The following is a 57,511-nucleotide window of genomic DNA, read 5'->3' on the forward strand; positions in this document are numbered from 1 at the left end:
CGCATTTCGGCGGGCAGTGGCTGGTCTACGGGGGGCTGGTCACCCTGGCCGTTGCGGCAGTGTCGATACTGGCTGCGCAACGCCTGGAGCGCATGGCTGCACTGAGCATCCTGGTTTCCGCCGGCACCCTGCTCGGCGCGGTCGGCTTCGCCCAGCCGGCGCTCACTGGCGCTGCCTTGTTCTACCTGGTCAACTCGACCTTGGCGCTGTGCGCGTTGTTCCTGCTCGCCGAACTGGTCGAGCGCTCGCGCTCGGCCAACGAAGCGCCGCTGGATGAAGAAGAAGACGCCATACCTTCACCGCTCGAGTCGCTGCACCCACCCAAAGGCATCAACCTCGACGATGAGCAGAAGGTGGTCATCGGCCAGATCATTCCCTGGACCATGGCGTTCCTTGGCCTGAGCTTCATCGCCTGCGCCCTGCTGATCATCGGCATGCCGCCGCTATCCGGGTTCGTCAGCAAGCTCAATCTGATCAGCGCGCTGTTCAACCCACAGGGCTTGGGCATGCCAACCGAGCACCCCCTGTCGGTGGCGGGCTGGGTGTTGGTGGCCTTGCTGATCCTCTCGGGCATGGCCTCGCTGATCGCTTTCGGCCGGGTCGGCATCCAGCGTTTCTGGAAGCCCGAAGAACGCCCTTCACCGGTGCTGCGGCGCTACGAGTGCTTGCCCATCGTAATCCTGCTCGGCCTGTGCATCATCCTCAGCTTCAGGGCTGAACCATTGCTGCGCTACACACAGGACACCGCGGCCAGCCTGCAGGCACCGGACGCCTATATCGACGCCGTGATGGCTGCCCGCCCCATCCCTGGCCCGACCTCACTCGACGTACAGGTGCAGCCATGAGCCGACTGTTCCCCGCTCCGCTGCTGTCCGCTGCATTGTTCGTACTGTGGCTGCTGTTGAACCTGTCGGTCAGCCCCGGCAACCTGTTGCTGGGCGCAGCACTTGGCGTGCTGGCCCCGCTGCTGATGGCACCGCTGCGCCCGCAGTACGCACATGTGCGCAAACCGTGGGTGGTGGCAAGGCTGATTGGCCGGGTCGGCATCGATGTCATCCATTCCAACCTGCTGGTGGCCATCGGTGTGCTGCGCGCCGGGCAACGCCCGCCCCGCTCGGCCTTCGTGCACATCCCGCTGGACCTGCGCGACGCCCACGGCCTCGCGGCACTGTCGATGATCACCACTGTAGTGCCCGGCACTGTATGGTCGGAACTGGCCCTGGACCGCAGCGTGCTGCTGCTGCATGTGTTCGATCTGAGCAACGAAGCGGCCTTCATCGAGCACTTCAAGCTCACCTACGAACGCCCGTTGATGGAGATCTTCGAATGACAGGCCTGCTCGCCAACGCAGTCCTCGCCAGCCTGTTCATCTTCGCCCTGGCCATGGGCCTGGCGTTGATCCGGCTATTTCGCGGCCCCTCCGCCCAGGACCGGGTGCTGGCGCTGGACTACTTGTACATCCTGGCCATGCTGACGATGCTGGTGCTGGGCATCCGCTACGCCAGCGATACCTACTTCGAGGGCGCACTGCTGATTGCCCTGTTCGGCTTTGTAGGCTCGTTCGCTTTGGCCAAGTTCCTGCTGCGTGGTGAGGTGATCGAATGACCGAAACCCTTGAACTGCCATTCTGGCTCGAACTGGTCACGGCCGCGCTGCTGTTGCTCGGCAGCCTCTTCGCACTGATCGGCGCCATTGGCCTGCTGCGCCTGAAGGACTACTTCCAGCGCATGCACCCACCAGCACTGGCTTCGACCATCGGCGCCTGGTGCGTGGCACTGGCATCGATCATCTACTTTTCCTGGCTCAAGGGTGGCCCGGTGCTGCACGCCTGGCTGATCCCGATCCTGCTGTCGATCACCGTGCCGGTCACGACACTGCTGCTGGCCCGAGCGGCGCTGTTCCGCAAGCGCATGTCGAATGAAGCTGTACCTGAAGAAGTGAGCAGTGGCCGCGATCGCGGCCACTGAAACGGCTGGTCTCAGCCTTGGGACAGGCGCTGCAACTCGCGCCTTACCATGGCGGCATAAGGTGGCGGGCTCAGCTGATACAGCTGGGCCGCCACCCAGCTCAGCCAGCCCCCGCCCATTACCTCACGCTGCGCCAACAGACGCTGGGCCTCGGCCAAGGCTTGCGCCTGGTGCTGCCGATGAAACTCGGCACGCGTGCCAGGCACTTCGTCACTTTCGCTCATTCACTGGCCTTGAAAGTGGTCAGCTCGCCCTTGCGCCACTTGGCGACTTTGCCGGTCACCGTCTTGAGCAACTTGCCCAAGCCTTCTTGAACCTGTTGCTGCGCGGCGAACACCAGCATCACACCCTGGCCTTCGCGGAACACGATGCCCTCGCCTTCCGGCACCGAAACAAATGCGTAGTCGCCCACACCGTAGACGTTCAGCTTGATTTCGCGAAAGCGCATTTCCAGTTTGCCACCCTCGCGGCTAGGCAAGACGGCAGCGCGGAAGTGATCGCCAACTTTCAGCTCCAGGCGCTGCTTGTCATCGACCACCAGGGCACTTTCGGTGTCGATTTCGGCCATGTACAGGCCTTCGGGGTTCTGTTCGGTGACATAGATGAAACGGCCCTGAAACAGCTTGGCCAACTTACCGCGCAAATCGCCCAAGGCAAACAAGGCGTGGGTATCCAGTGTACTGACTGCCAATGAAGTAATCCTCAAACCGGTGACATCCGCCCTCACTCGGAGTCGGTGAGGCGCGGCCATTTCAATTCGATAGGCGAAAAGAATAATAAAGTGATGCACGAAACGTCTGTGCCTGCTGACGATGCAGCATGCAGGAAACTTTACTCTGGCTCGCCAGATATGGCCTCAAAGCAGGCTTTCGGCATATTCCCTATCAGGGAAGCGTAATGTCTGACAACAAACCCGCCAGAAAAGATGCGATAGATAACTGCAAGCCCCTCGGCAGAACGGGCTCAGGTATCCATCAGCGCATTACCGGGGAATGAATATGCACGAAAACACTGAAATCCGTCGAGAGGTAAAGAACATTTCTTACCTCGCATGCGTCAATAACAGGCCGCGCTATGTCGTCATACCCGCGGGTATCGAGTTCTTCCACGTTACCGAAAGCGCCACTGGCAGGGTCAAGGGCTTTCGCCGACTGCACCGCGATGCCTGCGCCCTGGCCCGCAGCCTGGAAGCCTGAAACCGCTCAAGCGGCGTGACCTTCCTGCAAGAGTTGCAACCAGGCGGCCTGGCATTCCATGGCTTCGCCACGGGTGGCGAACGCTGTACCACGGCGCTCGCCATTGACCAAAACCACCCAACATACCCGCTTGCCCAGTGCCTGCAGGCTCGCTGGCACACCTGAACCGATCATGACCGCTACATCGACTCGGCTGTTCATCATTCCCTCCGGCACTTAGATAGCACCCTAACGATAAGGTCATGATACGCCCAGCAACTGTCGTGTAACAGCGCATCCTGGTACAGCTGTGTTACGCCCTGAGCAACAAATGCCGCAGGCGCTTCACGCAAGAAACGCAAAAAGCCCCAGGGATTGCTCCGTGAGGCTTTGCGCACTGCGCCGGGTCAGACCTGACGCTGGTGGCGGTCGAGCTGCTCGTGGCGCTCCTGGGCTTCGATGCAGTACTTGGTGGTCGGGCTGATCAGCAGGCGCTTCAGGCCAATCGGCTCACCGCTGTCATCACACCAGCCGAAGCTCTCGTCAGAGATGCGGTCCAGGGCCATTTCCAGCTGCGGCAGCAAGCGCTGATCACGGTCGATGGCATTGACCAGCCAGCTACGCTCTTCTTCGACCGACGCCACGTCGGCAGGATCCGACGGGGTGTCCAGGCCTTCGATGGTGGCACGGCTCAGCTCGATGCGTTCATGGGTTTCGACTTTCATCGCCTGCAGCAGGCCAGCAAAGAAAGCCAGCTGGTCAGCGTTCATGTAGTCATCGGCCGACATGGCCAGCAACTGTTCCTTGGTCATCGATTTCTCTATGAAAAAATGTGCATTTGGGCGATTCAGGTGCCGCCGACGCCTCGGCATCGGCAGCGGAATTCTTCAAGCGCCAACCGGCACTCTTTTACAGGGGGCGGCAGTCTAAGGCGCTACGTCGCCTTGAGCAACAGCAATCATGGGAGAAATTGCCCGAATGGATCTGGAATCCGCCCGCTGGCACCCTTGCCCGGCTCGAAAAGAAAGCGTCACGGTATACCAAGGTATACCGTGACGCTGACTCGTCCGCTGCATGCACCAAGGCAAAACGCAGCAAGCGGCACTGCTGCTAAAGCACCCTGCTCGCTTCAACGGTCCTTGAATTGTGCCTCGCGCTTGGCAATGAAAGCCGCCATGCCTTCTTTCTGATCTTCGGTGGCAAACGCGGCGTGGAACACCCGACGCTCGAAGCGCACACCTTCGCTGAGGGTCACCTCGAAAGCGCGGTTGACGCTTTCCTTGACCATCATGCTCACCGGAATCGACTTGCTGGCAATGGTTGCAGCGACCTTCAGTGCTTCTTCCAGCAACTGCGCCTGCGGCACGATGCGCGCCACCAGGCCGGCGCGTTCGGCTTCTTCGGCGCCCATCAGGCGGCCGGTCAGGCACAGTTCCATGGCCTTGGCCTTGCCCACCGCACGGGTCAGGCGCTGGGTGCCGCCCATGCCCGGCAGCACGCCGAGGTTGACTTCCGGTTGGCCGAACTTGGCATTGTCGGCAGCGAGGATGAAGTCGCACATCATCGCCAGTTCGCAGCCACCGCCCAGGGCGAAGCCGGAGACTGCGGCGATGATCGGTTTACGCCGGTTGGCGATGCGGTCGGAATCGCTGAACAGATCGTCAACGTAGATCTGTGGGTATTGCAGTTCGGCCATTTCCTTGATGTCGGCCCCCGCGGCAAAAGCCTTGGCAGAGCCGGTGAGCACCACGCAGCCAATCTTCGGGTCACGCTCGAGCTGGTCCAGGGCCTGGTTGATCTCGCCGACGATCTGCGCATTCAGCGCGTTCAGCGCCTGGGGGCGGTTGAGGGTGATCAGGCCGACCTTGCCGTGGATGTCCAACAGGATGGTTTCGAATGCCATGCAGTCTGCTCCTTCAAAGATTGCGCGCAATGACCATGCGCTGAATGTCGCTGGTGCCTTCATAGATCTGGCAGACCCGAACGTCGCGGTAGATCCGCTCCAGCGGGAAGTCGCTCAGATAGCCATATCCGCCCAAGGTCTGCAAGGCATCCGAACAGACCTTTTCGGCCATTTCCGAGGCAAACAGCTTGGCCATCGACGCTTCCACCAGCGCCGGGCGCCCGGCGTCACGCAACGCGGCCGCGTGCAGCACCATCTGCCGCGCCACGGCGATCTTTGTTGCCATGTCGGCCAGTCGGAAGGCCACGGCTTGATGTTCGATCAATGGCTTGCCGAAGCTTTGCCGCTCATTGGCGTAGTCGCGTGCCACTTCGAAAGCCGCACGGGCCATGCCCACCGCCTGCGAGGCAATGCCGATGCGGCCGCCTTCGAGGTTGGCCAGGGCGATCTTGTAGCCCTCGCCTTCCGCACCCAGGCGGTTGGCCACGGGCACTCGCACATTGTCAAAAACAATCTGGCAGGTATCCGAGGCATGCTGGCCCAGCTTGTCCTCGACCCGCGCCACCTGGTAGCCCGGCGAGTCGGTTGGCACGATGAAGGCGCTGATGCCACGCTTGCCCGCCTCTGGATCAGTTACGGCAAAGACGATCACCACACCGGCACTCTGCCCGGACGTGATGAACTGCTTGCTGCCATTGAGCACATAGTGGTCGCCGTCAAGCCGAGCGCGTGCCTTCAGGCTGCTGGCGTCGGAACCGGCCTGCGGTTCGGTCAGGGCAAACGCCCCAAGCATCGAACCCATGGCCAGCGGGGTGAGGAACTGCGCTTTCTGCTGCTCGTTGCCGAACCGCAGGATCGGCACGCAACCCACCGAGTTGTGCACGCTCATGATGGTCGAGCAGGCGCCGTCACCGGCAGCGATCTCCTCCAGCGCCATGGCGTAGGCCACATAACCGGTGTCACTGCCGCCCCACTGCTCCGGCACCAGCATGCCGAACAGCCCGAGCCCGGCCATTTCCTCGATGGCCTCTTTCGGGAAGCGGTGCTCCTTGTCCCATTGCTCGGCAAACGGTTTGAGGCGCTCCTGGGCAAAGGCGCGTACCGCATCGGCGATCTGTTGTTGCTCGTCAGTTACCAGCATGGTTCACCTCAATACAGGCATTCGACAGCCATGGCCGTGGCCTCGCCACCGCCGATGCAGATGGCTGCCACACCGCGACGCAGGTTGTTCTGGCGCAGGGCTGACAGCAGCGTCACCAGAATGCGCGCGCCCGAGGCGCCGATCGGGTGGCCCAGCGCGCACGCGCCACCATGGATATTGACCTTGTCGTGCGGCAGGTCGAGGTGCTTCATGGCCGCCAGGGTCACCACGGCAAACGCTTCGTTGATCTCGAACAGGTCGACTTCACCCAGGCTCCAGCCCGTGCGCTTCATCAGTTTGTCGATTGCACCTATCGGCGCGGTCGGGAACAGTGCCGGGGTGTCGGCGAAGGCAGCATGGCCATGGATTACCGCCAACGGCTTGAGGCCGCGCTTGTCAGCTTCGGAGCGGCGCATCAGTACCAGCGCCGCGGCACCGTCGGAAATCGAACTGGAGTTGGCAGCAGTCACCGTACCACCTTCGCGGAAGGCCGGCTTGAGCAGGGGGATCTTGTCCAGGCGCGCCTTGGGCGGTTGTTCGTCGTCTTTGATGACGCGCTTTTCCTTGCCCTCAGTGACCTCTACCGGCACGATCTCGGCGGCAAAGCGGCCACTCTTGATAGCGTCCTGGGCGCGGGTCAGCGAGGCGATGGCGAACTGGTCCTGGGCTTCGCGGCTGAAGGCGTTGGCCTGGGCGCAGTCTTCGGCAAAGGTGCCCATCAGGCGGCCTTTGTCATAGGCGTCTTCCAGACCGTCCATGAACATGTGGTCGATGATCTTGCCGTGGCCCATGCGGTAGCCGCCACGGGCCTTGTCCAGCAGGTATGGTGCGTTGGTCATGCTTTCCATGCCACCGGCCACCACCACATCGGCGCTGCCTGCCAGCAACAAGTCATGGGCCATGATCGCCGCCTGCATGCCCGAGCCACACATCTTGTTCAGCGTGGTGCACGTGGTGTGCTTATCCAGGCCGGCACCCAGTGCAGCCTGACGTGCAGGTGCCTGGCCCTGGCCGGCTGGCAAAACGCAGCCGAACAGCACCTGCTCGACGCTGGCATGATCGATGCCAGCGCGCTCGACGGCGCCGCGGATGGCGGCGCTGCCCAGCTGCGGCGCGGTCAGGCTCTTGAGGTCGCCCTGCAGGCCGCCCATGGGCGTGCGTACGGCACTGACGATGACAATCGGGTCGTTACTGAGGCTCATGATCGGACTCCTTACTTGGCAGCCATGCGCAGTGCACCGTCGAGGCGGATCACCTCGCCGTTGAGCATGCTGTTCTCGATGATATGGCGCGCCAGCGCTGCGTATTCCTGCGGGCGCCCCAGGCGCGGTGGGAACGGCACGCCGGCGGCCAGTGAAGCGCGCACTTCCTCGGTCATGCCGGCCATCATCGGTGTTTCGAAGATGCCGGGGGCAATGGTCATCACGCGGATGCCGAAGCGCGCCAGCTCACGCGCGGCGGGCAAGGTCAGGCTGGCGATGGCGCCTTTGGATGCAGCATAGGCGGCCTGGCCGATCTGGCCGTCGTAGGCGGCAATGGAGGCAGTATTGATGATCACGCCACGCTCGCCTCCTTCGTCCGCAGCGCCTTCAGCCATGGCAGCGGCAGCCAGGCGCAACAGGTTGAAGCTGCCGACCAGGTTGACGTTGATGACTTTGGCGAAGCTGGCAAGGCCATGCGGGCCCTGCTTGCCCAGCACCTTCTCGGCGCCGACGATGCCGGCGCAGTTGACCAGCCCGTTGAGGCTGCCGAAGGCGCTGACCGCCGCATCGACCGCTGCCTGGGCGGCCTGCTCGTCACTGATGTCAGCCACTGCGAAGCGGGCGTTTTGACCCAGCTCGCGGGCTTTGGCCTCCACGGCCTGGGCATTGAGGTCAACCAGCATGACCTTGGCGCCGGCCTCGACCAGCATCTGCGCGGTGGCAGCGCCCAGCCCCGAAGCGGCGCCGCTGACGATGAAGTGTTTATTGGCTATCTGCATGATCGGTTTCCTTTCAAGCGCTGGCAGGGGTGGCCTGTTGCGCGTGTTGTTTGGCGACTTCCTGATTGCGCAGGATGAAGCGTTGCAGCTTGCCGCTCGGGGTCTTTGGCAACTCGCTGACGAATTCGATTTCGCGGGGGTAGGCATGGGCGTAAAGGCGTTGGCGCACATGCTGACGCAGGGTTTCTTCCAGCTGAGCGTCGCCTTGATAGCCTTTGGCCAGCACGACGAACGCCTTGATCAGCTCGGTGCGCTCAGGGTCCGGTTTGCCGATCACCGCTGCCTCTATCACCGCCGGGTGCTCGATGAGCGCGCTTTCCACGTCGAACGGGCCGACCCGGTAACCTGAAGTAGTGATCACGTCGTCACTGCGACCGACGAAGCTGATGCTGCCGTCAGGGTTCAGCTCCACGGTGTCACCGCTGAGGTAGTACTTGCCGACGAAGGCTTTGGTGGGCACGCCGTGATAACCGCCAAACCAGCACAAGGGCGATTGCTCACGGTCCACGGCCAGTATCCCTGGCTGGCCGGCCGGCAATTCGGCACCTTGCTCATCCAGCACGACGATGCGGTGGCCGGGGATGGCAAAACCGGCTGAGCCCAGGTGCACCGGATGTGCCAGGCCATGGTGGTTGCACAGCACCATGCCCAGTTCGGTCTGACCGTAGTGATCGTGGATGGTCACACCCAGTTCGTCGGTGAACCAGCGAATCACCTCGGGGTTGAGCGGTTCGCCGGCGCTGCTGACCACCCGCAGGCGGCCTTTGATCGGCGAGGAAAACTCACTGCCTGCAGCGATCAGCAGCCGATAGGCCGTTGGTGAGCCGGCCAGGTTGCTGATGCCCAGTTTGTCGATGATGCGTGCGCAGCTCTCGACGCTGAACGGGCCATCGTAGAAAGTCGTGGCGTGGCCCAGTGACAAAGGGCCGGTGACTGCGTAATAGAGGCCGTAGGCCCAGCCTGGGTCGGCCAGGTTCCAGAAGTTGTCCTGCGGCCGCAGGTCGATGGCATCGCGCATGTAGCCCTGGAACGCGACGATGGCACGCAAGGGAACTTCGAGTGGCTTGGCCGGGCCTGTGGTGCCTGAGGTGAACATCAGCAGGAAAGGGTCGTCGCCCGTGCGCATGACGGGCTCACACTCGTCAGCTACACCTTCAAGGCAACCATGGAAATCCAGCTCGCCAGCACGTGCCTGCACGGTGATGACCGTCGGACAATCATGAACATCATCCAGCTTGGCGCGGTTGTGCCGGTCGGTGACGACGACGCACGCAGCCGATTGCTCCAGACGATGCTCGATGGCCTTGGGGCCGAACGCGGTGAACAGCGGCTGGTAGACCGCGCCCAGGCGCCAGGTGGCGAGAATCGTCACCAGCAACTCCGGGGTGCGCGGCATCAAGCCTGCAACGCGGTCGCCAGCGCCAACACCCTGGGCCCTGAGCACGTTGGCAAAGCGCGCCGCCAAGGCCGCCAGCTCATCGAAGGTATACCGCTTACTGTCGCCATCGCGGCCTTCCCACAGCAGCGCCAGCTTGCCTCCACCCACATGCCGGTCGCAGCATTCGACACAGGCATTGAGGGCCGTCAATTGGCCTTGCAGCGCTGCGCGGGCAGCCTGGGCATGGTCGAACGAACGGGCGGCATCAGCGTAATCACGCATCGTCAGACTCCTGGTTCTTATTGTTGGAGTGCACCATTGGTCTGACGATGTTGTCGCTACATGCTCTGCCTAGCAATGGCCAAAGCTGTCAATCTGGATGACCGGTTTGGTCGGCAGGTGGCAGTACTGGATCCGCGTCGGCCTCCAACATCGGGGTGGTCAAGAGGATGACCAACCGGTTCTTCATTTCCTCAAGTTCTTTCAACATCAAATCGGATTGGTCTTTATATTCCTGGCTGGTCATTTCAGACATCCGGTCATCTAGCGCTGCTTGTTTTTCATGGGACTGCTCAAGAATGGTAGCGAACTCATCCGCGTGTTGCTTTTCCAGCCATTCCCTCCAGAACTTCTGCTGGCTCAAGAAGGCCGCCTTGGCTTCGACGGTTTCCGCGTCCGCCACAAAGGATCGTGCGGCATCCAAAGCATTCTTTGTGATTTCACGTTTGACGAGGTTCTCATACAACATCGAGCTCGGCTGGCCTGGCAGCCTCATCTCGTCGGCCAACTGCAACCGGAAATAAAGACTGACCTCGACGGCATCAAGGTTTGGGTGGGCATTGATGAACGTGCCAATATACTCCTTCAGTCGATTCAACCGGAACAAGCCTTGGCCCAAGTCCAGCAATGCCTGTTGCTGTTTACCCTCTGCTGCAGCGCGCATTGTGTTGTTCGCCAATGCGAGAAGATAAAGCTCGCTGAAAAGATCGATGACGTCATCCCCACACGTAACCTCGGCCCCCGCGTAGTTACGAACATCATCGGCCAGCGTCTCGGAGGTGTCCATAGCATCAAGCAGCGTCCACACTCGAGTAGTAAGCTCAGTCCGATGGACTTGATAATCGCTGCTGTCCTGCAGCCTCCTCAGAATTTCTTTTAATTCCTCATTGCTTTGCCCGTCGAACAATCGATCCCACCTCGCCCCACGCGCTTCGGCCTCCTCACCATTTACCCAGAGCGCCCTGGCAGCCAGCTCCGGCGGAGCAGGCTGTGGGGCGGGCCGATGGACAGGCGCAGGGCGCGCATACAGGCGGTCCAGTTCCGCTGCCTCAACTGCGCTCCGATCCAACAGAATCGAAGCACGAAATGTATACGGCATTTCCCGGATGGCCGCCGGAACATCGCGCAGGTAATTGGACCGCAGGTCGATCCGGTACAGTAGTCGACACTGTTCCAACCCTGCTGGCCATTCCAGCAGCCCGCACTGCCTCAGGCTCAGGCGCCTCAGCGATGAAGCCCAATTGGCCACACTCAGGCGGCGAATCGCCGGATTGAAACTGAGGTCCAGATCCTCCAGGCGGGTCAGTGGGCTGAGCGCTGCAACTGCACTCTCGCGGCTGCGGATGCGATTGTAAGAGAGCGCCAGCCTTTCAAGAAATCGTAGATGCCGAATGCCGAGCGGTAGCGCCTCCAGGCGGTTACGCGACATGTTCAGACGGCGAAGGTGCCCGAAGCAACTGAAGAAGCTGTCGGGAATTGCCTGAAGGTCGGTATTGACCATCGTCAGGGAGGTGACGTGATGGAAGTCGATCGCAGCATCCAGTTCAGGTAGGCTGCTCACGCTATGGCTGCCAAGGTCCAGCACAAAGCCGCGCACAGTATTCTCCTGGACATCGATCGGCAATTGCCTGCGCCAAGCTGCTTGCAACCTTTGCGCAAGCATGCGACGCGCTGCCCGTTCAGCTCGTGCCCCGTCAGCGATCCACGTGGCCAGCCGACTGTCGAGCAGATAGTAGTTCTGCTCTTCTTGAATCAGGGCTGCGTAAGGGTTGGCAGCGTCCAGAATGCGATTCAAGTGCTCATCGATCTGCCTGGGTGTATCACCCCGATAGAGCCTGGACAACCGCCGCCGAACCCTCCACCCCGGGCCCCGCTCATTAGAAACGCTGCCGCCCAGCGGATACCCTACACGGCCATCTTTCAATCGCTGCCCCGGATTGAACCAGCCCTGCTGCTCCTGCCAGCCCAATTGCCTCACCAGCTTCTGCCGGCCTGCGGGCAGCAAATTGACGACTTGCCGCCGCAGCTCGCCAGCCTGATCATGGCTGCCCAGGCTGAGGGCGGCTTTCTCTTCCGATGTCAGTAACGTGACGATGGCCTGGAAGAAGTCATCAGGAACACTGCTCTGCTCAGGGCACTCCAGGCCGTTCGTGTCATACAGCACAAAGGCGCTCTCCTTGCGTGCCAGTATGACCCGACCTGCCTCCGGCTCTTGCGAGTTGAGCACTGCCAGCAGGCGCCCCTCCGCCGAGCCAAAGCGCAATTCCACGCGTTTGTTGAAAGACCAATGGTCAAGCCGTGAAAGCAACCCGAGCGCCAACTCGCCGCTTTCATCGCTGTACGCGTTGCGCAGCATCACGCCTTGCACTGCATGATTAAGCCTGGCGAGCTGAAGCAGAGAACGCGCCTTGGTCGCAACTGGCAACGGCAGCCGTTCCAGCAACACGATCTCTTCACGCTGGTCGGCACTGACCTGACTGGCCAAGTCGCTGGCATAATCGTTCGGCAAGCCAGCAAAATCGCGTTTGAGCACCCGCACGACAGGGTCAGTACCTGACTCCACAGATGTCAGAAAATCGAACAGGTCATGGCGTAGTTCGCTCTGTTGCTCGAGGATAGCCGCAGAACGCTCGGCACTTTCCATCTCGGCCAAGCCGGGGCGTGTCTTGCACCACTCGAGCAGGGCCTGGTCATCAACCTCGGTCGCGCCGGCGGCCACAGTACTGAAGAAGCGCTCGATCCGTTCATCTGCCTCGAAACGGCGCAGTGTTTCGCGCACGTTGGCCGGCAAGGGGCGGTTATCCACCAGGGTGCCACGCAGTTCGTCCACATCGCTGCAGCTCGCCTGCAGTACCTGCTGGGCGCGCTGCTGATCAAGGGGTGGCTCTTGCGGCCAAAGACGGGCGAGCATCTGCTGTGCATCATTCCAGTCCATGGGCGAGTCGTCAGGCAGCAGCCACAGGCGCTCGGCGTTGCGCTGCAGCACCGGCCCATAAGCCTGTGGCCGGTCCGGATGAACCAGCCGCCTGGCCCCATTTTCACTCGGTTGATGCACCTCGTAGTGGTGCTCGCCAGCCTTCAGCCAACGGCGGTTACCACTGCTATACAGGCCATCCTCCCCGAGGGTTGCGTCATCCGGCAACCCGCTCTCGTAGAGACTCAGGTCGCCGTTCCACAGCCCTTGGGTGTCATCGTCCAACGCGACTGTTTCCAGGCCATCGGCGAGCACTTTATCGACAGCAAGACCTACAGCGGCACCAATACCCACCCCAACCGCCGTGGCTGCAGCGATTTGCGCCACGTTCAGTGCATGCTGCAACGCCTCGTGATCATGCCCCTTGGCCCAGTCTGCAACCCCTTCGAAGACTTGGGTGCAAACATCTTTCAGCAACGTCCCCAGCAGCACGACCCCTACCGCCGGGATGAAGAATGCGGCTAGCCCGGCCATCTCCCAGCCAAGCGACTTCCAGTCCTCCAGACGTTGGCGGCTGGCCTTGGCATCCGCATCTGTAGTAGGCACAAGCAGTACCTTGGCATCTGCGCGCACACGTTCGACCTGCGTATCCACCCATCTTGCAAAGACCGAACCGTGACCGGTATCGCCTTCGATCTCCAGATCGGGTAGCGCATCGCTCAAGCGCAACTGCAGCTGACGGAAAAACGCGTTGCGATCATCCAAAGCGATCAACTGCAGCAATTCATGCAGGTAATGCTCCTGCATGAGGTCGGTTACCATTTCTTTTTGCAGGTCATGCGTTGAACTGTGCCAGCGCAATGGATTGCGAGCGTCGGCAGGCATGTAGGTAACCACACCGGCATTGTCACCATCGGCAGTTTGCAACTGGATGATCAGCGCCTCATGAACGCGTACGCCCAGTATGGACATCAAACCAGGATACGCCGTGAGCCTGTGCTCGGTGCCCGTCGCGCTAGCGCCTTCGACGTAGTATTCCAGTGCGGCTTTCACGTCGCTGTCGATCTTGCGCTTCAGAAACGCAACGTGCACGGCTAGCTTGAACCCCGCAAGTTTGTCCGTGCTCAGCAGTGCCTTGTTCTGGGTGAAATGTCGCTCAAGCAACGTCTGGTACTGTTTTCCGGCATCCAGTTCGCGGCACGCTTCGATCAATTGCGCGGTGTGGCCAATGACCTCTTCATCATCTCGCTGGATAACCAGACCGCTGCCGCTCAGCGGTGTGACGCCTGCGGCAAAGTTCTGCATCAGGCGCGGCAGCGCAGGCTGCACTTCCCAAGATTCCTGAATATGGGGAGTGGATTGCCCTACCTCCTCGCGGATCTTTCTTCGCCATTGCAGCGTGGTCAGTGTCTGCCCGCTGGGCAGCATGCTTGCCAGAGCTTCGGAGTACATGCTCTCGGCGAATACCTTTAGGGGCGCTACTGCCTTGGTCGCGTCAGCCACGGCCACCTGGCTGGCTCTATGGTTGGCGATCAATACCCGCAACTTGTAAATGTTCGCTGCAGAAGCACCTTTGATCCATTGAGGGAGCGACTGGGTGAAAGCGTCAGCGGCTTTTTTCATCTCGCCGGCAGTGATACTGCCGCGAATACTGGGTGTAGCTGGAAATTGTCGCATGAGGAACCCTCTGTTCTTGAGAGGGCACAATCTTTCACCCATACCGTGGAAGGTTCAGAGGGAAGCGAAACAGTAGCCACAGCAAATCCGGGAGCGGCGCCCCTCAGCAGTGGGGACCGCGTGCCTGGACCAGCGCTCGGTAATGGCCTGGATTGCAGCCGAACCACTTGCGAAATGCCTTGTAAAACGAACTGCTGTCGGCAAACCCCAGGCGTTCGGCGATGTCCGCCATGGAGGGGTCAAGATCGCTGAGCCAGGTGATCGCCAATTCGCGTCGCACGCTGTCCTTCAGCCCCTGGTAGGTCTGCCCTTCCTCGGCCAAACGCCGGCGCAAGGTGGAAGGCGACAGACACAGTTGCCGGGCCAGCGCGTCGGCATCGGGCCACTGATTCGGGTGCCGATGCAGCAGGTCGTTGCGCACGCGCCGCCCCAGGCTGGCAGGGTCGCGATACTTGACCAGGATGTTTCCAGGCGCTTCGGCCAGAAAGCGCTGCAACTCTTGCGGCGTCCGTTTAAGTGGCAGGTCAAGGCTGTCGGCGGCAATGATCATGCGCGTGCGCTGCCTGTCGAATTGCAGGCTTTCCGAGAACATGACCCGGTAATCATCGCAGAAAGAGGGCTCGGAGCAACGCAGGTCGATGGCCAGGATCGGGATGCGGCGCCCCGCCAGCCAGCAGGCGACACCATGCACGATCATCCAGAAGGTGAAGTAAGTAAACGCCCGGCGCGGCTGATCGCAGGGTTCGTTGATGACGATTTCGGCCAGGCTCTGCTGGCGCACCAGGCTGGGCTGCAGGTCTTCGAGCATCAGCGAAAGGAAGCCGAGCGCAACCTCCAGGCCCTCGCCCAGGGTAGGCTGGGCCATGGCCGCACGGCTCAGGAATGCCAGGCTGCCCACTGGCAGGCCACGCCGGTCCATGGCAAAGAATTCATCGTTGCAACGCCGTGCCAGCAGCCGCCACAACCGCGCATAGGCCTCGGCAGGCACCCGCGCCTGCGGCAGTTCAAGCTGCGCAGGGTCGATACCGGCACGCATCAGCACGCCGAGATCGGCTTGCCCATTGGGGCAAGTCTGCAACAGCGCTTCACGCACCAGTTGCATGGAGATGGTGTCTTTTTCGCTCATCGGCCATCCAGGCTGCTCTGTGCCGGCCATGTTAGGCCTGGCAAGGGAAAATGTCAGCGCTGTATCACTGGCTCTGCGCCAACCCCATGAAGGCCTGGATCAACCGCAGTTCACGCCGCCGGTCCAGGCAGCCGATCATGTGCTGGTTGACCAGCCCCTTGCCCGCCAGCGGCCTTGCCACCACACGCGGGTCGTTGGCCACTTCGGTCGACGAAACCACCCCCACCCCCAGTTCCGAGGCCACCGCCTCGGTCACGGCTTCCCGGCTGTCGAGCTCGAGCAGCACACGTGGCTGCACGCCCGCCGCGGCGCAGGCTTTGTCGAACGTACGGCGGGTCGTCGAACTGGGCTCGCGCAAGACCATGATCTGCTGGTGCAGTTGCGCCAACGGCAAGTCACCTTCGCCGCTCGCCCAGGCATGGCCGGCCGGTAGCAGCGCACACAACTGCGACTCGCACAGGGCCTGCAGATACAGGCCCTTGCGCGGCTCGATCTCGGTCAGCACGGCGACATCGGCGTGCTCCGACAGCAGCGCCGCCAGTGTTTCCTGGGCATTACCCAGGCGCAGATTGACGGTGATGCCCGGATAGCGCTCGCGTAACTGGGCGAGCATCGGCATGACCCGGTGTGGCCCGTCCGCAGCCACTTCCAGCCGACCGGTAAGCAACTGCCGGTTGGCCTCGAGCATCGCCTGGGCCTCTTCCGCCAGGCCGAACATCGCGCGAGTGATGGCCGCCAGTCGGGTGCCCTCCTCGGTCAGTTCGACGCGCCGGGCAGTACGGCGCAACAGGGTGATCTGGTAGTGCTCCTCCAACGCCTTGACATGCCCGGTAACCGCCGGCTGGCTGATGAACAGGCGTGCCGCGGCACGGGTGAAGCTGCCCTCCCGGGCGACGGCATCGAAGGCACGCAGCTGAAACAGGTTCATATTTATCGGCCTGACTTATAGCTCGGATAACAACAAACAATTTGATTGATAGGCAGGCGAATTGCAACCTAGGCCCCGTAGTTTCAGCGCCAGATTTTCCGGCTGACCACCCGCCGCTTGTGAGGAACCACGGAATGAGCAACGCCCCGATCCTGCTGACCCCCGGCCCCCTGACCACCTCCGCCCGCACCCGCCAAGCCATGCTGGTGGACTGGGGCTCCTGGGACCGCGACTTCAATCAACTCACCGCCAGTGTCTGCGAACAGCTGCTGGCAATCATCGACGGCAGCGCCAGCCACCACTGCGTCCCCCTGCAGGGCAGCGGCACCTTCGCCGTGGAAGCCGCCATCGGCACCCTGGTACCGCGCGATGGCAAGGTGCTGGTGCTGATCAACGGTGCCTATGGCCAACGCCTGGCGAAGATCTGCAAGGTACTGGGGCGCACCTACAGCACCTTCGAGACCGCCGAGGACCAGCCGACCACCGCCACCGACGTTGACCGCCTGCTGGCCGCCGACCCTGCGGTGACCCACGTGGCGCTGATCCACTGCGAAACCAGCACCGGCATCCTCAACCCGTTGCCAGAGATTGCCCAGGTGATCAAGCGCCACGGCAAACGCCTGATCATCGATGCCATGAGTTCGTTCGGCGCGCTGCCGATCGATGCCCGCGAGATCCCCTTCGAAGCGCTGATCGCCGCCTCCGGCAAATGCCTGGAAGGTGTACCCGGCATGGGCTTCGTCTTCGCTGAAAAAGCCGCCCTGGCCGCTGCCGAAGGCAACGCCCACTCGCTGGCCATGGACCTGCACGACCAGTACACCTACATGGCCAAGACCGGCCAGTGGCGCTTCACCCCGCCGACCCATGTGGTCGCCGCCCTGCATGAGGCGCTGCAGCAATACAACGAGGAAGGTGGCCTGCCTGCCCGTCACCAGCGCTACGCCAGCAACTGCAAGACCTTGCTCGACGGCATGGCCGCCATCGGCCTGCGCAGCTTCCTGCCAGCGGATATCCAGGCGCCGATCATCGTCACCTTCCATGCGCCGAACGACGCCCGCTACCAGTTCAAGGACTTCTACGAGCGGGTAAAGGCCAAGGGCTTCATTCTCTATCCGGGCAAGCTGACCCAGGTCGAAACCTTCCGCGTCGGCTGCATCGGCGTGGTCGGCCCGGACGGCATGCAGGCCGCCGTGAATGCCGTGGCCGAGGTGCTGCGGGAAATGGAAGTGCTGGACATCTGACCCTTTGCCCAACCGAACTCAGGAATTAGCGCACATGAATTACAACAACCCCACCCAGCTGCAAGCCGCGATCCTCGACTGGGCCGGCACCGTGGTCGACTTTGGCTCGTTCGCCCCGACGCAGATATTCGTCGAGGCTTTCGCCGAGTTTGACGTCCAGGTTTCCATCGAAGAAGCCCGAGGCCCGATGGGCATGGGCAAGTGGGATCACATCCGCACCCTGTGCGACGTACCAGAAATCGCCGAGCGCTACCGCAAGGTGTTCGGCCGCACCCCCACCGACGACGACGTCACCGCTATCTACAACCGTTTCATGCCGCTGCAGATCGAAAAGATCGCCGTGCACTCGGCACTGATCCCCGGTGCCCTGGACACCCTCACAGGCCTGCGTCAGGGCGGCCTGAAGATCGGTTCGTGCTCGGGCTACCCGAAGGTGGTGATGGACAAGGTGGTGGAACTGGCCGCGAAGAATGGCTATGTCGTCGACCATGTGGTGGCCACCGACGAAACCCCGAACGGCCGCCCATGGCCAGCCCAGGCCCTGGCCAACGTCATTGCCTTGGGCATCGACGATGTGGCGGCCTGCGTGAAGGTTGACGACACCGTGCCGGGCATCCTGGAAGGCCGCCGTGCCGGCATGTGGACCGTGGCGCTGGTGTGCTCGGGCAACGCCTTGGGCCTCACCTGGGAAGGCTATCGGGCCTTGAGCTCGGAGAAGCTTGAAAGCGAGCGCAAGCGTATTCACGCGATGTTCGAGAGCTCACGCCCGCATTACCTGATCGACACCATCAATGAACTGCCAGAGGTAATCGCTGATATCAACCAGCGCCTGGCCAAAGGCGAGATGCCGCAGGCGTTCTGACCGCTCGACGTCGAGCCCATCGCGGGCAAGCCCACTCCCAAGGTTCACATCGAGCCTGAAGGAGCGGGCTTGCCCGCAACAGCATCTGGGCAGATTGCCTGGCCCGCGTGGCGCCTACCCTCTGTTGCGCTCAAGGCTGCGAATGAGCTGCGCGCTGACCTGCAGTCTCAATGCATGGGTATCGGCGTCCTGCTCATTGTTCACCTCACCCAGGCGGTTTCGATACTCAAGCTCACCCAGTTGCGCACGCTGCCCTTCGATCACATTGCGCCTCTCTTCATAGAGTTGTGCCAGGTCCCTGAAAGCATCAGCATACTCCAGGGCCAGAAAACGCTGCCAGAATGCCCGGCGGCAAAGGCTGCCTGCCAGATGTTCCGGTGTTTCGGTTTCACGTAACGCACGCATTGCCTGGAGCAACTGCTCTTCGGTTATCTGTCCGTTCGGTGAACTGCGCATTGCCCATGGCTGCAGGGGCAGGTTCAAGCGTTGCCGCAGACGCACTCGGTAGCCAAGGACAATGGCCGTGCGGTCAACAGGTAACCTTGACTGTTCACGTCGGGCAACATCCCTGCGGGCAAACTGATCCAGAAAATCCAGGCGCATGAGCGTGCGCCCCAACTCCACCAGCTCGCCACCGCGCCCAACAGCCACACGGCCTTCAGCCCGAACGATACGCAAACGCAGTGATAGCTGGCTGAAACGTTCGATGGCTGCGTTGCCATCGGTTACCGGCGACGCGAGCAGCACGTCGACTTGCCGGCGGAACTCGGCATTGTTCTCCCTCTCCATGAGAACCCGCCACCCCTGTTCGAGCAGGTACGGCTGCGACCAACTGAAGTCGGAAAAATCAATCAACTCACCCAACAGCGAGACAAGCATCGCGCCCGGTGTCGTTGCCTGCAACGCGTCCCAGGTCGTGCCACGTTCAAACTGCGTTGAGGCATCCTCCCCCACCCACCATGCACGGATATCGATTGCCGACCTGCTCGTTTCGACCGGCTCTTCCGGGACACTATCCAATGCATGGAAACGCTGGAGGGCGACACTGCTCATGTGATTACCGTCCAGCAGGAAAGCACGACGAAACTCGTAGGGCATCTGCAGCAAGCTATGGGGAGGTACTTGCAGTTGGTTGTCGCGAAAGTCCGCTACTTCGAGAAAGCCACAGAGCTCGACACCCGTCGGCCATGCCCCCAGCTGACAGTTGCGCAAGTAGAGGCTAACCATGTGCGGTAAATGACTGAACCTCATTGAAAACTGACCGAGTGGATTGTGGCTGAGATCAAGTGAGGAGAGGCGCGGTAGACCGGTCAATGCTTCTTGGCCAGCAGCATCCAGTCGAATGTTGTTACGCGCCAAGCGTAACTCACGTAGTTCGGTCAGGTAAGAAATGCCCACGGGGATGCGCAACAGGGCATTGTTGCTCATGTTCAAAACCTGCAAATGAGGGAATGAACTGAGAAACTGTGCAGGTACTTCACTGACCGCAGTACTGCTCATGACCAACGAAGTGATGAAGCTGAAGTCCAACTGCAATGGAAACTCTGGAACGGTGGTGATGTTCAGGTCGGTCAGGCTCAGGCGCTGCCCGGCTGCGCGGCCATCGCTCGCAGGTACAACCTCGGCCTGGGCAGCCCATGCACTTCGCAAGCGTTGGGTGACGTATCCACGCGTTTGCCGCCTGGCATCATTGAGTTCACTGCCCTGCCAGCGCTGCAGGGCTCTTTCCAGCTGCTCATGGTCGTCCTGCAATTCAAGCAAAAGCTCGTAGGCCGATGCGCGCCCTGCAAGCCTACGTTGCAACTCATCGTCCAGTTGCGCTTCGCTCAAGCCAGGGAAATACCGGCGCATGCCATCTCGCAGCACCTCCCGAGAGGTTCTGGGACGACCGGCACCACGACCACTGAGCAGATAACCGACGCGACCATCCTCCAGACGTTGCCCAGGGTTCAGCCAGCGCTTGCGATCTGGCCACTCCAGAAATCTTGCAACCGCGTCGTGGTCATCAGGCAACTGCTCAAGTGACCGGGCGCGTAACGCCTGGCTGGCCTCGACAGGGCTCTCTATGCCCATTTCAGCCAGCTGGTCAGGCGATAGCAGTGAGGCGATGACCTCGAACAGGTCCCCTGGGTCGCCTACAGACAGCCCAAGCTCACCACCATCGGCCCCATAGACTTTGAACTGTCCATCTTGGCGTACCAGTTCCCGCAATGGCGTAGCATCTTGCTGCGCCACCAGACTTGCCACCAGACGCCCATCGACCTCATCTTCGCGCAGGTTGATATTGGCGGTCAGTGGTCCCAACTGATTGAGCAGGGCAAAGATCAGCTCGCCTGTTTCAGTGCTGTATGCACTGGCCAGGTACAGCCCCGCCAACGCCCTGCTGATTCTCGCCACGCGCAGCAGTGAAGTGGCTTTGAGTGCCAGTGCCTGGGGAAGCTTGCCGGTCCTGAACGCTTCGTTTTGCTCAAGCGTACTGGCCTGCTCCACCAGGCGCTTGGCATAGCCACCCTCCAGGCCAGGAAAATCCCTTTGCAGCAGTTTCAGCAGCAGGTCATCGCCAACCGGATCCAGACGGGCAAGATGCGCATATAGCTTTCCACGCAGTTGCGGCTTTGCCTCAAACACCTGCGCTATGCCCTTGCCCACATCGGGCAATGCCTCGCACCACGCCAACAGCGCCTCGTCCTCCGCATCGAGACGTTTGCGCTGCAAATGTTCGAAGAATCGCTCGATCCGCTCATCCGCCTCAAAGCATCGCAGTGCTTCACGCAGGTTGACCGGCAACACTCGGTTCTCCATCAGGATGCCACGCAACTCGTCCTGATCGACCCCTGCCACGCGTAGCACCTGCTCGGCCCGCTGCGCGCCGATCATCGGGTGCTGTGGCCACAGCCGGTCAAGCATCTGCGCGCTGTCATCCCACTCCCAGGGCCGTTCGCATATGGGCCGCCAGCAACGCTCTTCGTTATGCAACACGGCTGGCTCGTATGCCCCCGATCGCCGCGGGTGGCGTAATCGATAAGGTCCTTCAGGGTCGGGCCGATGTATCTCGTAGTAACGTGAACCGGAGCGCAGCCAACGCTGCTTGCCGTCCCCATACAAGCCATCGGGACGCAGGGTAATGCTCTCCGGTGTCGACTCGTAAGGTACGAGGTTGTCATCCCACAAACGCTGAACACCGGCTTTTACGTTGACGGGTTCCATGGCAGCTACCAGGGCACTGCGCAAGACACTCACGCCTATCACGGTAGCCGTGGTAGCGGCCAGCGCCTCGGCCACACCGAGCATGTGCTCCAATGCCTCATGTCGATGCCCCTCATACCAGTCCTGAGCGCCTTCGAAGACATCGCCCAACGTCTGCAACACCAGTTGCCCCAGCACCAGTGCACCGACCGCCGGAATGAAAAGGCCTGCCAGGTTGATCAGGTTCAGGCCTGCTGACTTCCAGGCTTCGTGCCTGGCGTGGGCGGCCTTGGCATCGGCCTCGAGGGTTGGAACCAGCAGCAACCGCGCATCATCCTTGGTGCGTTTGACCTGGGCACCGGCCAGCGCCGCAAAAATGCTGCCCTGGATCACCACACCTTTCATTTCAAGATCAGGTGAGGGGTCTTTCAGACGTTTTCCCAGCAGCGCGACAAAGCTGGCCCGCGCGCTCAGGCTGATCAGCTGATAGAAGAATGAACGGTAGCCTTCACCCTGCAACAACGAAGCCACGGCCTTGTTCATCGACGCTTCATCTGCAAAATAGCGCAAGGCTTGCAACGGGTCGCTCGGCAAGTAGAGCAGGATACCCACCTGCTCTCCTTGAACATTGCGCAACCGGACAAGCATGCCGTCGGCTGCAGCCTGGCCAAGCACTTGCAAAGTACCGCCATAACCACGCAGCCCCGACTCATGAAGATGAATCTCGTCGCGGGTCATCTCCAACAGCGCGATCTCCACCTCGGCCGAAATATCGCCTTTCATCGCGGCAATCTTGCTGGCCAGGGCAAGCCCTGAGCGCTTGTCGTCTGTCAGGATGCCGAGGGCTGCAGCATTGAAGACCTGATCCAGTTCATTCTGATACTGCTGCCCCGCATCCAGCTTTCTGCACTCGGACGCAAGCTCGGCTTCCGAGATCGAGATAACTTCGTCGAAGCCGGGCGCAACCAAGCCGGAGCCGGCGTAGAAGGAGCTACCACGCTCGAAGTTGCTCATCAACCTCAAGATGCCACTGGTGCGCGTTGCCTGGTAACCATAAGCCTGCATATCAGAACTGCCGAGCGTACCGATCCAGGGGGTTACTTCCAGCCACTCGAGCTGCGAGAACTCCACCCCTGCAGGCAACGGTTTCGCCAACAGTGGCTTGAGGTGCCTTTCGGCGAATACGTCCAGCGGTTCCAGCTTGAGGGTAAGCCCACGCAGACGCGCCTGACTGGCCTGGTGGGCACTGAAGGCAGCACGTAAACTTGCCATCTGGGCGCGCGAGGCACGCCGCAACCATGCTGGCAATTTTTCGCCAATGAAATCATCGGTTGCGTCGAGGATCTTTTCATCGCCCGTGCGCGCCGCCGGCATTTTGTGGGTCATTGTCGCTCCAGCAAACTAGTTCAGGAGCGTCAATTCTGTTGGGCGGATGAGCAACACTACAGCTGGAATGGATGCCGCGCGCACCGCTGACGACGCAGTGCTGGGCATCCACAAGCAGGTCCGTTCAGACCGCCCGATTCAGTTTCACCCACGAAGCGAACTTGTCGATGAAGCCCTGCAAGAAGGGCCGGGTCTTGTCATTGAGTTTGCCACTGTCCTCGAACAGGCTCGCTGCCCCACCGATGTAAGCCTCTGGCATCTGCATGCACGGCATGTCGAGAAACACCAGCGACTGGCGCACGGCATGGTTGGCACCGAACCCGCCAATGGCACCCGGCGAGACGCTCACAACCGCTGCCGGCTTGCCGCTCCAGGCGCTTTGCCCGTAAGGCCGCGAACCGACGTCAATGGCATTCTTCAGGCCGCCCGGCACCGAACGGTTGTACTCCGGCGTGACGAACAGCACCGCATCACTGCGGCGAATCTCATCGCGAAAACGCTTCCACTCCTCAGGCACCCCCTCGGCTTCGACATCTTCGTTGTACAGCGGCAAGTCGCCGATCTCGACGATCTTCAAGGCAAGGCTGGACGGCGCCAGCTCCGAAAGTGCGCGGGCCACCTTGCGGTTGTAGGAGTCCTTGCGCAAGCTGCCGACCACAACCGCTACCGAATACACCTGGCTCATGGCGTTATCCATCCTTTGCTGGGAAAAGGGACGTCAGTAGTTATAGATGACCGTTCCTCGGCGGCCTGGATTTTTTTCCACCCTGCGAAAACTTCCGGGTACCTTATACGGTCTATGTCTGCAGACATTTCCTACGTAATTCAGAGGTTTTCCCCCAAATGGCAGCAGTAATGGTCGGCCAGTTCCACGCCCGTGACGCCGAAGGCCGTATCTACCCCGTCCACGAGTTCCAGGAGTCCACCCTCCAGGCAGACGGCAGCGCACTGGGCGCACCGATCACCACCTACCGCCTGGCCATCGGCGACCGCGTCAACCACCTGGGTGAGAACCGCTTCGAACTGGCACAGACCGGCGTCGAGATCATTCGCATTCCTTGATGCAATCGACCGTGTACTGGCCGTTTTCGCACTGCAGGCCATGCACATCGGCGACGAACCCCGGGAAACCACTGTTGAAGGCCCGGGCGAACGCCAGGTAATCGAGGATCGAGCGGGTTGCTTCGGTAAACCGCTCGCCCGGCATGATCAGCGGAATCCCCGGCGGGTACGGCACCAGCATCACCGCCGCGACCTTACCCAGCAGGGCTTCGATCGGCACCGCCTGCACCTCCCCGCGCACCATCTGGTCATAAGCCCGCGCCGGGCTCACCGCCACTTCCGGCAAACGCGTGAACAAGCGCTTGAGCTGCTTGGCCGTGGCATTGGCGCGATAGCAGTCATGCAACTGATCGCACAGGTCGCGCAGCCCCAGGCCTTGGTAACGTACAGCATCGACCGCGACGACGCTTGGCAGGCAGGAACTCAGCGCAGTGTTGCCGTCGTAATGGCGCTTGAACTCCAGCAATTCGGTAAGCAGCGTGCTCCACTTGCCCTTGGTGATGCCCATCGAGAACAGCACCAAAAAGCTGTACAGGCCGGTCTTCTCCACCACCAGCCCGCGCTCCCAGAGGAACTTGCTGACCACCGCCGCCGGTATGCCGTGCTCATCCAATACGCCACCGGCGCTGAGCCCGGGCATCACCAAGGTCACCTTCAACGGGTCGAGCAGCACGTAGTCATCGGCCACCTCGCCAAAGCCATGCCACTCGGCGCCCGGTTTCAGCAGCCAGTCCTGTGCAGCCAGGTGATGAATGCCCTCCGCCGCTGGCGGCTGCCAGATGCTGAACCACCAGTCAGCGGCGGCGATATGCTCGCGCAGGTTGGCCAGGGCACGTCGGAAGCTCAGGGCTTCGTCGAACATCTCTTGCAGCAGCGAGCGCCCGGCCGGGCCTTCCATCATGGTCGACGCCACGTCCAGCGAGGCGAGGATGCTGTATTGCGGCGAGGTGGAGATATGCATCATGAATGCTTCGTTGAAGCGGTCGCGGTCCAGCTGGCGCTGGGCGCCATCCTGCACGTGAATCATCGATGCCTGGCTGAAAGCGGCCAGGAGCTTGTGAGTGGAATGGGTGCTGAACACCAGCGGGCTGCTTTCGCTGCACGCGGTGCCCATGGCGTAGCGACCCTCGAAAAACTCATGGAACGCCGCATAGGCGAACCAGGCCTCGTCGAAGTGCAGCACTTCAACGCTGGTACCCAGCGCCTGCTTGATCAGCCCAGCGTTGTAGCACAGCCCGTCGTAGGTGGAATTGGTCACCACCGCCAGCTTGATCCGTGGCTCACGCCCTGCGGCCAGTGGGTTGGCCTGGACCTTGGCCTGGATCGACTCAGGGCTGAACTCGCTGAGCGGAATCGGCCCGATGATGCCCAGTTCGTTGCGCTCCGGGCACAGGTAGATGGGAATCGCCCCGGTCATGATGATGGCGTGGACCACCGACTTGTGGCAGTTGCGGTCGACCAGCACCAGGTCATCGCGACCCACCATCGCATGCCAGACGATCTTGTTGGCGGTGGAAGTGCCATTGATGACGAAAAAGGTGTGGTCGGCGCCGAAGTTACGCGCTGCACGGGCCTCGGCCTCGGCCAAGGGGCCGGTATGATCGAGCAGCGAACCCAGCTCCGGCACCGAGACCGACAAGTCCGAGCGCAGGGTATTTTCGCCAAAGAACTGGTGGAATGCCTGGCCCACCGGACTCTTGCGGTAGGCCACACCTCCGCCGTGGCCAGGGGTGTGCCACGAGTAGTTGGACTGGGCAGTGTGCTGCACCAGGGCCTTGAAAAACGGCGGCAGCAGGCCGTCGAGGTAGTTGTGCGCAGCACGTGCCACCTGGCGGGCGAGAAACGGCACGGTGTCCTCGAATAGGTAAAGGATGCCACGCAGCTGGTTGAGCTCGCTCATGGCCTCGCCGGGGGCGTTTTCCAGGGTGACCTGCTCGCCCAAGGCGAAGATCGGCAGGTCAGGCGCACGCAGGCGGGCCAGGCGAATCAGCTCGGCCATGTTCTGCAGCAAGTGGGTGTTTTCGCCGACGCCTTCGGCCGCGATCAGCATGCAGGCCAGGCCATGGTGGGTGGTGGCGACCAGGCGCGCTTCGGCGTGGTCGGCGGCCTTGATGATGGCGAAGCCGTCCTGGCTCAGCTCCTCGGCGATTCCGCGGATGCGCTCGCCGGCAACGCTGTCAGCCTTGATGGCACGGTGGACGATGAGAATCGGGAACTTGAGGTCCTTGTACATCCGGCAGCTACCTCCGCAGGACTTGTTGTCCTATTGAGGGTAGTAGGCCCTGTACTGTCTGTACCGGCCTCTTCGCGGGTAAACCCGCTCCTACAGGCTGTGGAGATCACTGTGGGAGCGAGTTCACCCGCGAAGAGGCCAGTACAGACAACAAATCAGCCGGCAGATGTCTCGGTAAGGGCTTGCCACATCGAAGGCCCACCCGCCGACTTGGCCACCGCCGCCAGCCGCTCGGCATGCGCCTCGAGTTCCTCGGCACTGGCCATGATCACCCGCCCCGGCGCGCGCCCGACGATGCGGCGGATCTCGCTGCCACCCGTGCCCTGCCCTTCACCATCACCATCGGCCCCGTGCCCAGCCAGCGACAAGCTGGTCTGGCCGCCGGTCATCGCCAGGTAGACGTCAGCCAGCAACTCGGAGTCGAGCAATGCGCCGTGCAGTTCACGGCCGGAGTTGTCGATGTCGTAGCGTTTGCACAGCGCATCGAGGCTGTTGCGCTGCCCCGGGTGACGGGCGCGGGCCAACAACAGGGTATCGAGGATGGTGCAGTGGTTGGCGATGTCGGCGCGGTCGCTTTGCCCCAGCAAAGCGAACTCGTTGTTGATGAAACCGACGTCGAACGCCGCGTTGTGGATGACCAGGGTGGCACCCTGGATGAATTCGAAGAACTCTTCGGCCACATCGGCGAAACGTGGTTTGCCGACCAGGAACGCATCAGTGATCCCGTGGACGTTGATCGCGCCCTCGTCACTTTCGCGGTCAGGCTGCAGGTAGACGTGGAAGTGCCGCCCGGTCAGGCGCCGGCCCATGACCTCGACACAGCCGATCTCGATGATCCGGTGGCCTTCGCTGACCGGCATACCGGTGGTTTCGGTATCGAGAATGACCAGGCGTTTATCTTGCTGCTGCTCCACGCGGGGCGCTCCAACTTGCATCAGTTACTAAGGCGGCGATTGTAACGCAGCTCAACGCTTGGCGCGCACTTCCTCGACGCCGCGGTTGGCCAACTGGTCGGCGCGTTCGTTGCCGGGATGGCCAATGTGCCCGCGCACCCACTTCCAGGTGACCTTGTGACGGTTGACCTGCTCGTCGAGCATCTGCCACAGGTCGGCGTTCTTCACCGGCTCCTTTGCCGCCGTCTTCCAACCGCGCTTCTTCCAGTTGACCATCCACTCGTTGATGCCCTTCATCACGTACTGCGAGTCAGTGGTCAGCACCACTTCGCATTCACGCTTGAGCGCCATCAGCCCCTGGATCGCGGCCATCAGTTCCATGCGGTTGTTGGTGGTTTCGCGCTCGCCGCCCCACAGTTCCTTCTCGACGCCCTTGAAGACCAGCAGGACGCCCCAGCCGCCTGGGCCAGGGTTGCCCTTGCAGGCGCCATCGGTATACATCTCGACGCTATCGCTCATGTACCACTCATGTTCAGTGCTTTTCGGTATCCGGATTGACGGCGCTGCGGTTGACCTTGGCCAACGGCAACGGCAGCAGCTTGCCCATCGGCTCGCGGCGCACCTGGCGCAACGGCCGCAGGCCGACCACCATCTTGCGCGCCACCAGCAGGTAAACCCCGCCACCGGCACTCTGCCAGCCTCCCGCCATCCGTTCCCAGCCTGCCAGGCGTTGCTGCCAGGCCGGCGAAGTGAGCGGCGGACGATAGCACCCGAAGCGGCGTTTCTCCAGCGCGAAGCCCAGCAGGTTGAGCCAGTCGCCCACCCGTGACGGCGAGATGCAGCGCGCCTTGCGCAGGGCGCCATGGCTGAAGAAATGGCGCATGCCCCAGCCGCTCCAGGGGTTGATACCGACAATCAGCAGGTGCCCGCCCGGGCGCACCGCGCTGGCCGCCTCACGCAGCAAACCATGGGGCGACAGGCTGAAGTCCAGGCCATGCTGCAGCACCACCACGTCGGCAGCATGCTCGCTCAATGGCCAGGCCTGCTCCTCGCAGACAATCTCCACCCCCGGCAGCGGTGCGCCGAGGCGCACGTTACGCTGCACCTGGGGCGCGCTGGGTGGCGCCTCGGCACAGGGGCCATAGTGCACGAGGTAGCCGCCGAAGAAGCGCCCGAGCTCTTCTTCCAGCAGTTTTTCCTCCTCCTTCAACATCAGCTGGCCGAGTGGGCCGTTGAACCACTCACGGGCCAGGCTGATCAGTTCGACCCATTCCGGGTCGGCCTGAGCAAAGGCTTGGTCGGTCATTGCGCTCTCCCTCGAAGGTTCTCGCACCGCGCCATCGCGGCTAAGATGGCCTCATGTGCCACGCCTGGCGATACGGATCCGCACCATGATACAGATCGACGCTCTTCCCGCTTTCTCCGACAACTACATCTGGTTGTTACAGGATACTGCCAAACGCCGCTGCGCGGTGGTCGACCCCGGCGATGCCGGCCCGGTGGAGGCCTGGCTGGCCGCCAACCCCGGCTGGGTGCTGGACACGATCATGGTGACTCACCACCACCATGACCATGTCGGCGGGGTCGAACGCCTCAAACAGAAGACCGGTGCCCGCGTCTGTGGCCCGGCCCGGGAGCAGATCCCGGCCCGCGACCTGGCGCTGGACGAAGGCGACCAGGTCAGCGTGCTGGGCGTGAGCTTCCAGGTGCTCGCAGTACCGGGCCACACCCTTGGGCACATTGCCTACTACAGCGATCAGCCAGCAACACCGTTGCTGTTCTGTGGCGACACCCTGTTCGCCGCCGGTTGCGGGCGCATGTTCGAAGGCACGCCGCAGCAGATGCAGCCTGCCCTCGCCCGCCTGGCAGCGCTGCCGGAGCAGACCGAAGTCTACTGCACCCATGAATACACCTTGAGCAACCTGCGTTTCGCCAAGGCCGTGGAGCCCACCAACCCGCACGTTCTGCAGCGGTTCGAAGACGTTAGCCGTTTGCGCGGCGAAAATCGCATCACATTGCCATCAACCATCGGTCTCGAGCGCCTGACCAACCCTTTTCTGCGGACCGCTGAAACATTAGTTAAACAAAAAGCAGACGAATGGAAGGGACATCCAAACGACTCGCAGGTCACTGTTTTTGCTGCTTTGAGGTCTTGGAAGGACACCTTCTGATAACCTCAAGATATATCGCAGCGGGATGTCAACGGTTGACCCGGGCGGGAGCGGTTTCTAGAATCGCCGAAATTTTTCGCCCGGATACCTGTGTCAGCCGATGTCTTCCCGTAGCCGCAGAACCGCTCATTCAGTCGCCCTGACGCGCCTGGCCCAAATCAGTGCGCTGGCGCTGGCCGCCACCCTGGTGGGCTGCCAGAGCACCCGTCAGCTCGACGAAGCCGACAGCGTTCGCGCGCACAGCTACCAGGCACGGATCAAGCACAAGCCCTCGCCGCTGGCGGTCAAGCCTGCCGAACCGCCGCAGGATGTGTGGGAGCGCATGCGCCAGGGCTTCGCCCTGCAAGACAACATCGACGTCAACCCGCGCATCGAACAGCAACGCCTGTGGTTCGCCAGCAACCCGACGTTCATCGAAAGCGCTGGCGAACGCGGCAGCCTTTACCTGCACTACATCGTCGAGCGTCTTGAAGAGCGTGACATGCCGCTGGAGCTGGCCCTGTTGCCGGCCATCGAAAGCGCCTACAACCCGATGGCCTACTCGCGTGCCAGTGCTGCGGGCATGTGGCAGTTCATGCCGGCGACGGGGCGTCACTTCAACCTGCGCCAGACCAACTTTTACGACGGCCGCCGCGACATCACCGCGTCGACCAACGCCGCGCTGGACTACCTGACCCGCCTGCACGACATGTTCAACGGCGACTGGCTGCTTGCCCTGGCTGCCTACAATGCCGGTGAAGGCACCGTCAGCCGGGCCATCGAGCGCAACGAAAAGCTCGGCCTGCCGACCGATTACTGGAACCTGCCGCTGCCGCAGGAAACCCGCGACTACGTGCCCAAGCTGCTGGCCCTGTCGCAGGTGGTATCAACGCCCGAAGCCTATGGCGTGAACCTCAACCCGATCGCCAACGAGCCGTACTTCGAGGCGGTGGCCATCAACGACCGCCTCGACCTGTCGCGGGTCGCCGCCTTCGCCAACATCGACGAAGACGAACTGATCCAGCTCAACCCGGCCTTCAAGAAGCGCATGACCGTGGATGGCCCCAAGCAGCTGCTGGTGCCCACTGCCAAGGCGCAACTGCTCAGCAACAGCCTGTCCAACCTCAAGCCCGAACAACTGGTCAGCCTGCAGCCGAACAAGGCGGTGTTCGCCGCCGCCGTGGCCGAAGCCAAGGGGCCGGCGGCGCGCAGCTACCGGGTCAAGCGTGGCGACAGCTTGAGCAGTATCGCCAAGGCAAACCGTGTTGCGGTCAAGGACATCCAGCGCTGGAACAAGCTGCCGGGCAACCGCGTCAAGGCCGGCCAGGTCCTGGCCCTGCGCGGTGGCAGCGCACCGAGCGCTGCGGGCAACCGCGTGGCGGCCTCCGGCCAGCGCTCCACCCAGTACAAGGTGCGCAAGGGTGATTCCCTGTATCTTGTAGCCAAACGTTTCAATGTCGAGATGCAGCACCTCAAGCGCTGGAACCCACGCAGCGGGCATGCGCTCAAGCCAGGCCAGACCCTGACTGTCTACCTCTCTCACTGATATCAGCCTCGCCACGGCCTTTGTGGGAGCGGCCTTGCCGGGGCGCCGGACCGGTCGGAAAGGGCTGCGAAGCGGCCCCAGAATTCAGCAGCGCCGCACCGATTGCCGGGGCCGCTTCGCAGCCCTTTCGCGACGCAAGGCCGCTCCTACAAGATCAAGCATTCCATAGCCTGCTGACTCTCTCTTTTTCCATACCCGCCAAGCTGTTACTGTACCCCGACCAAAGCCCAACGCCTCTGGATCGGATGCCGACTTGATACGTCCCCTCCTGCTGTCACTCAGCCTGGCCTTGAGCTTCCCCGCCGTCGCGATGGTGAGCGAAAGCCACGGATACGCGCAGTTCGGCACGCTCAAGTACCCAGCCACATTCACCCACTTCGACTGGGTCAACCCGCAAGCGCCCAAGGGCGGCACCTTGCGGGCCATGGCATTCGGCACCTTCGACACGCTCAACCCCTACACCTTCAAGGGCACCAGCCCGGTCACCACGCCAAACTTCCTGCAATACGGCGTCAGCGAGCTGAACGAAACGCTGATGGTTGGCACCGGGCAGTACGACCCGTCCGGTGACGAACCCACCTCCAGCTACGGCCTGATCGCCCGCACGGTAGAATACAGCGAAGACCGCAGCTGGGTGGTGTTCAACCTGCGCCCGGAAGCGCGCTGGCATGACGGCACGCCGATCACCGCCGCCGACGTGGCGTTCTCGTACCGCACCCTGCTCAAGCAAGGCCACCCGATCTACCGCACCAACCTGCAGGAAGTGCAGCGCGTCGACATTCTCGGCCCGCTGCGCATCCGCTTCGTCTTCAAGCGCGCCGGCAACCCACTACTGATCCTGCGCCTGGGTGAAATGCCAGTATTGCCCAAACACTACTGGCAAAAGCGCGACTTCGAGGCCACCACCTTCGAACCGCCGCTGGGCAGCGGGCCGTATCGCATCACCCAGGTGGAGCCCGGCCGGCGTCTGGTGTTCGAGCGGGTAAAAAATTACTGGGGCAAGGACCTGGCAGTGAACCGCGGCAAGTACAACTTCAACCGCGTAGAGTACGAATTCTATCGTGATGCCACCGTGGCTTTCGAAGCGTTCAAGGCCGGCGAGTTCGACATCTATATCGAGCACCAGGCGAAAAACTGGGCCAACGGTTACAACTTCCCGGCCGTGCGCCGTGGCGAGGTGATCAAGGCACAGATCCCGCATCGCATCCCAACCCAGACCCAAGGCCTGTTCATGAACAGCCGCCGGGCGACTTTCAGCGACCCCAGGGTGCGCCAGGCGCTGGGCCTTATGCTCGATTTCGAGTGGACCAACCGGGCGCTGTTCAGCAGCGCCTACCGCCGCGCGACCAGCTACTACCCCAACAGCGAGTTCGCCGCCAGCGGCGTGCCCACCGGCAAGGAATGGCTGCTCCTGGCACCGTTCCGCGACCAACTGCCCGACAAGCTGTTCACCCAGCCCTACCAGGTCAGCCACACCGATGGGCGCGGCATCGGCCGCCAGACCCTGCGCCAGGCCCTGGGCCTGCTCAACCAGGCTGGCTGGAAGCTCGACGGCCAGCGCCTGGTCAATGCCAAGGGCCAACCGCTGCGCATGGAATTGCTGCTGGTGAACCCGAGCCTCGAACGCATCCTGCAACCTTATGTCGAAAACCTGGCCAGCATCGGCATCGACGCGCGCTTGCGCACCGTGGACCGTGCCCAGTACAAACAGCGCCTGGACCAGTTCGACTTCGACATGATCCTGATGACCCTGAACCAGACCTTGAGCCCCGGCCTCGAGCAATGGCTGTACTTCCATTCCAGCCAGGCCGCGACCAAGGGCAGCAAGAACTATGCTGGGGTCAAGGACCCGGTGGTCGACCACCTGCTCGACACCCTGCTGGCCGCGCGCACCCGCGACGACCAGGTCGCCGCCGCCCGTGCCCTGGACCGCGTGCTCTCATGGCAGTACTACATGATCCCCAACTGGTACCTCGACAATCACCGCCTGGCCTACCGCAACCGGTTCGCCTTCGTCACCACCCCGCCCTATACCCTCGGGCTGAATACCTGGTGGATAAAGCCTTCGGAGAAAGCCCAATGACGCCGACGCATCGCCTGGCCTGCAGCCTGCTGTTCGCCTGCCTGAGCCTGCCCGCGCTGGCCACGCCGCAACACGCGCTGACCCTGTACGACGAGCCACCGAAATACCCGGCCGACTTCAAGCACTTTGACTACGTGAACCCCGACGCGCCCAAGGGTGGTACCTTCCGCCAGTCCAGCTTCGGTGGTTTCGACAGCCTCAACCCGTTCATCAACAAGGGCGTGTCGGCCGACAACCTCAACATCATCTACGACACCCTGATGCGCCAGAGCCAGGATGAGCCGTTCACCGAGTACGGCCTGGTCGCCGGCAAGATCGAGAAGGCCCCGGACAACAGCTGGGTGCGTTTCTACCTGCGCCCCGAAGCGCGCTTCCACGACGGCCACCCGATGCGCGCCGACGACGTGGTGTTCACCTTCAATGCCCTGATCAAGGACGGCGCACCGCTGTACCGCCAGTACTACGGCGACGTTGCCGAGGTGGTCGCCGAAGACCCGCTGCGGGTACTGTTCAAGTTCAAGCACAAGAACAACCGCGAGCTGCCGCTGATTCTTGGCCAACTGCCGGTACTGCCCAAGCACTGGTACGAAAACCGCGAGTTCAACCGCGGCAACCTGGAAATTCCGCTGGGCAGCGGCCCGTACAAGGTTGCCGAGGTCAAGGCCGGCCGCACCATCCGCTACGAGCGGGTCAAGGACTACTGGGCCAAGGACCTGCCGATCAACCGCGGCTTCTACAATTTCGATGCCATGACCTTCGATTCCTACCGCGACACTGCCGTCGCCCTGGAGGCCTTGAAAGCTGGCGCCTTCGACTACGCGCTGGAGGTCAGCGCGAAAAACTGGGCCACTGCCTACAACGTGCCGGCCGTGCGTGAAGGCCGCCTGATCAAGGAAGAGCTGCCCAACGGCAACCCGACCGGGATGCAGGGCTTCGTCTTCAACATCCGCCGCCCGCTGTTCCAGGACGTGCGCGTGCGCGAAGCGCTGAGCCAGTTGCTGGACTACGAATGGACCAACAAGCAGCTGTTCAATGGCGCCTACACCCGCACCGGCAGCTACTTCGAGAACTCGGAAATGGCCGCCCATGACCTGCCCAGCACCAATGAGCTGAAGATCCTCGAACCACTGCGCGGCAAAATTCCCGACCAGGCCTTCAACGAGACCTTCCACAACCCGGTCAGCGATGCCAGCGGCATGATCCGCGAGCAACAGCGCAAGGCCTACAAGCTGCTGCAGGAAGCCGGCTGGAAGATCGTCGACGACAAGATGGTCGACGCCCAGGGCAAGCCGGTGGTGATCGAGTTCCTGCTGGCACAGACCGAGTTCGAACGCATCCTGCTGCCGTTCAAGCGCAACCTTGCCGACCTGGGCATCGACCTGAACATCCGCCGTGTCGACGTCTCGCAGTACATCACCCGCCTGCGCTCGCGCGATTACGACATGATCGTCAGCGGCTTCCCGCAGTCCAACTCGCCGGGCAACGAACAACGCGAATACTGGAGCAGCAGCGCGGCCGACAACCCCGGCAGCCGCAACTTCATCGGCCTGCGCGACCCCGCCATCGACCAACTGGTGGAAGCGCTGATCAACGCCGACTCGCGCCAGAGCCTGATCGACCATTGCCGGGCGCTGGACCGCGTGCTGCTGTGGGGCTACTACGTGATCCCCAACTGGCACATCAAGACCTGGCGCGTGGCCTACTGGAACCACATCGGCCACCCCAAGGTATCGCCCAAGTACGACGTCGGCATCGATACCTGGTGGATCAAGCCCAACGTGACCCCGGCGGTCACCGAAGCCCCAACGGATGAGGCCAACTGACATGCTGGCCTACATCCTGCGCCGCCTGCTGCTGATCATCCCGACCCTGTTCGGCATCCTGATCATCAACTTCATCATCGTCCAGGCCGCCCCCGGCGGCCCGGTGGAACAGATGATCGCCAAGCTCGAAGGCTTCGAGGGCGCCACCAGCCGCATCGCCGGCGGCGGCGCCGAGGTCTCGGTGGCTGGCTCCAACTACCGCGGTGCCCAAGGCCTGGACCCGGCCTTGATCGCCGAGATCGAGCACATGTACGGCTTCGACAAGTCGGCGCCCGAACGCCTTTGGATCATGGTCAAGAACTACGCCACGCTGGACTTCGGCGACAGCTTCTTCCGCGACGCCAAGGTCATCGACCTGATCGCCGAAAAGATGCCGGTGTCGATCTCGCTGGGGCTGTGGAGCACGCTGATCATGTACCTGGTATCGATCCCGCTGGGGATCGCCAAGGCGGTACGACACGGCAGCCACTTCGACGTCTGGACCAGTTCGGCGATCATCGTCGGCTACGCCATCCCGGCGTTCCTGTTCGCCATCCTGCTGATCGTGCTGTTCGCCGGCGGCAGCTATTTCGACTGGTTCCCGCTGCGCGGCCTGACCTCCAACAACTTCGACGAGCTGTCCACCACGGGCAAGGTGCTCGACTACTTCTGGCACCTGGTGCTGCCGATCACCGCGCTGGTGATCGGCAACTTCGCCACCATGACCCTGCTGACCAAGAACAGCTTCCTCGACGAGATCAACAAGCAGTACGTCGTCACCGCCAAGGCCAAGGGCCTGAGCCGGCCGCGCGTGCTGTACGGGCATGTGTTCCGCAACGCCATGCTGCTGGTGATCGCCGGCTTCCCGTCGGCGTTCATCGGCATCTTCTTCACCGGTTCCTTGCTGATCGAGGTGATCTTCAGCCTCGACGGCCTCGGCCTGATGAGTTTCGAAGCGGCGATCAACCGCGACTACCCGGTGGTCTTCGGCACCCTGTTCATCTTCACCCTGCTCGGGCTGGTGGTGAAACTGATCGGCGACCTGACCTATACCCTGGTCGACCCACGCATCGACTTTGCCAGCCGGGAGCACTGACATGGCCCTCTCCCCCCTCAACCGTCGGCGCTTCGAGCGCTTCAAGGCCAACCGCCGAGGCTGGTGGTCGCTGTGGCTGTTCCTCATCCTGTTCGGCCTGAGCCTGGGCGCCGAGCTGATCGCCAACGACAAACCGATTGCCGTGCGCTACGAAGGCTCATGGTACTTCCCGGCGTTCAAGCGCTACCCGGAAACCACCTTCGGCGGCGAATTCCCACTGGAGGCCAACTACAAGAGCCCGTACATCCGCGACCTGCTGGAGAAGAAAGACAGCTTCGTGGTCTGGGCGCCAATCCCGTTCAGCTACCAGAGCATCAACTACGACCTGCGAGTGCCAGCCCCGGCGCCGCCCTCGGCGGACAACTGGCTGGGCACCGACGACCAGGGCCGCGATGTGCTGGCGCGGGTGATCTACGGCTTCCGCGTCTCCGTCCTGTTCGCCATTACCCTGACCGTACTGAGCTCCATCGTCGGCGTCATCGCCGGCGCCTTGCAGGGCTTCTACGGCGGCTGGGTCGACCTGGCCGGGCAGCGCTTTCTGGAAATCTGGTCGGGCCTGCCGGTGCTGTACCTGCTGATCATCCTCGCCAGCTTCGTGCAGCCCAACTTCTGGTGGTTGCTGGGCATCATGCTGCTGTTCTCGTGGATGAGCCTGGTGGACGTGGTGCGCGCCGAATTCCTGCGCGGGCGCAACCTGGAATACGTGCGCGCTGCCCGTGCCCTGGGCATGCGCAACGGCGCAATCATGTACCGGCATATCCTGCCCAACGCCATGATCTCGACCATGACCTTCATGCCTTTCATCCTCACTGGCGCCATCGGCACCCTGACCGCGCTGGACTTCCTCGGCTTCGGCCTGCCCCCCGGCGCTCCGTCGCTGGGTGAACTGGTGGCGCAAGGCAAGTCCAACCTGCAAGCCCCGTGGCTGGGCATCAGCGCCTTTGCCGTGCTGGCGATCATGCTGAGCCTGCTGGTGTTCATCGGCGAATCTGCCCGCGACGCCTTCGACCCGAGGAAGTGAAATGAGCGAACAGAACCTGATCGAAGTGCGCGACCTGGCCGTGGAGTTTGTCACCGGCGAGCAGGTCAACCGCGTGGTCGACGGCATCAGCTTCGACATCCGCAAAGGCGAAACCCTGGCCCTGGTCGGCGAAAGCGGTTCGGGCAAGTCAGTTACCGCGCACTCGATTCTGCGCCTGCTGCCCTACCCGCTGGCCCGCCACCCCAGCGGCAGCATCCGCTATGAAGGCAAGGACCTGCTGCAACAGAACGAGAAGGCCATGCAGCGCATTCGCGGCAACCGCATCGCGATGATCTTCCAGGAGCCGATGACCTCGCTGAACCCGCTGCATTGCATCGAGAAGCAGATCAACGAAATCCTTCTGCTGCACAAAGGCCTGACTGGCAAGCAAGCCACGGCGCGAACGCTGGAACTGCTGGAAATGGTCGGCATCCCCGAACCGCGCAAACGCCTGAAGGCTTTGCCCCATGAACTGTCCGGCGGCCAGCGCCAACGGGTGATGATCGCCATGGCCCTGGCCAACGAGCCGGAGCTGCTGATCGCCGACGAGCCGACCACGGCACTCGATGTGACCGTGCAGCTGAAGATCCTTGACCTGCTCAAAGAGCTGCAGGCGCGGCTAGGCATGGCACTGCTGCTGATCAGCCACGACCTCAACCTGGTGCGTCGTATCGCCCATCGCGTGTGCGTGATGCAACGCGGGCAGATCGTCGAACAAGCCGAGTGCGCCACGCTGTTCAGTGACCCACAGCATCACTACACGCAGATGCTGATCAATGCCGAGCCCAGCGGGTTGCCTGCGCATAACCCGGTTGGGCCACCCTTGCTGGAGGTAAATGACCTGAAGGTGTGGTTCCCGATCAAGAAGGGGTTATTGCGCAAGACGGTTGACCACGTAAAGGCGGTGGACGGGATCAACTTCAGCCTGCCCCAGGGGCAGACGCTGGGGATCGTCGGCGAGTCCGGGTCGGGCAAGTCGACACTGGGCCTGGCGATCCTGCGGTTGATCTCCAGCCAGGGAGGAATCCGCTTTCATGGGCAGCAGCTCGAAGGGATGAACCAGAAGGAAGTGCGGCCCCTGCGACGGGAGATGCAGGTAGTGTTTCAGGACCCTTTCGGCAGCCTGAGCCCGCGGATGTGCGTGGCGGATATCGTTGGCGAGGGGTTGCGGATTCACAAGATCGGTACGCCTGAGGAACAGGAGGCAGCGATCATTGCGGCCCTAGAAGAAGTGGGATTGGACCCGCGGACTCGGCATCGCTACCCGCATGAGTTTTCCGGTGGCCAGCGCCAGCGCATCGCCATTGCCCGGGCGCTGGTGTTGAAGCCGGCGCTGATTCTGCTGGATGAGCCGACATCGGCGCTGGACCGCACGGTGCAGCGGCAGGTGGTGGAACTGCTGCGCAACCTGCAGCAGAAGTACAACCTGACGTACCTGTTCATCAGCCATGACCTGGCGGTGGTCAAGGCGCTGAGCCACCAGTTGATGGTGATCAAGCATGGGCATGTGGTGGAGCAAGGGGATGCGCGGGAGATCTTCCATGCGCCGCAGCATGTTTATACGCGGCAATTGTTGGAGGCGGCCTTTTTGGGGGAGTGAATTCCTCATGAGGGCCACCAGGTGTCTGCCGAGCGATTTGCAGCGCCTTTGAGATCGAGCGCCGCCCGCGCGGCGCATCGCGGATGAATCCGCTCCTACATTTGTTGCAACGTGGCCATGCCTGTAAGGCCATGGTTGTCAGCCTTGTTGGTATGACGGGATTCAGAGGTGCGCATTGATGCCGCCTCATACGGCTTGAGGCGTACGCCAAGGCGGGCAACCATGGCCTGTCAAGTTCGGTACGTTGCAACAAATGTAGGAGCGGATTCATCCGCGATGCGCCGCGCGGGCGGCGCTCGATTTCTGCGACCCTGCAAAAACCAAGGTATGCACCAAGCAGCCCCACCGCAATCCCGCGACACCCCCCACAATGCGTCATCAAAAATTCTGATCACGATCGTCTTTCATCATCAGCCAGAACGGGAATAGATTCTGCGCAGTCAACTCCCAGCAGCAACGGTAGCCCCCATGTCCAGCCCACAACAAAAACCCGCCTCACCTGCCCTCGACACGCTGATCCAGCGTTCCTCCCTGCCCAGCCCATCGCTCAGCGAAGCTCAGGCGCACGCGCTGCTGCAGACGCACTACGACCTGGATGGCGACTTGACGGCACTGGGCAGCCAGCAGGACCTGAACTTCCGCGTGGACGCAGCGCAAGGGCGCTTCGTACTCAAGGCCTGCCACGGCAGCTACGCCCAGGTCGAACTGCAGGCGCAGCATGCCGCCCTGGCCTACCTGCGTGAGCAGGGCTTGCCAGTGCCCGCCGTGCAAGCTGCGCAAAGTGGCGAAACCTTGCTGGCAGTGGACATCGACGGGCAACCCTTGCGGGTACGCCTGCTCGACTACATCGACGGCCAGTCCGTGACCCGTCTCAAGAACATGCCGCCCCGCCTGATGGCCGAACTGGGCAGGCTGTGCGCGCGGCTCGACCTGGCCTTGGTCGACTTCGACCACCCAGGCCTTGAACGCACACTGCAATGGGACCCGCAACATGCCCAGGCGCTGATCGAGCACCTGCTGCCGGTGCTGCAGGATGCCGGGCAACGCACCCGCATCGAGCAAGCCACGCGCCTGGCCAGCGAGCGCCTGGCACCCTTGGCGCAACAGCTGCCGACCCAGGCCGTGCACCTGGACATCACCGACGACAACACCGTGTGGGCCCGCGACGACCAGCGCCAATGGCAACTGCAGGGCGTGATCGACTTTGGCGACCTGTCGCGCACCTGGCGCATCGCCGACCTCTCGGTGACCTGCGCAGCGCTGCTGCACCATGCCGAAGGCGATCCGCTGCGCATCCTGCCGGCGGTCAGCGCCTACCAGGCCCTCAACCCGCTGACCGAGGCCGAGCTGCGCGCCTTGTGGCCGCTGGTACTGAACCGTGCGGCGGTGCTGGTGCTGAGCAGCGCGCAGCAACTGGCCGTGGACCCGGACAACCAGTACACCCGCGACAACGTCGCCCATGAATGGGAAATCTTCGATACCGCCATGGCCGTGCCATTCGCCTTGATGGAGGCGGCCATTCTCCAGGCGGCCGGCCTGCCGGCCGACTCAGCCGACCTGACAGGCTGTGCGCCGCTGCTCCCTGAGCTGGCCGGGCAGCCGGTCTGCCGGGTCGATCTGGGTGTCCTCAGCGCGCACTGCGAAGCCGGCAACTGGGAACAGGCGGGCTTCGACCAACACCTGCTGAGCTCGCAACCGGCGCCTGCCTGTACCCTGCACGGCCAGTATCGCCTGTCACAAACCCATATCGATCGCCCCGAAGAACCGGCAACCTGCGCGCTGGGCGTAGAGCTGCATGTGCCCAATGGCAGCCCGGTTCAGGCGCCCGAGGCGGGCATCTGGCAACGTCACGGCGACGGCCGTGGCTGCCTGCGCACGCCACACTGGGCTTTGTGGTTGCACGGCCTGGAAGATGCCCCGGCGGATGGCCAGGCCGTGGCCAAAGGGCAACCCCTGGGCAGCAGCTGCGGCTTTCTCAGTGTCCAGCTGTGCCTCGACACCCGCACTCAGCCGCCGTTCTTCGCCACACCGTCCCAGGCTGCTGCCTGGCTGGCCGTGTGCCCGTCGCCCGCCGCGCTGCTGGGCTTCGATTGCGATGCCGAACCGTTGCCCGACCCGCAGGCCTTGCTGGCCCGTCGCGACGCCAGCTTCGCCCGCTCGCAGAAACACTACTACGCGCAACCACCGCAGATTGAACGCGGCTGGCGCAACTACCTGATCGACCTGCAGGGCCGCTCGTACCTGGACATGCTCAATAACGTCGCCGTGCTGGGCCACGGCCACCCGCGCATGGTCGCCGAATCGGCGCGCCAGTGGTCGCTGCTCAACACCAACTCGCGCTTCCACTACGCCGCCATCACCGAGTTCTCCGAGCGCCTGCTCGACCTCGCACCCGAGGGCTTCGACCGGGTATTCATGGTCAACAGCGGCACCGAGGCCAACGACCTGGCGATCCGCCTGGCCTGGGCCTACAGCGGTGGCCGCGACCTGCTCAGCGTGCTGGAGGCCTACCACGGCTGGTCGGTGGCCACCGATGCCATTTCCACCTCCATCGCCGACAACCCGCAGGCCCTGGAAACCCGCCCGGACTGGGTGCACCCGGTGGAGGCACCGAATACTTTCCGCGGTCGCTTGCGCGGCGCCGACACGGCCGCCGGCTACCTGCGCGACGTCGACGCCAAGCTGGCCGACCTCGACGCCCGTGGCCGCCAACTGGCCGGCATCATCTGCGAGCCGGTGTACGGCAATGCCGGTGGCATCTCGCTGCCGGCCGGTTACCTGCGCGAAGCGTATGCCAAGGTCCGCGCCCGCGGTGGCGTGTGTATCGCCGACGAGGTGCAGGTCGGTTATGGCCGCCTGGGCGAGTACTTCTGGGGCTTCGAGGAACAGGGCGTGGTGCCGGACATCATCACCATGGCCAAGGGCATGGGCAACGGCCAACCGTTGGGCGTGGTCATCACCCGCCGTGAGATCGCCGAGGCACTGGAGGCCGAGGGCTATTTCTTCTCCTCGGCAGGCGGCAGCCCGGTCAGCTGCCGCATCGGCATGGCAGTGCTGGACGTGATGCAGGAGGAAGGCCTGTGGGACAACGCCCGCGACACCGGGCGCTATTTCAAGGCGCGCCTGCAGGCCCTGGTCGACAAGCATCCGCTGGCCGGTGCAGCCCATGGCTCAGGCTTCTACCTGGGGCTGGAGCTGGTACGCAACCGTGAAACCCTCGAGCCGGCCACCGAGGAAACCATGGCACTGTGCGACCGCCTGCGCGAGCTGGGGATCTTCATGCAGCCAACCGGCGACTACCTGAACATCCTCAAGATCAAGCCGCCGATGTGCACCACCCGAGCGAGCGTCGACTACTTCGTCGACAGCATCGACCGGGTGCTTGGCGAAGGCCTGTAAGAGGGCTGTCAACCAGGCCGGCGAGTGTTCATACTTTCCGGCCTCTTCCTCAGGTTTGCGGACATGGCCTTCAGCAGCGACTCATTGGCAATTTTCCTCGCCGTGCTGGAGGCGGGTTCGTTCTCTGCCGCCGCGCGCAAGTTGGGGCGTGTACCGTCGGCCGTGAGCATGGCCATCGCGCAGCTGGAGGCAGAGCTGGACCTGGTCTTGTTCGACCGGGCCACACGCAAAGCCCTGCCCACCAGCGCCGCCCTGGCCCTGGAGCCGCAGGCGCGGCAGGTGATCTGCCAGCTCAACCTGCTCGACGCCCAGGCCCTGCAACTGCACCAGGGGCTGGAAAAGCGCCTGACCATCGCCATGGCCCCAGAGCTGCAGACCGGCCGTTGGAGCCAGCCGCTGGAAACCCTGGCGAAGGAATTTCCCAGCCTGGAAATCGAAGTGCGCTCGGCGACCCAGACCGAGGCGGTGCGTTTGCTGCATGAAGGCAGCGTGCAACTGGCGCTGGTGTTCGAACGGCCCGGGATCGATGAGCGCGAGTCCTTTCTCGAAGCCGGCAGCCAGCTGCTGGTGGCCGTAGCCTCGCCGCGCCACCCCGCAGGCAGCAACAGTGGTACGCCGCTGCCTGAGGAAGCGTTTGCCGAACAGCGGCAGATCATCGTGGCCTCGGGCAAGGCGACCGGCTCGGACCCGCGCATGGTGCTGTCACGGCGCATATGGTTGACCGACAGCTACCTGGCGACGCTCGATCTGGTTCAGTCCGGCCTGGGCTGGGCTTACCTGCCGCAGCCGCTGGTGGAGCCGCTTATTGCCTCGGGTGCACTGGCCGAGGTGCGTTTTGACAACATGGCCAGCCGCTTGCGGTTGTGGGTCGACATCATCTGGCTGAAGCCACGGCCATTGGGCTTGGGTGCCAGACGCTACCTGGAAGTGATGCGCCAGCTGTTCGAGAAGGAGCCTCCCAGGGCCTGACCGACGCAGTTCTTGTGGGAGCGGCCTTGCGTCGCGAAAGGGCTGCAAAGCAGCCCCGCACTCTCAACAATGATGCTGAAAACCTTGGGCCGCCTTGCGGCCCTTTCGCGACACAAGGCCGCTCCCACAAGCAGTCAGATCGCAGCTGGCGTCACCAAGCGGTAGCCCACCCCTGCCTCGGTTATGATGAACCGCGGCGCTGTCGGGTCATCGCCGAGCTTTTGCCGCAAATGCCCCACCACGATCCGCAGGTAGTGGGTATCGTCGACATGGGTCGGCCCCCAGATGTCCTTGAGCAGTTGCTGCTGGGTAATCACCCGCCCCGGGTGCCCGGCCAGTTGCGCCAGCAATGCATACTCCTTGCGCGTCAGTGCGACCTCCACGCCATCCAGCGTCACTTTGCGAAAGGCGAAATCCACCACCAGTGGCCCGAAGCTGGCCGTCACTTCGCTGCCACCCGACTGCGGCACCTGGCGCAACAGCGCGCGCACCCGGGCAAGAAACTCCTGAATGCCGAAGGGCTTGGTCACATAGTCATTGGCGCCACCATCCAGCGCATCGACCTTCTGCACCTCGCTGGCCCGCACCGACAGCACCAGCACCGGCACCGCGCTCCACTCGCGCAGATCACGCAGCACCTGCTGGCCGTCCATGTCGGGCAGGCCGAGGTCGAGCACCACCAGGTCGGGCTTGGCCAGCGCGGCCTGGGCCAGCCCTTCGCTGCCGGTGGCGGCCTCGATCACCTTGTAGCCCTGGGAGCTCAGGCTGATGCGCAGGAACTTGCGGATCTGCGGTTCATCGTCGATGACCAACAGGGTGGCGGACTGGCTCATGGGGTTTCGCTTTCGGCTTCAGGTTGCTGGGGCAGCGGCAAGCATAGAGTGATGCAGGTGCCATGGCCATCGATGCCTTCACCGACCAGGATCTGCCCACCGTGGGCACCGATCATGCCCTGGCAGATGGCCAGGCCCAGGCCGGTGCCCTGGCCGCCGCGATCGCCACGGGCAGCGGTGTAGAACATGTCGAAGATCTTCTCGCGCTCGGCCACCGGGATGCCGGGCCCCTGGTCGCTGACAGCAAAGTGCAACTGCTCGTCGTGCACCGATACCTGCAGCTCCAGGCGGCCTTGTGAGGGCGAGAAGCGTGCGGCGTTTTCCAGCACATTGATCAGCGCCTGTTCGATCAACGCGGCGTGCACGAACAGCAGCGGCAGCTCCGCCGGCACGTCGGTGTGCACGCGCAGCGGCGCCAGCACCGCGCGAAGGCGGTTGAAGGCGCTGCCGACGATGTCGGCGGGGGCAACCCAGTCGCGGGCAAGCTTGAGGCCACCGTGGCCAAGGCGGGTCATGTCGAGCAGGTTCTGGATATAGCGGTCCAGGCGTTCGGCTTCGTTGCGCGTGCCTTCGAGCAGTTCACGACGGTCTTCGACGGGGATCGCCTCGCCCAGCGCCAGCAGGCTGTCGATGCTGCCGCGCATGGCCGTCAGCGGGGTGCGCAGGTCGTGGGATACCGAGGCCAGCAAGGCGCTGCGCAGCTGCTCGGTTTCGCCGTGCAGGCGGGCGGCTTCGAGTTGTTCAGCCAGCCGGGCACGGGCCAGGGCCTGGGCCAGAGGTTGGCCGAGGGCCATCAGCAGGCGCCGGCGCTGGGCGCTCAGCGGTTCGCCGGAACGCGGGCGCACGCCGAGCAGGGCCAGGGGTTGATCGTCAACCGCCAGCGGCCACCACCACCAGCGGCCATTGGGCAAGGTATCGCTGCCGTGGCCAGCGGCCTGGCCGTGCTGCCAGGCCCACTCGGCGGCGGCACGCTCGTTGTCGCTCAACGCTTGGGCTTCGCCACTCGCCAGTTGCAGCAGGCCTTCGCTGTTGCGCTCCAGCAGGCACACCTGCACCTCCTTCCAGCCATTGAGGTGTCGGCCGGCCGCATTGAATACCGCCTGGCGGTCGGTAGCCACGGTCAGCCGGCGCGACAGGTCGAGCAGCTGGTTGGTCTGCGCCTGGGTTTCCCGCAGGGCCTGCAGCTGGCTGCGCTGGCGGGCCGCGAGGTTACCGGTGAGCGCCGCCATGAGCAGGAAGAACACCAGCGTCAGCACATCTTCCTCGCGCTGGATGCTGAACGAGAAATTCGGCGGAATGAAGAGGAAGTCGTAGCTCAGGAACGACAGCGCCGCGCAGGCCAGCGCCGGGCCCAGGCTGCTGCGCACGGCCACCAGCAGCACAGCAGCAAGGAACACCAACGAGATGTTGGGTAGCGCCAGCACGCTCGACACGCCCCAGGCCAGGCCGGCTGCCAGCACCGTAGCCAGCAGCGCGAGCAGGTAATGGCGCCAGACCCACACCCGGCTGACCGCCGCTCGGGCCGGACGGGCCTGGCTGTCACGGTCGAGCACGTTGATCTCCAGGCCATGGCTTTCGCGCAGCAGCCGGGTGGCGACGCCGGCACCGAACAGGCGCCGGCGCAGGCGGTCACGGGACTGACCGACCAGCACCAGGCTGGCACGACGCTCGCTGGCGTGCTGGATCAAGGTCCGCGCCACCTCACCAGCGCGCAGCAACACCACCTCGCCACCCAGGCGTTCGGCCAGTTGCTGGGCCGCCTGCAGGCGCTGGCGGGCGGCTTCGTCACGCAGCCGGCCGTTGTCGACATGTACCAGGCTCCACGGCAGGTGGCGGCGCTGGGCAACGCGGCTGGCGTGGCGCACCAGGCGTTCGGCCTGCTCGTCGCCATCCACGCCCACCAGCAGGCGCCCACGCAAGGCCGGCGCCGCTTCGCCGCGCAGTCGGTAACCGTGGGCCAGGTCGGCGTCGACCTGGGCGGCGGCGGTCTGCATGGCCAGTTCGCGCAGGGCGGTCAGGTTGGTTTGCGAGAAGTATGCGTCGATGGCGGCCCGCGCCTGCTCCGGCACATACACCTTGCCTTCGCGCAGGCGCTCCAGCAGTTCACGCGGCGGCAGGTCGATCAGCACCAGTTCGAAGGCTTCCTGCAGCACCCAGTCCGGCAGGGTTTCGCGCACTTGCACGCCGGTAATGCCGCGGACCTGATCGTTGAGGCTTTCCAGGTGCTGGACGTTGACCGTGGTGTACACGTCGATGCCGGCGGCGAGCAGCTCCTGCACGTCCTGCCAGCGTTTGGCGTGGCGGCTGCCGGGGGCGTTGGTGTGGGCCAGTTCATCGACCAGGGCCAGGGTCGGCGCGGCCTGGAGCAGACCGTCGAGGTCCATTTCTTCAAGGGTGACGCCGCGGTATTCGCTGCGCAGCAGGGGCTGCTGGAGCAGGCCGCCGAGCAACGCTTCGGTCTCGGCACGGCCGTGGGTTTCCACTACCCCGGCCAGCACCTGCACGCCCTGGCGTTGCTGGGCGTGGGCGGCCTGCAGCATGGCAAAGGTCTTGCCGACGCCGGGAGCGGCGCCGAGGAACACCTTGAGCCGACCGCGACCGCTGCGTGGGAGGGTGGCCAACAGCGCGTCTGCGCGGGTGGAGTCACTCATGTTTCGTCCTTCTGGGGGCATCTCATGCCTTGTAGGAGCGGCCTCGTGTCGCGAAAGGGCCGCAAGGCGGCCCCAGGTTCTCAGCATCAGTGCTGAGAATGCTGGGGCTGCTTCGCAGCCCTTTCGCGACACGAGGCCGCTCCTACAGGGGGCGAGGGCAGTTTGGTATCAGCGACTCAGTTGCTCAAGTGCCTGGTTCAGTGCCAGCACATTGACCACCGGCGGTCCGATCAATGGGTGGAGGGTGGCCTCTTCCAGCAAGGCTTGCAAGCGTTCCACCGGCACCTGGCGCGCCGCCGCCACCCGAGGAATCTGGTAGGCCACCGCTTCCGGTGGCAAGTGCGGGTCCAGGCCGCTACCTGACGTAGTCAGCAACGCCTGGGGCACCGGCCCCAGCGGCGCCTGGTACAGTGCCGCAGCATCGCCCTTGACCCGCTCGGCCAGTGCCGGGTTGCTCGGTGCCAGGTTGCTCGCGCTGCTGGCCACGGTGGCGAATGCCCCCGCCGAGGGCCGCGAGTGGAACCAGCCATCACCCTGGAAATCCTGGGCGATCAGGGCCGAACCACGCACCTGCCCGCCTGCATCGCGCACCAGGCTGCCATTGGCCTGCTCGGGGAACGCCAGCTGGGCAACCCCGGTAACCGCCAACGGGTACAGCGCGCCAGTGACCAGGGTCATCAGCAGGATCAGGCTCAACGCCGGGCGTACGTAACTGTTCATGATGGCCTCCTCAGACCAGATGCAAGGCATTGAGCAACAGGTCGATCAGCTTGATCCCGGCGAACGGCACGATGATGCCACCCAGCCCGTAGATCAGCAGGTTGCGCCGCAGCAAGTGCGCCGCACTCGCGGCCTGCACGCGCACACCGCGCAGCGCCAGCGGGATCAGCACGATGATGATCAGCGCGTTGAACACGATGGCCGAAAGAATCGCGCTCTGCGGGCTGGCCAGGTGCATCAGGTTGAGCACACCCAGCTGCGGATAGATGGCGGCGAACAGCGCTGGCAGGATGGCGAAGTACTTGGCCACGTCGTTGGCGATGGAAAAAGTGGTCAATGCGCCGCGGGTCACCAGCAGTTCCTTGCCCACCTGCACCACATCCAGCAGCTTGGTCGGGTCGCTGTCCAGGTCGACCATGTTGGCTGCCTCGCGCGCCGCCTGGGTACCATCGTTCATGGCCATGCCGACGTCCGCCTGGGCCAGCGCCGGGGCGTCGTTGGCGCCGTCGCCGCACATGGCCACCAGGCGGCCGTCGTTCTGCTCCTGGCGAATGCGCGCCAGCTTCTTCTCTGGCGTGGCCTCGGCGAGCACATCGTCCACCCCGGCTTCGGCAGCGATGGCTGCAGCGGTCAGCGGGTTGTCGCCGGTCACCATCACGGTACGGATGCCCAGCTTGCGCAGCTCGGCGAAGCGCTCGCGGATGCCCGGCTTGACCACATCCTTGAGGTGAATCACGCCAAGCAGACGCTTGTCGACGCACACCAACAGAGGAGTACCACCGCTCTGTGCGATGCGCTCCACTTCACGCGCCAAAGCGGTTGGCAGGTCGAGGCGCTGCATGCCGACGAAGGCCAGCACTGCGTCGACGGCACCCTTGCGGTAGCGGTGCTGCTGGAAATCGATACCCGACAGGCGCGTCTCGGCGCTGAAGGCGATCGCCTGGTACTGCCCGGTCGAAGGCTCTATGAAATCGTGCAACTGGCGCAGGTACTCGACAATCGACTTGCCCTCGGCGGTATCGTCGGCCAGCGAGGCGAGCAATGCGCCCTCCCCCAGTTCCTTGGCGGTCACGCCCTGGGCGGCGTGCAACGCGCTGCAGCGGCGGTTGCCGAAGGTGATGGTGCCGGTCTTGTCGAGCATCAGCGTATGAACGTCGCCGGCCGCCTCCACCGCACGGCCGGAGCGGGCGATCACGTTCAGGCGCACCAGCCGGTCCATGCCGGCGATGCCGATGGCCGAGAGCAGGCCGCCGATGGTGGTGGGAATCAGCGTCACCAGCAGTGCAGCGAGGAAGATCAACGGCAAGCTGCCGCCGGCAAAATGGGCGAACGGCTGCAGGGTTACCACCACGATCAGGAAGATCAGGGTCAGGCCGATCAACAGGATATCGAGGGCGATTTCGTTGGGGGTCTTTTGCCGCTTGGCACCTTCGACCAGGGCGATCATGCGGTCCAGGGTCGACTCGCCGGGGTTGCTGGTGATGCGGATCAACAGCCAATCCGAGACCAGCCGAGTGTTGCCGGTAACGGCCGAGCGGTCGCCACCGGACTCACGAATGACAGGCGCGGATTCGCCAGTGATGGCCGCTTCGTTGACCGCCGCGATGCCTTCGAGTACCTCGCCGTCACCAGGGATCATTTCACCGGCCACCACGCGTACCACATCGCCCTTGCGCAATGCCGTGGCAGCGACGCCTTCAAAACTGCCATCGCGCTTGCGGCGCTGCGCCGTCAGCCCCTGGCTACCGGCCTTGAGGCTGTCGGCACGGGCCTTGCCCCGGCCTTCGGCAAGGGCCTCGGCGAAGTTGGCAAACAGCACGGTGAACCACAGCCACAGGGCGATCTGCGCGGCGACGCCCGTGCTGACGCCATTGCCGGGCGCGAAACACAGCGCGGTGGTGAGAATGGCCGTCAAGGCGACCACTAGCATCACGGGCGCACGTTTGAGCTGGCGCGGGTCAAGCTTGACGAAGGCCTGCACCAGTGCCGGGCGCCACAGCGCTGCGAAACGGGTCTGGTCGTTGGCGCTGCGCGAGGCTTTCACTTCAGGAATGGGCATGTTCATGGATGATTCCTCAGAAACCCAGGCTCAGTTGTTCGGCGATCGGCCCGAGGGCCAGGGTCGGCAGGAAGGTCAGGCCACCGACCAGCAGGATGGTCACCAGCAACAGGCTGGCGAACAGCGGGCCGTGGGTGGGGAAACTGTTGCTACCCTGGGGCGCGGTCTTTTTCGCTGCCAGGCTGCCGGCCAACGCCAGGATCGGCAGGATGTAACCGAAGCGGCCGATCAGCATGGCCAGGCCGATCATCACGTTGTGGTACACCGTGTTGGCGCCAAACCCGGCGAACGCCGAGCCGTTGTTGGCGGTGGCCGAGGTATAGGCGTACAGCAGCTGACTGAAACCGTGGGCGCCCGGGTTGCTCACAGCGCCTGCCGGCCCAGGCAAACTGGCGGCGATGGCCGCGAGCACCAACACGCCAACCGGCATCACCAGTAGGGTTGCCACCAGTAGCTGTACCTCACGCGCCTGCAACTTCTTGCCGAGGTATTCCGGCGTGCGGCCGATCATCAGGCCAGCCAGGAACACGGCAATCAGCACGAACAGCAACATGCCGTAGAGCCCGGCACCGACGCCGCCAAAAATCACCTCGCCGACCATCATGTTGACCATCGCGACCATGCCGGTCAGCGGGTTGAGGCTGTCGTGCATGGCGTTGACCGAGCCATTGGAGGCAGCCGTGGTGGTCACTGTCCACAGCACCGAGCCGGTGGTGCCAAAGCGGCTTTCCTTGCCTTCCATGGGCGCGCTCTGCTGCACCTGGGCGCTTTCCAGTTCCGGATTCGGCTGGTGTTCCGACCACAGTGCAGTGGCGCCGCCGAGCAGGAACAGGGCGAGCATGCAGGCGATGATTGCGCGGCTCTGGCGCAGGTCCTTGACGTAGTGACCAAAAGTGAACACCAGCGCCACCGGGATCAGGATGATCGAGGCCACCTCGAACAGGTTGCTCCAGGCCGTCGGGTTCTCGAACGGGTGCGCCGAGTTGACGCCGAAGAAGCCGCCACCGTTGGTGCCCAACTGCTTGATGGCAATCTGGCTGGCGGCCGGGCCCAGCGGGATGGTCTGGTCAGCGCCCTGCAGGGTAACGGCGTGGGCGTAGTCGGCGAAGGTCTGTGGCACGCCCTGCCAGACCAGCAGCAGTGCCAGCAGCAGGCACAAGGGCAGCAGGCCGTAGAGGGTGGCGCGGGTCATGTCGACCCAGAAATTGCCCAGGTCAGTGGTGGAGCGGCGAGCGATGCCGCGGCACAGGGCAACCAGCACGGCCAGGCCGGTGGCGGCGCTGACAAAGTTCTGCACAGTCAGGCCAAGCATCTGGCTCAGGTAGCTGACCGACGCCTCGCCGCTGTAGGCCTGCCAATTGGTGTTGGTTACGAAGCTCACCGCCGTGTTGAACGCCAGCGACCATTCCTGGCCGGGCAGGTGCTGCGGGTTGAGTGGCAGGTAGCCTTGCAGCAGGAGTACAGCGAACAGCAGCACAAAGCCCGCCAGGTTGAAGGCCAGCAGGGCCAGGGTGTACTGCTTCCAGTTCTGCTCCTGGTCGGCACGCACGCCAGCCAGGCTGTAGCAACGCCGCTCCAGCGGGCCCAGTACAGGCGTCAGCCAGGTGCGCCGCCCTTCCATGACCTTGTAGTAGAAACGCCCGAGCCAGGGTGCCGGCAACAGCACGATGGCGAAAAAGACCACTAGCAAAGCGTAATCGTAACTGTGCATGGCCGCTCCCTAGCTGCGATCGGCGCGCAGCAGCGCCACCAGCAGGTAAACCGCCAACGCCACTGCCAGCAGCAGTGACAGACCGTCGAGCATGTACATGAGTGGAACTCCCCCGTGGTGCGGCGTTGACCGCTTTGAGGGAATTGTCCGAGGGAGGGGCGTAAAGGGGCGAGATCAGGGGGTGGGGATGGGAATAAAGAATGCGTAAAGATGAGGTTTGTTGAATGCCTGCATTGACCTCTTCGCGGCGGTTCGACGCCTCGATAAACCCGCTCCCACAGAGGCCGCACCGAATTCAAAGGCTATGGCGATCCTGTGGGAGCGGGTTTACCCGCGAGAAGGCCAGTGCAGGCTCACTGCTGGGGCTGCGCCGAATTGCGGCTCCAGTCCAGCAGCAGGCTGTAACCAACCGCCAGCAAGGTCGGGCCGATGAACAGGCCGATGAAACCAAAGGCGATCAACCCGCCAAATACGCCGAGCAGCACGATTACCAGCGGCAGGTTGCCGCCCCGGCTGATCAGGTAGGGCTTGAGCACGTTGTCCACGCCGCTGATGACGAAGGTGCCCCAGATGCCGAGGAACACCGCCATGCCGTACTCGCCCTTCCATACCAGCCAGCCGGTCGCCGGGATCCACGCAAGTGGCGGCCCCATCGGGATCAGGCTGAGCATGAAGGTCACCAGCCCCAGCACGATCGCCCCGGGTACCCCGGCGATCAGGAAGCCGATCAACGCCAGCAGGGCCTGGGCCGCCGCCGTGCCGATCACGCCGTTGACCACCCGTTGCACGGTCCCGGCCACCAGCTCCAGATAGTAATCGGCCCGCTCGCCCACCAGCCGGTTCAGCAGGCGCAGCACGAATGCCGACAGGCGCGGCCCGTCACGGTAGAAGAAGAATACGAACACCAGGCTCAGGGTCAGCTCCAGCACGCCACTGCCGATCTGCGCGCTGCGCGCCAACAACCAGTTGCCGACCTGCCCCAGGTAAGGTTTCACCGATGCCAGCAGGGCTGCGCCTTGCTGGTCGAGTGATTGCCACCAGCGGACCAGGCGCTCGCCAACGAAGGGAATGCCGCCAAGCCAGTCTGGTGCATCGGGCAGGCCATCGACCTGCACGTCCCGCACAAAGGCGGTGGCGTCGCGGATGTGGTCGGCCAGGTTGAAGCCCAGCCACACCAGCGGCAAGGCGACGATCAGGATCCAGGCCGTGGTCAGCACGCTGGCAGCCAGGGTTTCACGCCCACCGAGCACACGCGTCAGCAGGCGCATCAGCGGCCAGCTGGCGAAGGCCAGGATCGCGCCCCACAACAACGCGGATATGAACGGTGCCATGACCCACAGGGCGGCACCGAGCAGCGCCAGCAGCAGAATCTGGATCAACAGGCGGTCATTATTGGCCATGGTGGCGCTCACTCAACGGATCAGTTCCAGGTGCAGGCCATCGGTGGGTGCATCACCGACTTCAAGCCGGCCGTCACGCACGCCAGCCTTGACCAGCTGTTCGCGCCAGGCCCCGGCCTGGGCGCCGCTCAGGCTTGCGCGCAAGGTGCTGTCGAGGTTCAGGCTGCGCGCCAGCAAGGTCACCCAGCTGTCCCTTGGCGCAGCCAGGTCAGGGTAGTCGAGTTTGCCGGTGTCGCGCATTTCACGCAGCACCGTGGCGGCGGTGGGCAGTATTTCACCCAGCGGGCTGCTGGCAACGAACTCTTCCACATGCAGGTAGGCGCGGCGGTTGCCACGGGTCACGCTGTACAGCGCGACCAGGGTGTCGGCCTCCTCGGCCGAGCGGCGCAGGAGGATGAACGCCTGCTGCTCGTCGCCGCCATTCAACCGGGCATTGGCGAACACATCGTTGGCCCACAGGCTGCCTTCGCCACAATCGCGGCCCTGGCACCAGAACAGCGGGTAGCCGCCGTCCTGCTGCAGCGTTTCGCGGGCACTGGTGAAGGCTTCGCGGGCGCTGCGCTCGACCGGCAGCTCATAGGTGACCGAACTGACCTGGCCACGGCTTTCGACCTTGTCTTCGACGCGCAGGCGGCCGCTGATCTTGCGCAACGGGCCCATGGGGTAGACACGTTCCTGCTCCACGGCCGGGCGCTGGTCGACCACCTTGGCGTCCACCGGCACCGGCAGGCTGCCGGCCCACACCAAGGGGCTGGCCAGCACGAGGCAGGCGGCGAAGACAGTACGGATGGAAACGGGCGCGCTCATCGGCGACCCATGCGGCGCAGCGCGCCGGGTTGAAGCTCCAGGATGTCTGGCAGTTGCATGGTTGTCTCCCTGTTCAACCCGCCAAGCCTCGACACTTGTCCGGTGCAAGTCAAGCAAAGCCAAAGAAGCGATTGAAACAGTCTGCGACAAGGGCCGCGCCTTGTTCGTCATTAAGGTGCAGGTGATGCCCGCCGGGCAGCAGCGTCTGCTCAAAGGGTAGCTGCTCCAGCAGTTCAGTGTGACGGGCCAGCATGCCGTCGGCGGCCACCACCAGGCTGGCCGGGCAGCTCACCCGCCGCACAAAGGCCATGGCCTGGGCCTGGCTCAGACGCACTGGCGAAGGCAGGGTCAGGCGGCTATCGCTGCGCCAGCTGTAACCACCGGGCACCGGCATCAGGCCACGCCGGGCCAGCAGCTCGGCGGCTTCACGAGTGACCGCGACCATGCCCTTCATGCGCGCCTGTACGCCCTCCTCCAGGCTCGCGTAAACCGACTTGCGCTTGCCGTCCAGGCGCAGCTGGGCCTGCAGGGCCATGCCCAGGCGCTCGCCGGCATCCTGCTCGGCACCGGTGGGCGGGATGACACCGTCGATCAAGGCCAGATGGCTGACCCGGTCTGGCAAGGCACCGGCCAACTGCACCGATATGATCGCCCCCAACGAATGCCCAAGCAGGGCAAAACGCTGCCAGCCGAGTTGTTCGGCAACCCGCAGCACATCGTGGGCGTAATCTGCCAGGGCATAACCAGCGCCCAAGGGGCGATGCTCGGAATAACCGTGCCCGGCCAGATCAAGGGCGACGATGCGCAAGCCCTTCAACTGCGGTGCCAGGCGGGCGAAACTGTTGGCGTTGTCCAGCCAACCGTGCAGGGCGATCACCGGCAGGCCGTCCGCCGGGCCGAACAGGTGCGCGGCCAGTTCGATATGGCCCAGGCTCAGGCGGACCTCCTCGACCTGGGCGCTCATGCCTGGCTCCAGCGGTCGAACAGGCCCTTGATCAGGCTGGCCGTGTCGGTAGGCCGCTCCAGCGGAAACATGTGCCCACCCGGCACACTGTGGTATTCACCCCGGGGCATGCCGCGCACCGCCAATGCATGGTGGCGGCGGATGACCGTGCTGCGCTCGCCACGCACCATCGCCAAGGGTACTTGCAACTGGCGCGCGGGCGCCGGGCTGGCGTGGGGGATATTGCGGTAGATGCTGATCTCCGTGGCCGGGTCGAACCGCAGGCGCAACCCCTGCTCGGCCACCTGCAGGCCATGCTCGAGGTAGGCCTCCAGGCAATCAGGGTCGAAGTGGCGGAACAGCGACTTGCTGGCAAAGTAGTCACGCGCGCTGTCACGGTCGGCGAAGGCTTCACGCCGCCCCAGGGTACGGCCAGCCGGGGTGATACGGTCGATGAAGCCAAAACGTTTGGCGGTGCGCAGCAGCCATTGGTCAGCACGGGTCAGGACCGGTGAGTCGAGCATCACGACTCCGCGGTACAACTCGGGCCGGCGCAAGGCCGCATGCAGGTGCAGCACGCCACCCAGCGAATGGCCGACACCCCAGACCGGCGCCTCTTGCTGTGCCAAGTGATGCAGCAGTTCATCGACCAGGTTCTGCCAGTTGTCGTCCACCGGAAAGCGCGGGTCATGGGCATGCTGGGCCAGGTGACTGACCTGGTAATCCGGCGCCAGGGCGGCGAACAGCTTGCCGTAGGTGGCCGAGGGAAAACCGTTGGCATGGGCGAAGAAGATCTGCTGCGACATGGCGCCTGGTCCAGACGGGGGATGATGGCCCATTGTCGGCGTCATGCTGGCACTGGGCAACGTCTGTAAATGTCATCGCCAAGGGCAATCAGGTCATGCCGACTCGTCGAAACTGGCCAGCGAACGGCGCAGACAGGCTTGCATGTAGGCAATCTGGCTTTCCAGCGCCTCACGGGCCAGGCCCTGGTCCTGAAGGTCGAGCTGCAGGCGGCGCAAGGCCAGGCAACTGGTTTGCAGCAGGTGAGACATGCGCATGCAGGATTGCTGCAGCTCGTGCAGGTCCTGCTCGACATGGAGGTTGTCCAGCGGACGCTGCTCGACCCTGTTGCGAATTCTGCCCATCAGATGATGAAGCTTGGCGTCGGCAGCCTCGCGCAGCAGGCTGTACTGGGCGAAATCGAGCCGGTTGTTGTTCTGCACGTCTTCAATCGTGGGCTGCAGATCCAGGGAGCGCAAAAGCTCGTGCATCAACCCGCTCATTCAATGCTCCCGGCCATCTCGTTCACTGGTCATTCCGGCGCCAAGCATCCATTGGATCCAAAATAAAGGCAACTGACAATAATGCCAGTTGCTTCAGCTCAGTCAGGGACGTTAAGCGCGCGTAATGCCATCAGACCTGCCAGCGGCCAGTCGCCTTCCAGTTCCGCCAGGCTGGCGGTGCTCATTGGCGCTGGCTGCTGCAGATGGCCATGCTCCAGCATGCCGACCAGCGCCCCCACCAGTGGCTGGTGGCTGACCAGCAGCACATGCTCCAGGCCCAGACGCTCGATCTCGCCGATCACCTGCCGCACATCGCTGTCGGGTGTCAGCCACGGTACGGTGCGCACAGGATCGGCGAAGCCCAGGGTGTCATGCACCAGGGCGGCGGTCTGTTGCGCACGTACGTACGGACTGGCAATGATTGCCTGCAACGGCTGGCCAAGCAGCCGCGCAGCACTGTGCAGCACCTGCTCGCGGCCATGGCCGGTCAGGCGCCGCTCGGCGTCGGTATTGGCGCGCGGTTCCGCCTCGCCGTGGCGCAGCACCCACAGCTTCACAGCTTGGGCTCCTCGTCGCGCACCGGATGCGCTGCCGGGGCCACGGCGTGGGGCGCCTCGCCTTCCGGGGCACGCGCTGCCGGCCAATCGGCGAACGGCCAAGGTTTCTGGTCAGTGTGGAAGGTACCGAAACGGCCGATCTGTGCCAGGTACTGGCTGAGGCTGTCACCAAAGTTCATCAGGCTGGCGCTCGGTGCGCCATAGACCAGGCGATAGATCAGTTGCACCAGCACCAGGCCGCCGAGCAGCAGCTCAGCCAGTTGCCAGACCACCAGGAACACCAGCATCCACAGCACCCGCAGGATGATCGACTCGCGCTGGGCGCGCTCGGGTGTATCGTTCATGTGCTGCTCCTTCGCTCAATTGAAACCACTGATGGAAATGAAATCGACGTCGGTCTTCGGCTCGGCGCGCATCAAGTGCTCGATCACCTGGTTCAGCGTGCGGCCTTCGAACAGGATGGCGTGCAGGCCGGCCACCAGCGGCATGTAGACCTGCACTTCCTGGGCCTTGGCCTTGAGCACCTTGAGCGTATTGACCCCTTCGGCCACTTCGCCCAGGCGGCTGACTGCCTGTTCCAGGCTCAGGCCCTGGCCCAGTGCGTGGCCAACCTGATAGTTGCGGCTCTTGGGTGATGAGCAGGTGACGATCAGGTCACCGACACCGGCAAGGCCGAGGAAGGTCATGGGGTTGGCGCCCTGGCTGACGGCAAAGCGGGTCATCTCGGCCAGCGCACGGGTGATCAGCATGCTCTTGGTGTTTTCACCCATGCCCAGGGCGACGGCCATGCCGGCAATGATCGCGTAGACGTTCTTCAGTGCACCGCCCAGTTCGACGCCGAAGCGGTCACTGCTGGCATAGACGCGGAAGGTGCGCCCGTGCAGCACAGCCTGCACCCGCTGGCACAGTTGTTCGTCTTCACTGGCGACCACGGTGGCGGTCAGCGCGTGTTCGGCAATCTCGCGGGCCAGGTTGGGGCCGGACAGCACGCCGATGCGGGCCTCAGGCGCGATTTCTTCGAGGATCTGGCTCATCAGCTTGAAGCTCTGCGCCTCGATGCCCTTGGTCAGGCTGACCAGGTATTTGCCGCGCAGCAGTTCGGCATGCGGCGCCAGGACGCTGCGCAGGGCACTCGACGGCAACGCGACAAAGATCAGGTCGCTGGCTTGCAAGGTGGCCAGCAGGTCGTTGACCGGCTCGACACCGTCCTGCAGGCGGATGCCCTTGAGGTAGCGCGGGTTCTCGCGGTTGACCCGCATCGCCTCGGCCTGCTCGGGGTCACGCATCCATTGGCGCACCGGCACGCCATTCTCGGCCAGCAGGTTCGCCACGGCGGTGCCGAAGCTACCGCCTCCCAGAACTGCAACAGGTTGCTGTTCAGTCATATTCAATCCGTTAAAGCCATTAAGTTAAGTGGCGACCAAGCCATTATACGGCGCGCCTGCTACAGAGCCAGTGCCGGGGCTGATTCGGTTCGCCATGGTATTTCTGGTGCCCGTGTGATCGCGCGCAGGCAATTCGAACCCAGGCCACTGGCAAAACCTTC

General features: G+C 63.4%; 48 protein-coding genes (1 of these 48 cut by a window edge). 16 read left to right on the forward strand and 32 right to left on the reverse strand.

What is annotated here, in order from left to right:
- The 4 genes in view from BUQ73_RS17095 to BUQ73_RS17110 are tightly spaced (each overlapping or abutting the next) and all read left to right on the forward strand, a layout consistent with a single transcriptional unit that may run on beyond the window.
- On the forward strand, positions 1-845 hold the 3' portion of the coding sequence (locus BUQ73_RS17095) for a monovalent cation/H+ antiporter subunit D (protein WP_079228951.1). 835 nt of this gene lie to the left of the window's left edge; 845 of the gene's 1,680 nt are visible here — the last part of the coding sequence; its start codon lies beyond the left edge, outside the window; the stop codon is at positions 843-845.
- On the forward strand, positions 842-1,330 hold the full coding sequence (locus BUQ73_RS17100; protein WP_079228952.1) for a Na+/H+ antiporter subunit E: 489 nt from the start codon (positions 842-844) through the stop codon (positions 1,328-1,330). The genes BUQ73_RS17095 and BUQ73_RS17100 overlap by 4 nt, the downstream gene beginning before the upstream one ends.
- Complete coding sequence (locus BUQ73_RS17105; protein WP_003250109.1) at positions 1,327-1,605, forward strand: K+/H+ antiporter subunit F; 279 nt, start codon at positions 1,327-1,329, stop codon at positions 1,603-1,605. The genes BUQ73_RS17100 and BUQ73_RS17105 overlap by 4 nt, the downstream gene beginning before the upstream one ends.
- Entirely contained in the window at positions 1,602-1,967 is a 366-nt protein-coding gene (locus BUQ73_RS17110) for a Na+/H+ antiporter subunit G (protein ID WP_079228953.1), read from the forward strand. Before BUQ73_RS17105 ends, BUQ73_RS17110 begins: the two co-directional genes overlap by 4 nt.
- Before the next feature lie 11 nt (positions 1,968-1,978).
- Here BUQ73_RS17110 and BUQ73_RS17115 read toward each other — a convergent pair whose 3' ends face one another.
- The 12 genes from BUQ73_RS17115 to BUQ73_RS17175 form a co-directional block, all read right to left on the reverse strand.
- Positions 1,979-2,191, reverse strand: coding sequence for a hypothetical protein (locus tag BUQ73_RS17115; protein WP_079228954.1), 213 nt, complete (start codon positions 2,189-2,191; stop codon positions 1,979-1,981).
- On the reverse strand, positions 2,188-2,658 hold the full coding sequence (locus BUQ73_RS17120) for a hypothetical protein (RefSeq protein WP_079228955.1): 471 nt from the start codon (positions 2,656-2,658) through the stop codon (positions 2,188-2,190). The genes BUQ73_RS17115 and BUQ73_RS17120 overlap by 4 nt, the downstream gene beginning before the upstream one ends.
- 511 nt (positions 2,659-3,169) lie before the next feature.
- Complete coding sequence (locus BUQ73_RS17130) at positions 3,170-3,364, reverse strand: hypothetical protein (protein WP_079228956.1); 195 nt, start codon at positions 3,362-3,364, stop codon at positions 3,170-3,172.
- A 185-nt stretch (positions 3,365-3,549) separates the two neighbouring features.
- Positions 3,550-3,954, reverse strand: a complete 405-nt coding sequence (locus BUQ73_RS17135) for a TraR/DksA family transcriptional regulator (protein WP_027919101.1) — start codon at positions 3,952-3,954, stop codon at positions 3,550-3,552.
- Between the two features lie 317 nt (positions 3,955-4,271).
- The gene (locus BUQ73_RS17140; RefSeq protein ID WP_079228957.1) at positions 4,272-5,045 is read right to left on the reverse strand and encodes an enoyl-CoA hydratase; all 774 of its coding nucleotides are present in this window, start codon (positions 5,043-5,045) and stop codon (positions 4,272-4,274) included.
- Positions 5,046-5,058: 13 nt separating this feature from the next.
- The gene (locus tag BUQ73_RS17145; RefSeq protein ID WP_079228958.1) at positions 5,059-6,186 is read right to left on the reverse strand and encodes an acyl-CoA dehydrogenase; all 1,128 of its coding nucleotides are present in this window, start codon (positions 6,184-6,186) and stop codon (positions 5,059-5,061) included.
- A gap of 8 nt (positions 6,187-6,194) precedes the next feature.
- On the reverse strand, positions 6,195-7,388 hold the full coding sequence (locus BUQ73_RS17150; RefSeq protein WP_079228959.1) for an acetyl-CoA C-acyltransferase: 1,194 nt from the start codon (positions 7,386-7,388) through the stop codon (positions 6,195-6,197).
- An 11-nt stretch (positions 7,389-7,399) separates the two neighbouring features.
- Complete coding sequence (locus tag BUQ73_RS17155) at positions 7,400-8,167, reverse strand: SDR family NAD(P)-dependent oxidoreductase (protein ID WP_079228960.1); 768 nt, start codon at positions 8,165-8,167, stop codon at positions 7,400-7,402.
- 13 nt (positions 8,168-8,180) lie between these two features.
- A complete protein-coding gene (locus BUQ73_RS17160) occupies positions 8,181-9,827 on the reverse strand; it encodes an AMP-binding protein (protein WP_079228961.1) in 1,647 nt (548 codons plus the stop codon).
- 88 nt (positions 9,828-9,915) lie between these two features.
- The gene (locus BUQ73_RS17165) at positions 9,916-14,415 is read right to left on the reverse strand and encodes an NEL-type E3 ubiquitin ligase domain-containing protein (RefSeq protein ID WP_161492849.1); all 4,500 of its coding nucleotides are present in this window, start codon (positions 14,413-14,415) and stop codon (positions 9,916-9,918) included.
- A gap of 103 nt (positions 14,416-14,518) precedes the next feature.
- Complete coding sequence (locus BUQ73_RS17170) at positions 14,519-15,541, reverse strand: AraC family transcriptional regulator (protein WP_079228963.1); 1,023 nt, start codon at positions 15,539-15,541, stop codon at positions 14,519-14,521.
- A gap of 64 nt (positions 15,542-15,605) precedes the next feature.
- Entirely contained in the window at positions 15,606-16,469 is an 864-nt protein-coding gene (locus tag BUQ73_RS17175) for a LysR substrate-binding domain-containing protein (RefSeq protein WP_079228964.1), read from the reverse strand.
- A gap of 134 nt (positions 16,470-16,603) precedes the next feature.
- Here BUQ73_RS17175 and BUQ73_RS17180 point away from each other — a divergent pair, with 134 nt between their 5' ends.
- On the forward strand, positions 16,604-17,710 hold the full coding sequence (locus BUQ73_RS17180) for a 2-aminoethylphosphonate--pyruvate transaminase (protein ID WP_079228965.1): 1,107 nt from the start codon (positions 16,604-16,606) through the stop codon (positions 17,708-17,710).
- A gap of 34 nt (positions 17,711-17,744) precedes the next feature.
- On the forward strand, positions 17,745-18,572 hold the full coding sequence (phnX, locus tag BUQ73_RS17185) for a phosphonoacetaldehyde hydrolase (protein WP_079228966.1): 828 nt from the start codon (positions 17,745-17,747) through the stop codon (positions 18,570-18,572).
- Positions 18,573-18,686: 114 nt separating this feature from the next.
- On the opposite strand, the gene BUQ73_RS17190 is transcribed toward phnX, so the two are convergent.
- Positions 18,687-23,144, reverse strand: coding sequence for an NEL-type E3 ubiquitin ligase domain-containing protein (locus BUQ73_RS17190; RefSeq protein ID WP_079228967.1), 4,458 nt, complete (start codon positions 23,142-23,144; stop codon positions 18,687-18,689).
- 124 nt (positions 23,145-23,268) lie between these two features.
- Positions 23,269-23,829, reverse strand: coding sequence for a class I chromate reductase ChrR (gene chrR, locus BUQ73_RS17195; RefSeq protein ID WP_079228968.1), 561 nt, complete (start codon positions 23,827-23,829; stop codon positions 23,269-23,271).
- A gap of 158 nt (positions 23,830-23,987) precedes the next feature.
- Here chrR and BUQ73_RS17200 point away from each other — a divergent pair, with 158 nt between their 5' ends.
- Positions 23,988-24,206, forward strand: a complete 219-nt coding sequence (locus tag BUQ73_RS17200; protein ID WP_027919089.1) for a hypothetical protein — start codon at positions 23,988-23,990, stop codon at positions 24,204-24,206.
- Here the strand turns inward: BUQ73_RS17200 and BUQ73_RS17205 are convergent.
- From BUQ73_RS17205 to BUQ73_RS17220, 4 genes are all read right to left on the reverse strand, one after another.
- Positions 24,190-26,439, reverse strand: coding sequence for an Orn/Lys/Arg decarboxylase N-terminal domain-containing protein (locus tag BUQ73_RS17205; protein ID WP_079228969.1), 2,250 nt, complete (start codon positions 26,437-26,439; stop codon positions 24,190-24,192). The two genes, BUQ73_RS17200 and BUQ73_RS17205, sit on opposite strands and share 17 nt — an antisense overlap.
- Positions 26,440-26,594: 155 nt before the next feature.
- On the reverse strand, positions 26,595-27,353 hold the full coding sequence (dnaQ, locus tag BUQ73_RS17210) for a DNA polymerase III subunit epsilon (RefSeq protein ID WP_079228970.1): 759 nt from the start codon (positions 27,351-27,353) through the stop codon (positions 26,595-26,597).
- A 51-nt stretch (positions 27,354-27,404) separates the two neighbouring features.
- Positions 27,405-27,851, reverse strand: coding sequence for a ribonuclease HI (gene rnhA, locus BUQ73_RS17215; RefSeq protein WP_079228971.1), 447 nt, complete (start codon positions 27,849-27,851; stop codon positions 27,405-27,407).
- 13 nt (positions 27,852-27,864) lie between these two features.
- Complete coding sequence (locus BUQ73_RS17220) at positions 27,865-28,638, reverse strand: class I SAM-dependent methyltransferase (protein ID WP_079228972.1); 774 nt, start codon at positions 28,636-28,638, stop codon at positions 27,865-27,867.
- Positions 28,639-28,723: 85 nt separating this feature from the next.
- Between BUQ73_RS17220 and gloB the strand changes: the two genes are divergently transcribed.
- The 9 genes from gloB to BUQ73_RS17265 all read left to right on the forward strand — a co-directional run bounded on the left by gloB (position 28,724) and on the right by BUQ73_RS17265 (position 42,998).
- On the forward strand, positions 28,724-29,503 hold the full coding sequence (gloB, locus tag BUQ73_RS17225) for a hydroxyacylglutathione hydrolase (RefSeq protein WP_079228973.1): 780 nt from the start codon (positions 28,724-28,726) through the stop codon (positions 29,501-29,503).
- A 100-nt stretch (positions 29,504-29,603) separates the two neighbouring features.
- On the forward strand, positions 29,604-31,028 hold the full coding sequence (locus tag BUQ73_RS17230) for a lytic transglycosylase domain-containing protein (RefSeq protein WP_079228974.1): 1,425 nt from the start codon (positions 29,604-29,606) through the stop codon (positions 31,026-31,028).
- A 310-nt stretch (positions 31,029-31,338) separates the two neighbouring features.
- Complete coding sequence (locus BUQ73_RS17235; protein ID WP_079228975.1) at positions 31,339-33,111, forward strand: extracellular solute-binding protein; 1,773 nt, start codon at positions 31,339-31,341, stop codon at positions 33,109-33,111.
- Positions 33,108-34,934 (forward strand): extracellular solute-binding protein, encoded by a 1,827-nt coding sequence (locus BUQ73_RS17240; RefSeq protein WP_079228976.1) that lies wholly within the window; start codon positions 33,108-33,110, stop codon positions 34,932-34,934. Before BUQ73_RS17235 ends, BUQ73_RS17240 begins: the two co-directional genes overlap by 4 nt.
- A 1-nt stretch (position 34,935) precedes the next feature.
- Positions 34,936-36,009, forward strand: a complete 1,074-nt coding sequence (locus BUQ73_RS17245) for a microcin C ABC transporter permease YejB (RefSeq protein ID WP_079228977.1) — start codon at positions 34,936-34,938, stop codon at positions 36,007-36,009.
- A gap of 1 nt (position 36,010) precedes the next feature.
- Positions 36,011-37,030 (forward strand): ABC transporter permease, encoded by a 1,020-nt coding sequence (locus tag BUQ73_RS17250; protein WP_079228978.1) that lies wholly within the window; start codon positions 36,011-36,013, stop codon positions 37,028-37,030.
- 1 nt (position 37,031) lies between these two features.
- A complete protein-coding gene (locus BUQ73_RS17255; RefSeq protein WP_079228979.1) occupies positions 37,032-38,630 on the forward strand; it encodes an ABC transporter ATP-binding protein in 1,599 nt (532 codons plus the stop codon).
- 468 nt (positions 38,631-39,098) lie between these two features.
- Positions 39,099-42,029 (forward strand): aminotransferase, encoded by a 2,931-nt coding sequence (locus tag BUQ73_RS17260; protein ID WP_079228980.1) that lies wholly within the window; start codon positions 39,099-39,101, stop codon positions 42,027-42,029.
- Between the two features lie 63 nt (positions 42,030-42,092).
- Positions 42,093-42,998 (forward strand): LysR family transcriptional regulator, encoded by a 906-nt coding sequence (locus BUQ73_RS17265; protein WP_079228981.1) that lies wholly within the window; start codon positions 42,093-42,095, stop codon positions 42,996-42,998.
- A 134-nt stretch (positions 42,999-43,132) separates the two neighbouring features.
- Here BUQ73_RS17265 and BUQ73_RS17270 read toward each other — a convergent pair whose 3' ends face one another.
- From BUQ73_RS17270 to BUQ73_RS17335, 14 genes are all read right to left on the reverse strand, one after another.
- Positions 43,133-43,831, reverse strand: coding sequence for a response regulator (locus tag BUQ73_RS17270; RefSeq protein WP_079228982.1), 699 nt, complete (start codon positions 43,829-43,831; stop codon positions 43,133-43,135).
- A complete protein-coding gene (locus BUQ73_RS17275; RefSeq protein ID WP_079228983.1) occupies positions 43,828-46,482 on the reverse strand; it encodes a sensor histidine kinase in 2,655 nt (884 codons plus the stop codon). Before BUQ73_RS17275 ends, BUQ73_RS17270 begins: the two co-directional genes overlap by 4 nt.
- 168 nt (positions 46,483-46,650) lie before the next feature.
- Positions 46,651-47,202: a potassium-transporting ATPase subunit KdpC gene (gene kdpC / locus BUQ73_RS17280; RefSeq protein WP_027919072.1), complete on the reverse strand. Its 552-nt coding sequence runs from the start codon at positions 47,200-47,202 to the stop codon at positions 46,651-46,653.
- A 10-nt stretch (positions 47,203-47,212) separates the two neighbouring features.
- Positions 47,213-49,267, reverse strand: coding sequence for a potassium-transporting ATPase subunit KdpB (gene kdpB, locus BUQ73_RS17285; RefSeq protein ID WP_079228984.1), 2,055 nt, complete (start codon positions 49,265-49,267; stop codon positions 47,213-47,215).
- A 10-nt stretch (positions 49,268-49,277) separates the two neighbouring features.
- On the reverse strand, positions 49,278-50,972 hold the full coding sequence (gene kdpA / locus BUQ73_RS17290; RefSeq protein ID WP_079228985.1) for a potassium-transporting ATPase subunit KdpA: 1,695 nt from the start codon (positions 50,970-50,972) through the stop codon (positions 49,278-49,280).
- 9 nt (positions 50,973-50,981) lie between these two features.
- Positions 50,982-51,071 carry a K(+)-transporting ATPase subunit F gene (gene kdpF / locus BUQ73_RS17295; protein WP_033696222.1) on the reverse strand — a complete coding sequence of 30 codons (90 nt, stop codon included), beginning with the start codon at positions 51,069-51,071 and terminating at the stop codon, positions 50,982-50,984.
- Positions 51,072-51,325: 254 nt separating this feature from the next.
- A complete protein-coding gene (locus BUQ73_RS17300; RefSeq protein WP_079230580.1) occupies positions 51,326-52,372 on the reverse strand; it encodes an AI-2E family transporter in 1,047 nt (348 codons plus the stop codon).
- A 12-nt stretch (positions 52,373-52,384) separates the two neighbouring features.
- Positions 52,385-53,179 (reverse strand): DUF4892 domain-containing protein, encoded by a 795-nt coding sequence (locus BUQ73_RS17305; protein WP_079228986.1) that lies wholly within the window; start codon positions 53,177-53,179, stop codon positions 52,385-52,387.
- Positions 53,180-53,288: 109 nt separating this feature from the next.
- Positions 53,289-54,143, reverse strand: a complete 855-nt coding sequence (locus BUQ73_RS17310) for an alpha/beta hydrolase (RefSeq protein WP_079228987.1) — start codon at positions 54,141-54,143, stop codon at positions 53,289-53,291.
- On the reverse strand, positions 54,140-54,928 hold the full coding sequence (locus BUQ73_RS17315; protein ID WP_079228988.1) for an alpha/beta fold hydrolase: 789 nt from the start codon (positions 54,926-54,928) through the stop codon (positions 54,140-54,142). The genes BUQ73_RS17310 and BUQ73_RS17315 overlap by 4 nt, the downstream gene beginning before the upstream one ends.
- A 93-nt stretch (positions 54,929-55,021) precedes the next feature.
- Complete coding sequence (locus BUQ73_RS17320; protein ID WP_079228989.1) at positions 55,022-55,396, reverse strand: hypothetical protein; 375 nt, start codon at positions 55,394-55,396, stop codon at positions 55,022-55,024.
- A gap of 110 nt (positions 55,397-55,506) precedes the next feature.
- A complete protein-coding gene (gene sixA / locus BUQ73_RS17325; protein ID WP_060486063.1) occupies positions 55,507-55,965 on the reverse strand; it encodes a phosphohistidine phosphatase SixA in 459 nt (152 codons plus the stop codon).
- Complete coding sequence (locus BUQ73_RS17330) at positions 55,962-56,309, reverse strand: DUF4389 domain-containing protein (protein ID WP_027919063.1); 348 nt, start codon at positions 56,307-56,309, stop codon at positions 55,962-55,964. The genes sixA and BUQ73_RS17330 overlap by 4 nt, the downstream gene beginning before the upstream one ends.
- A gap of 15 nt (positions 56,310-56,324) precedes the next feature.
- Complete coding sequence (locus tag BUQ73_RS17335; protein WP_079228990.1) at positions 56,325-57,350, reverse strand: NAD(P)H-dependent glycerol-3-phosphate dehydrogenase; 1,026 nt, start codon at positions 57,348-57,350, stop codon at positions 56,325-56,327.
- Between the last annotated feature and the right edge of the window lie 161 nt (positions 57,351-57,511).

Source organism: Pseudomonas putida, assembly GCF_002025705.1.
In the GTDB taxonomy this organism is placed as follows: Bacteria; Pseudomonadota; Gammaproteobacteria; order Pseudomonadales; family Pseudomonadaceae; genus Aquipseudomonas; species Aquipseudomonas putida_J.

Bases quoted from the DNA above. Each gene is read 5' to 3' on its own strand.
- BUQ73_RS17100 (WP_079228952.1), top strand. From the start codon at position 842: ATGAGCCGACTGTTCCCCGCTCCGCTGCTGTCCGCTGCATTGTTCGTA.
- BUQ73_RS17105 (WP_003250109.1), top strand. From the start codon at position 1,327: ATGACAGGCCTGCTCGCCAACGCAGTCCTCGCCAGCCTGTTCATCTTC.
- BUQ73_RS17110 (WP_079228953.1), top strand. From the start codon at position 1,602: ATGACCGAAACCCTTGAACTGCCATTCTGGCTCGAACTGGTCACGGCC.
- BUQ73_RS17115 (WP_079228954.1), bottom strand. From the start codon at position 2,191: ATGAGCGAAAGTGACGAAGTGCCTGGCACGCGTGCCGAGTTTCATCGG.
- BUQ73_RS17130 (WP_079228956.1), bottom strand. From the start codon at position 3,364: ATGAACAGCCGAGTCGATGTAGCGGTCATGATCGGTTCAGGTGTGCCA.
- BUQ73_RS17135 (WP_027919101.1), bottom strand. From the start codon at position 3,954: ATGACCAAGGAACAGTTGCTGGCCATGTCGGCCGATGACTACATGAAC.
- BUQ73_RS17140 (WP_079228957.1), bottom strand. From the start codon at position 5,045: ATGGCATTCGAAACCATCCTGTTGGACATCCACGGCAAGGTCGGCCTG.
- BUQ73_RS17145 (WP_079228958.1), bottom strand. From the start codon at position 6,186: ATGCTGGTAACTGACGAGCAACAACAGATCGCCGATGCGGTACGCGCC.
- BUQ73_RS17150 (WP_079228959.1), bottom strand. From the start codon at position 7,388: ATGAGCCTCAGTAACGACCCGATTGTCATCGTCAGTGCCGTACGCACG.
- BUQ73_RS17155 (WP_079228960.1), bottom strand. From the start codon at position 8,167: ATGCAGATAGCCAATAAACACTTCATCGTCAGCGGCGCCGCTTCGGGG.
- BUQ73_RS17160 (WP_079228961.1), bottom strand. From the start codon at position 9,827: ATGCGTGATTACGCTGATGCCGCCCGTTCGTTCGACCATGCCCAGGCT.
- BUQ73_RS17165 (WP_161492849.1), bottom strand. From the start codon at position 14,415: ATGCGACAATTTCCAGCTACACCCAGTATTCGCGGCAGTATCACTGCC.
- BUQ73_RS17170 (WP_079228963.1), bottom strand. From the start codon at position 15,541: ATGAGCGAAAAAGACACCATCTCCATGCAACTGGTGCGTGAAGCGCTG.
- BUQ73_RS17175 (WP_079228964.1), bottom strand. From the start codon at position 16,469: ATGAACCTGTTTCAGCTGCGTGCCTTCGATGCCGTCGCCCGGGAGGGC.
- BUQ73_RS17180 (WP_079228965.1), top strand. From the start codon at position 16,604: ATGAGCAACGCCCCGATCCTGCTGACCCCCGGCCCCCTGACCACCTCC.
- phnX (WP_079228966.1), top strand. From the start codon at position 17,745: ATGAATTACAACAACCCCACCCAGCTGCAAGCCGCGATCCTCGACTGG.
- BUQ73_RS17190 (WP_079228967.1), bottom strand. From the start codon at position 23,144: ATGACCCACAAAATGCCGGCGGCGCGCACGGGCGATGAAAAGATCCTC.
- chrR (WP_079228968.1), bottom strand. From the start codon at position 23,829: ATGAGCCAGGTGTATTCGGTAGCGGTTGTGGTCGGCAGCTTGCGCAAG.
- BUQ73_RS17200 (WP_027919089.1), top strand. From the start codon at position 23,988: ATGGCAGCAGTAATGGTCGGCCAGTTCCACGCCCGTGACGCCGAAGGC.
- BUQ73_RS17205 (WP_079228969.1), bottom strand. From the start codon at position 26,439: ATGTACAAGGACCTCAAGTTCCCGATTCTCATCGTCCACCGTGCCATC.
- rnhA (WP_079228971.1), bottom strand. From the start codon at position 27,851: ATGAGCGATAGCGTCGAGATGTATACCGATGGCGCCTGCAAGGGCAAC.
- BUQ73_RS17220 (WP_079228972.1), bottom strand. From the start codon at position 28,638: ATGACCGACCAAGCCTTTGCTCAGGCCGACCCGGAATGGGTCGAACTG.
- gloB (WP_079228973.1), top strand. From the start codon at position 28,724: ATGATACAGATCGACGCTCTTCCCGCTTTCTCCGACAACTACATCTGG.
- BUQ73_RS17230 (WP_079228974.1), top strand. From the start codon at position 29,604: ATGTCTTCCCGTAGCCGCAGAACCGCTCATTCAGTCGCCCTGACGCGC.
- BUQ73_RS17235 (WP_079228975.1), top strand. From the start codon at position 31,339: ATGGTGAGCGAAAGCCACGGATACGCGCAGTTCGGCACGCTCAAGTAC.
- BUQ73_RS17240 (WP_079228976.1), top strand. From the start codon at position 33,108: ATGACGCCGACGCATCGCCTGGCCTGCAGCCTGCTGTTCGCCTGCCTG.
- BUQ73_RS17245 (WP_079228977.1), top strand. From the start codon at position 34,936: ATGCTGGCCTACATCCTGCGCCGCCTGCTGCTGATCATCCCGACCCTG.
- BUQ73_RS17250 (WP_079228978.1), top strand. From the start codon at position 36,011: ATGGCCCTCTCCCCCCTCAACCGTCGGCGCTTCGAGCGCTTCAAGGCC.
- BUQ73_RS17255 (WP_079228979.1), top strand. From the start codon at position 37,032: ATGAGCGAACAGAACCTGATCGAAGTGCGCGACCTGGCCGTGGAGTTT.
- BUQ73_RS17260 (WP_079228980.1), top strand. From the start codon at position 39,099: ATGTCCAGCCCACAACAAAAACCCGCCTCACCTGCCCTCGACACGCTG.
- BUQ73_RS17265 (WP_079228981.1), top strand. From the start codon at position 42,093: ATGGCCTTCAGCAGCGACTCATTGGCAATTTTCCTCGCCGTGCTGGAG.
- BUQ73_RS17270 (WP_079228982.1), bottom strand. From the start codon at position 43,831: ATGAGCCAGTCCGCCACCCTGTTGGTCATCGACGATGAACCGCAGATC.
- BUQ73_RS17275 (WP_079228983.1), bottom strand. From the start codon at position 46,482: ATGAGTGACTCCACCCGCGCAGACGCGCTGTTGGCCACCCTCCCACGC.
- kdpC (WP_027919072.1), bottom strand. From the start codon at position 47,202: ATGAACAGTTACGTACGCCCGGCGTTGAGCCTGATCCTGCTGATGACC.
- kdpB (WP_079228984.1), bottom strand. From the start codon at position 49,267: ATGAACATGCCCATTCCTGAAGTGAAAGCCTCGCGCAGCGCCAACGAC.
- kdpA (WP_079228985.1), bottom strand. From the start codon at position 50,972: ATGCACAGTTACGATTACGCTTTGCTAGTGGTCTTTTTCGCCATCGTG.
- kdpF (WP_033696222.1), bottom strand. From the start codon at position 51,071: ATGTACATGCTCGACGGTCTGTCACTGCTGCTGGCAGTGGCGTTGGCG.
- BUQ73_RS17300 (WP_079230580.1), bottom strand. From the start codon at position 52,372: ATGGCCAATAATGACCGCCTGTTGATCCAGATTCTGCTGCTGGCGCTG.
- BUQ73_RS17305 (WP_079228986.1), bottom strand. From the start codon at position 53,179: ATGAGCGCGCCCGTTTCCATCCGTACTGTCTTCGCCGCCTGCCTCGTG.
- BUQ73_RS17310 (WP_079228987.1), bottom strand. From the start codon at position 54,143: ATGAGCGCCCAGGTCGAGGAGGTCCGCCTGAGCCTGGGCCATATCGAA.
- BUQ73_RS17315 (WP_079228988.1), bottom strand. From the start codon at position 54,928: ATGTCGCAGCAGATCTTCTTCGCCCATGCCAACGGTTTTCCCTCGGCC.
- BUQ73_RS17320 (WP_079228989.1), bottom strand. From the start codon at position 55,396: ATGCACGAGCTTTTGCGCTCCCTGGATCTGCAGCCCACGATTGAAGAC.
- BUQ73_RS17330 (WP_027919063.1), bottom strand. From the start codon at position 56,309: ATGAACGATACACCCGAGCGCGCCCAGCGCGAGTCGATCATCCTGCGG.
- BUQ73_RS17335 (WP_079228990.1), bottom strand. From the start codon at position 57,350: ATGACTGAACAGCAACCTGTTGCAGTTCTGGGAGGCGGTAGCTTCGGC.